Consider the following 50,872-nt stretch of genomic DNA (forward strand, 5'->3'; position numbering starts at 1 on the left):
CCGAACGCTAAGTCCCTCGGACGGGTGAAAGGTGAGTGACGGCTGACGCTCAGGGAGCGCAAAGGTGTCACACGGATGAACAACCACCCCTTGTTTCTAATTACTTTCGGCCGGCCCCCTGCTTCAACGCCCGCGCCCGGCGCGCCAGTCGGCGTACGGTCGCGTTCCGCGGGATGAAGGAGAGCTGGGCGGGTACGGCGCCGGGCAGGGCCAGCGAGGTCAGGCGCTTGCGCTTGAAGTAGCGCCAGGTGTGCGGGTTGAGGTGCTTGGCGAGGTAGGCCTCGGCGGCGCCGCGCAGCCCCGGGTAGATCTTGGGCTGCATCGCGAAGCCGACCGCCCCCAGCAGCGCGGCCAGTTCGTCCACCCGCTCGCGCGTGGGCATCGCCCAGGCGTTCACCGCGGCGGTGTCGGCGATGTCCGGCAGCAGCGCGTCGACGATGGTCAGCGGCACACGGTTGCTGTTCTGGTACGGCGCGAGGTGGGCCAGCAGGGTGTCGGTGCCGACCCGCGCGACCGGGACGCCGTACAGACCGGCGGCGGTGAACAGCCCGGTCGAGAAGCAGCCGACGACCAGTGCGGGCCGCAGCCGCTGGAAGGCCACCTCGGCGAGGACGGGCCGGTCCAGGAGGGTGAGTTCGGCGCCCAGTTTGCTCGCCTCGTCCTCCAGCAGCTTCGTCCAGCGGGCCGGCGCGACGGGGTGCGGCTTGAACACGAGGCTGCGGTGGCCGAGCGCGACGGCGCCGCGCACCATGCGCAGGTGCAGGTCCTCCTCCTCGGCGTCGGTGAGGATGCCGAGCGCGGAGAGGTACTGGCCGAGCAGCAGGGCCGGCCGGCCCTCGGTGTCGTCCGCCGCGACCGCGGGCAACTCGCTCTCCGCCTCGGAGAGTTCACCGAGCACCTTCAGGAACGCCTCCGACGGCACCAGCTCGGACGGGACACCGAACTCGGTGAGCAGCAGCGGGGTGAGGCCCGGGACGAGATCGAGGTGCAGCAGGCGGCCGATACGGGTGCCGACCAGCGGGTCGATCTTGTCGCGCGTGGGGCCATAGCTTATGAGGCCGTCCGCGTAGACGTCGACGGGAGCGCCGGTGAACAGCTGGCACAGCGCGAGGGCCGGGTTGACCTGGACGGACTCGACGGCCAGCTGGATCTCGTCGTCGCCGAGGTGCCACAGCAGCCGTACGTACCGCTCCCACATGGGGACGTCGTCCGCGCGGGGCGACCAACCGCTCGGGTGGAACGGGGAGATGGTCTCGTTCCAGGACAGCACCTCGTCGAAGCGCTCACGCAGCCGGTCGAAGCCCGGCATCGCGTCGACGGACGGGGTGGTCTCCGGGTTGGTCGCGTTGTTGGTGACCAGCAGCAGCCGGCGGTCGGCCGGTTCGAAGAGCCCGGCGTCCAGGGCGGCGGCCAGCGTCGCGGCGCCGTACAGCGTCGAGGCGCAGAAGATCTGGGTGGTGCGCGGCATCAGGCGGCCACCGTCCGGGTCCCGACCGCCCTGCGGCGCACCCGCCGCAGCCGGGCCGCGCGCTGCGCGTCCATCGAGTCCATTACCTCCGCGAGCACGTCCTGCGGCATTCTTTTCAGGGCGGCGGCGCTCATCGAGCGCAGTTTTCGAGCCACGGCGGGTTCGAACCTCTCGATTTGTCCGAGATGATGAGCCATGATCGCGCAATAAGTGCGCACGGCTTTCGGAAGCAGCTTATCGGCCTCGGGGTCAGCCGCCGTTTCCTCGATTACCTGGTCGAACGCACGAATGAAATCCAGCTGTCGTACGTCACCGATCTGGGTGAGCGAGGACGCCACTCCGCGCCGGTAGTAGACACCGAGCAGCCCCACCGCGGCGAAGGATTCCGCCTCCCGGTGCAGCTTCCAGATCCACGGCCGGTCCTCGGCGGTGCGCAGCCCGTGGGTGAAGTGCAGGATCCCGCGGTCGACCAGGCGGCGGTGGTAGATGCCCGCCCAGGCGTACGCGTAGTCCACGGACGTCGACCGGTCGGCGGGCAGGATCGCCTCGCGCGGGTTCATCACCGTCCAGCGCCGGCCGTGCGGCACCCGGTGGATGCTGCGCGCCCGCCCGGTGCACTGCACATGGTCGGTGCGGACGAAGTCGCAGCCCAACTCCTCGATCGCGGCGAGGAGTTGCGGGAAGTAGCCGGGCGCCAGCCAGTCGTCGCCGTCCAGGAACGTCAGGTACTCGCCGCGCGCCTTGTCGATGCCCGTGTTGCGCGCGGTGGCCAGCCCTCCGTTCTGCTCGTGTCTGACGACCACCGCTCCCGGCAGCTCGCGCTCCGCGCGCGCGAGGATGTCCGGTGTCCCGTCCGTCGAGCAGTCGTCGACGAGGATGAACTCGAAGTCCTCGCGTGTGTTCGCACGCAGGCTCTTCAGGGTGTCTGGCGCGTATTGCTGCACGTTGTAGAACGGCACGATGACGGAGAGCTTGACCACGCGAAGGACGTTAGGGGGCGGTCCGGCACCCGTCTTTACCCGGAGCTTGATGTCAGGTGAACGACGCGTGGCGATGCCGTGAACCAGGCTTTTTTTCAACGGCTTCGGGCCCCGATTCGCCGTTCGTCGATGTGCTGTTAACCGTTTGTTGCATTCGGGTTGGGCAGAACCTCGAAATGGCTTCCTAGCGTCTTCGACGTGCCAGCAAGTGCGACTAAGACCCGGCGAGTGGCCGTACTCGCGGATTCCGACACCCGGTGGAAGTGGGGCGCGCTCACCGCGAACCGCATAACTCCGGAGAATTCGGACATCCGTCTGGACGGATTCCTCCTGCGTGGCCGGGCCACCCCCACCGCGCGCCAACTCCAGGAAGTCGGCGTCCACGCCGACTCCCTCCGTGAGGTGACCGCCGTCGAGTTCCTGCGCATCATGGCGCAGGAGTCGTACGACGTCCTGGTCCTCTCCCTCGTCGGCGGCGGCGTGCAGGCCATGCTGCACGGCCTGAAGCGGGTCTGGGAAGGGCGTACGGAGCGGCCCGTCGTCGTCACCGGCTATGTCGGCGTCGTCTACGAGAAGCTCGCCGACGGTCTGCTGCTGCGGCACGGCGCGGACCTCGTCCTCGCCAACTCCCGCCAGGACGCCGAGCGATTCCGCGCGGTGTACGAGGGGGTCGGCGCCGACGCCACGTCGGTGACCGAGGTCGCGCTGCCGTTCCTCGGCGGGGAGCCCTACACCGGTGAGCACGACCCGTACACGGTCGTCTTCGCCGCCCAGCCCTCCGTGCCGGACAGCCGCAAGGACCGTACGTACCTGCTGAACCGCCTGATCCAGCACGCCCGCAAGCACCCCGAGCGCGAGGTGCTGCTCAAGCTGCGCTCCAAGCCGGGTGAACACACCACCCACATCGAGGAGTTGCCGTACCAGAAGCTGGTCCAGCCGCTCGACCCGCCGGCCAACTTCAAGCTGGTCTACGGGAACATGGGCGAGGTCCTCGACCGCACCGACCTGCTGGTCACGATCAGCTCCACGGCGGCACTGGAGTCGCTGCACCGCCGTGTCCCCACCGTCGTCCTCACCGACCTCGGCGTGCGCGAGACGCTCGGCAACCACCACTTCGTGGGATCCGGCTGCCTCGCCTCCTGGGACCAGCTGGACGAGGGGCACAGCCCGACGCCCGACGAGGAGTGGGTGTCCCGGCAGGGCGTCTGCGCCGACGGCTCGTACGCCACCGCCTTCGACCCGGCCCGCGAGCGCATCGCCAAGCTGCTGGAGCGGCCCGGCGGACTGCCCGCCCTCACGCCGTACTACACGCCGGCCACCGCGCCCGGCTATCTGCCCGGCATCCTCGCCCGCCACCACCTCGGCCCGGACGGCAGCCCGCTGCCCGGCGCCCCCGCCCATGACAAGGAGCCCGGCCCGGTCCGCCAGATAGTGCGCCGGGCGGCCCGCGGCGCCTACCGGCACGGCGTGCAGCGCGTGGCCCCGGTCATCCGGCGGATGGGGGAGCTGTGAGCGACCCGACCGGGGCGCCGGGACGCGCCCCGAAGCCTCTGCAAGGAGCCCAAGGAGTGGAGCCCATGTCCAACTCGGAAGCAGACCAAGGCACTTCGGTGCCCCGCGTGCTCGCCGTGATCCCCGCGCGCGGCGGCTCCAAGGGCGTGCCCGCGAAGAACCTGATGCCCGTCGGCGGGGTACCGCTGGTGGCGCGGGCGGTGCGCGAGTGCCGGGCCTCCAGACTCGTCACGGACGTCGTCGTCTCCACCGACGACCAGGGCATCGCGGCCGCCGCCCGGCAGGCCGGCGCCGAGGTCGTGCTGCGCCCCGCCGCCATCGCCGGCGACACCGCCACGTCCGAGGCGGCCGTACTGCACGCCATGGACGCCCACGAGGCGCTGCACGGCGCCCCGGTGGATGTGGTCCTCCTGGTGCAGTGCACCAGCCCGTTCATCATCCGCGAGGACCTCGACGGTGTCGTCAAGGCGATCGTCGCGAACGGCGCCGACACCGCCCTGACCGTCGCGCCCTTCCACGGCTTCGTGTGGCGCCACGGCGACGACGACGCGACCGCCGCGGAGTCCGAGCGCGCGGCCACCACCGGCGGCTACGGCGTCAACCACGACAAGTCCTTCCGCCCGCGCCGCCAGGACCGCCCCCAGGACTTCCTGGAGACCGGCGCCGCCTACGCGATGGCCGCCGGCGGCTTCCGCGAGCACAAGCACCGCTTCTTCGGCCGCACCGAACTGGTGCGCACCGACCCCGCCCGGGTCCTGGAGATCGACGATCCCCACGACCTGGCCCGCGCCCGCGCGCTGGCTCCGCTGTTCGACGCGGACCGGCCCGGCGCCCTCCCGACCACGGACGACATCGACGCGGTCGTACTGGACTTCGACGGCACCCAGACAGACGACCGGGTGCTGATCGATGCCGATGGAAAGGAGTTCGTCTCCGTGCACCGCGGAGACGGACTCGGCATCGCGGCCCTGCGCAAGAGCGGGCTGAAGATGCTGATCCTGTCCACGGAGCAGAACCCGGTAGTCGCCGCGCGCGCACGGAAGTTGAAGATCCCCGTGCTGCACGGCATCGACCGGAAAGACCTCGCACTGAAGCAGTGGTGCGAGGAGCAGGGCATCGCGCCTGAGCGCGTGCTCTACGTCGGCAACGACGTCAACGACCTCCCGTGCTTCGCCCTCGTGGGCTGGCCCGTGGCGGTCGCGAGCGCCCACGACGTCGTGCGCGGCGCCGCACGCGCGGTCACCGCCACCCCCGGTGGCGACGGCGCGATCCGAGAGATCGCCAGCTGGATCCTCGGCCCCTCTCTCGACTCCCTCAGCAAGTAAGGACATCTCTGCCATGAGCACCTACTCCCGTCTGCGCTCGTTCGGTTCGCGTGAGGTCGGCCCGGGCAAGCCCGTCTACATCTGCGGCGAGATCGGCATCAACCACAACGGTGAGCTGGAGAACGCCTTCAAGCTCATCGACGTGGCCGCCGAGGCCGGCTGTGACGCCGTCAAGTTCCAGAAGCGCACCCCCGAGATCTGCACCCCGCGCGACCAGTGGGACATCGAGCGCGACACCCCCTGGGGCCGGATGACCTACATCGACTACCGCCACCGCGTGGAGTTCGGTGAGGACGAGTACCGCCAGATCGACGAGTACTGCAAGAGCAAGAACATCGACTGGTTCGCCTCCCCGTGGGACACCGAGGCCGTCGCCTTCCTGGAGAAGTTCGACGTCCCCGCCCACAAGGTCGCCTCGGCCTCCCTGACGGACGACGAGCTGCTGCGCGCCCTGCGCGCCACGGGTCGCGCGGTCATCCTCTCCACCGGCATGTCGACGCCGAAGCAGATCCGTCACGCGGTCGAGGTCCTGGGCTCGGACAACATCCTGATGTGCCACGCCACCTCGACGTACCCCGCGAAGGCCGAGGAGCTCAACCTCCGCGCGATCAACACGCTGGAGAAGGAGTTCCCGAACGTCCCGATCGGCTACTCCGGCCACGAGACGGGCCTGCAGACCACGCTGGCCGCGGTCGCTCTCGGCGCCGTCTTCGTCGAGCGTCACATCACCCTGGACCGCGCGATGTGGGGTTCGGACCAGGCCGCCTCGGTCGAGCCGCAGGGCCTCACGCGCCTCGTCCGCGACATCCGCACCATCGAGGCGTCCCTCGGTGACGGCGTCAAGAAGGTCTACGACTCCGAGCTCGGCCCGATGAAGAAGCTGCGCCGCGTCGCCGGTGTGGTCGCCGAGGCGGAGATCGCCGCGGCGGCGGGCGAGCCGGTCTCGGTCTGAGACAGATCTTGCTGAGTTCCGGGTCCGAGTGCTGCCAGTGCGAGCGCTCGGACTCGGAGCCAGTTTGAGCGACTTCTGAGCGACTTCTGAATACGAGCGCCGCATGAGCGCCTTACGACGGGACGGTCGTACGTCGATGAGCCACCGAGCCGGGAACACCGGCCCCCGCACTCTCGCCTTCGTCGAGAGCCCGGTACAGCTCCTGAACGTGCTGGAGTGGGCGCACGCCCACGCGGACACCCTCGGCGCGGGGCTCACCCTCGTCGTCCTGTCCCCGATCGACCCCATGTCCCGCGGCCAACTGCGCCGGATGGCCGAGCTCGCGCGCGACGACGGGCACGAGGTCCGCTGGGAGGAGGCGCGGGGCGGCGCGGCGGCCCCCTTCCAGACCATCGGCGGCCTGGCGGGCCTGCTCCGCCGTGCCGACCGGATAGTCCTGGGCGATCCCTTCTCCCGCTACGTACAACTCCTGCTGACCATCACCAAGGCCCGCGACCTGGTCGTGGTCGACGACGGCACGGCCACGATGGAGTTCGTCGCCCAACTCGCCCGCGGTGAGCGCCTGGTGCGCTGGCACCGCAAGGGCGGCCGCCCCGGCCCCCGCGACCTGGTCTTCGCCCCGGTGTCGTCGGCGGCCCGCAAGCGCCTGACGCCGAGCGCCCACCGCAGGGTCGAGATCTTCTCCTCGATGCCGATGGAGGAGACGCCGGACGGCGTGACGGTCACCGCCAACACCTTCGCCTGGACCCGCGACCGCTTCGGCCCGCCCCGCATCACCAAGGGCGCGGACATGGTCGGCACGTCGCTGGTGGAGACGGGCGTGGTGGACGGCGACCGTTACCTGGAGGCCGTCAGCTCCCTCGCCAAGACGCACGGGGCCACCCGCTACTTCGCCCATCGCAGGGAGAGCGCGGAGAAGCTGCACCGGCTGGCGGTCGAGACGGGCCTGGAGGTCGTACGGCCGGATCTCCCGCTGGAGCTGATCGCGCGGCGCGGGCCCATCGGCCGTACGATCCTGAGCTTCCCGTCGACGGTCGTGCACACGTTGCCGCTGGCGCTGTCCGGCACGGAGGTGCGGGTGGCCGTGTGCGACATCGACCCGGCTTGGCTGACGGAGAACGCGTCGCCTCGGGCGCAGGGGTTTTTGTCGGGGGTCACCGGGACAGCGCGGGACGTGCACCGGCTGTCGGCGGTTACGGCCGTGTGAGCGACTTCAGGGCCTCGATGAAGGGGGCGAAGGCTTCGGCTGGGACGGTGAGGATTCCGTAGGCCGGGGCCTTTGAGTCGCGGATGGCTATGTGGGTGCGGCGGGCTGAGACTTCTACGCAGGCGTTGCCGTCGCCACTGCCGGAGTAGGACGACTTTCGCCAGTTGTCGGGCGTTGTCATGGATGCCTTACAGCTCTTCTGCCTTCAGGGCTTCGATGAAGGGGCTGAAGATTCCGTTCGGGACGGTGAGGGTTGCCCTGGCTGGGGCTTTGGAGTCGCGGATGGCTATGTGAGCGTGGAGGTGTGCAACCTCCACACAGGCGTTGCCCTCGCCGCCGCCGGAGTACGAGGACTTCCGCCAGTTGTCGGGGGTGGTCATGGTATGCCTCACAGCTCCTTCGCCAGCCTGTGGATGAAGTCACGTGAACGCTCGGGTTCGAGTGACACTGCTTCTACTTTACGGAAGAGCGTTCGAAAGCGGTCGAGTTGAGCTTCGGCGTCGACGAAGATAGTGCCATGGGGCCCGTCGCGTACCACGGTGTCGAGTTTGGCGACGGGGCCGCCCGCGTACACCATGGCGCTTCCGGCCCCGGCAAAGCGGTCCAGGTCGAAGGGGATGACGCGCACGGTGATGTGGCCTGCTTCGGAGAGTTCCAGGATGCGGGCTAGCTGAGCCCGTGCTGCGGCACGGTCTCCTACCCTGATGCGCAGCGCCCCTTCGTGGATCACGGTCTCGTATGGGATGGGGTTGGGACGCTCGATAATGACCTTCCGCTTCATCCGGTGCTCCACCCAGCGCTCCATCTCGATCTCAGGGAACGGGTTCATATAGGAGAAGAGAGCGCGTGCGTAAACCTCTGTCTGAAGAAGGCCTGGGACGTGCAGGAAGTCCACGTCCCATCGGTAGCTTGCGTGGTGTTCCAGCTCGGACAGATCCAGGAACGACGTAGGTAGGTGCCCCCGGTACTCCTCCCACCAGCCGCGTGTCCGGTCGGTCGCCATGGCCACCAGCGCCTCGATCAACTCGGTGTCCGTGCACGCGTAGTGGGCGACAAGACGTCGTACGCGTTCCTCACTCACGCCCGCTGTGCCGAACTCGATCTGACTCAACTGAGCCGAGTCCGTGCCGAGCAGCGCAGCGGCTTCGCGTCCCTTGAGCCCTGCGGTCTCACGCAGTTTGCGCAGTTCAGAACCTAGACGCTCCTGGCGTGCGGTGGGCTGTTTCCTGCGCGCCATGTCTTCCTCCTTGCGCCCAACTGCTGTGGAGCAGCACCTCGTTCGAGGGGCAGATTACGGCAACGACTTGCGTGGTCCCAAATTGTGGCCCTACCGTCGGTGACGCGACGCACACTCTGCGGAACGCCGGGATCCCCGGAAGCGCACCACTCCGTCCTGCCATGACGGCTGCGGCACTGCCACCGCCCCCCGACCGCAACCCCACTCCACCGAACAGGAGTTGACGTATGCCCGAAACCGAGCCGGAGTCCGAGCCCTGGGAGTACTCCCTCTACATCCCGAACGACGTACGCGCCGTCACCGTAAGCCGCCGCACCCTCCGCCTGATCCTCACCATGCACGGCCTGATCAACCTCGTCGACGTCGCTGAACTACTCGCGACAGAGCTGATCTCCAACGCCGTACGCCACACGAAGGGGCCCGCCGCTCTGAGGGTGCGCTGGGCGGCGGGCGTACTGCGGATCGGGGCCTGGGATGCCGATCCCGAACCGCCTGAGCCGCCGGGGGCGTTGGAGCAGCTTGCCGAGCTGGAGGAGGACGGGCGCGGCCTCGCCCTCGTCCGGGCCTGCGCCGACCTGTGGGGATGGCAGCCACTGTCCCGGCACGGCAACCGGGGCAAGTACGTCTGGTGCGAACTGGCCACGTAGGTCACGGCTGCTTGCGGGCCAGGACGAACCCGCGCGCGTACTTCTCTTCGCCGACCGGTTCGCGCTGGACGCGGGCCTGAAGCCGGAGGCCCGCCTTGCCGAGGTGGGCGGCCACCGCCTCCGGGCTGCGCCAGTAGTAGTCGAGCGAGATCTCGTGACCGAAGCGTTCGGCGAGGTGGAGATGTTCCTCGTCGTGGTCGTCGGGCCGGCCGGACTGGAACCCGAGGAGTACGTGGCCGCCGGGGACCAGGACGCGGCGGAACTCGGCGAACGTGGCGGCGAGGTGCTCGGTCGGGATGTGGATGATCGAGTACAGCGCGAGGATCCCGCCCAGAGTCTCGTCCGGGAGGTCCAGGGAGGTCATGGACCCTACGTGGAACCGGAGGTCAGGGTGCGCATCGCGGGCCAGGGCCACCATCCGCGGTGAGAGATCGACACCGAAGACCGGTATGCCGAGGGCGTGGAGGTGGGCGGTGACGGACCCGGGCCCGCTGCCGAGGTCGGCGACGGGTGCGGGGGAGTGGTCGCGGGCGAGGTCGGCGAAGGCGGCCACCAGGGAGCGGTCCAGGGGGTGGCTGTCGGCCGGCCAGTCGGAGAAGGCCTCCGCGTAGGCGGGTGCGATGGCGTCGTACGAGGTACGGGTGGCGGCGAGGAAGTCGGCGTACTCGGCGGGCGCGGGGCTCTGGGGGGAATGGGAGGTCTGAGGGTTCTCGGCGGTCACGAGGCGCACCCTAGTGGCGAGAGCGGACAACCGTCCGAGAGTTCGCCAGGCTGTGCGATCCCGACGGTCCGAGTACATCTACGACCCAATGGATTCGCGGGGCTCCTCGGCGCGAGGGCTGTCGGCTTTGCGGCCGACGACACCGATTGGAAGTCGTATACCGTGCCGGACGCGATCGGCAGCATTGCAAGGCCAGACAATTCCGAGTGCCGCACAAGCGCCTGCCGTGCGTTGGAAGGCAGGAATTCGCGCATTCCGTGACCGTCTGGTGGTGCTCCGTGCGGTCGGGGTTGGCGTCGTTGCCGAGCACGGTCACGCCTTGGTAGTGCCGGCACAGCCCGGACATTCATCAGGCGTGGGAGCCTGTGGGGGTGCCTGGTACCGGACGGGCTGCCGCGATCGCCAGACGGCATTCGCGTCCACGGTTACCTGCACATTCGCGGAGAACCGATAGTTACGGCTGTAGGCGGCCACACTCCGGTCATGGACCGGGATCAGTGTGCCGTTCGCGATTCACAGCTGCTCCGGAGCATCGGCCGGGTGTGGGGCGGGCCCGAACGCGAGCAACGGCCCCAGCTGCTGGATCACCCGGCACACCAAGAGGAGGCACCGAACTATGGGTCCATTGCAGGCGACCACCACGACCCGCTCCGTCAGCGGCAAAGGCCACGGTCGGCTCCGCAGGCTACCTTCCCCGACCCGCTCCTGCACAACCTTCAACGAGCGTTGAAAACAGGTCACTTGCAACCGGCGAATGTTTCTTCCTGCATCCGGTCAACACCGATGATGCGCAGCTCACAGCCTCATACAAAACGCTGTAGCTGGTGGCCGCCGGCCTGTGCCTCGGTGCCACCTGCGTGCATGCTCAACCAGATCAATCGGCGGCGCCTCAACCCGCCCTACCGTGTCGGTGGGTGTGGCCAGTTCTGGTCCATAGTGACAACTGTTTTCTGAGAACCGCTCGCCGGATTCGATCAATTTGGATAGGTTCATTGTTGCTTACCACGGCCACACTTGGTGCGATATGGGCGACTTTGCGAGGACTCGAAATGAACAGAATGAAGAAGCATGCAACAGGCCTGAGAATCCTGATGATTGCTGCACTTGCAGGCGGTATGACGACCGCTTTCGGTGGTACTGCGCAGGCGGCCGTATCCGGCTGCCACGCCGATCGTGACGCCGACACCAACATTGCAGTGGTTTACTGTGAAAAAGGGTTCGGGTCGTATCGCGTTGCGGCAAAATGTGACTCGCCTAACTACCCCTACTCCATCACCATCTACGGATCTTGGGTGAAGAAAGTTTCGGGCGATCTCGGGGACGATTCGTTTGTGGAAGGCGACAAATACAACTGCCATATCGTGAAAGCCTGGGCGGACACGCGTTAGTCTTGATCTTGCAGGAGGGGTCGTCAGCTTGCTGGCGGCCCCTTTTCTGCTTGTTCTGAGCGGGATTTTTGGTTGTGGGCTGCCGGTCGGTCAGGCTTCGGGGGGGAGTCGTGTCAGGGCCCCTGTGATCACGCAGGTCCAGGGCCAGTGGTTCGCTGGGTAGGGGATGCGGTGGCTTCCGGGGGTGACGAATTGGGCGGCGACAGAGAACAGTCGCAGGTGCAGACCGCGGGGCTCCCAGAGCCGGGCGGGCGCCGTTCAGGGCGAGGCGGGGGTATTCACGCCAGCAGGTCGAGGGTGAAATGGGTGATCTCCAGTAGTTATGGTTCGGTGCGGGTCGTGTAGGGGCAGCTACGTAGAAAGGTGGCGCGGATGCGGTCTCTGGCACTGGCTCGCTGACACTGGCGTAGTTCCAGCTCGGTGATTGGGATGTTCTTGGTGCTGTCGGCGAAGCAGATCAGCTGCTTCCCGCCAGAGCTAGGGGAGCCTGGCCTCGCCGCACCCGCTCGCCTTCATAGGGCAGGGTGTCTCCCATGAGCGGCGGTCGAGGTGCGTTGTGTGGGGAAGGGTCGCGCGGTGGTGAGCGCTCTGGGACCGGCGCTCCCCTCCCTCGCGGTGCGATCCCACCAGGTGAACAGAACCGCCGACGGAGCGCAGAGCGTGGTATGCGTAGAGAAACGCATTGTTTACCCATCTCAACCCACACTTATGCGTCGGGCGGCCAGATTTTCTTCCCCAAACGGGTTGAACTTTTGTTGATCGAGGGTCAGTTGGCCACCTCGGCGTCCTACCCTTCAGAGGGTGAACCAACTGATGTCCCCAGAGTCCGAGGCCGATCACCCAGGGGAAGCCGCCCTTCCTGGCACCCTGCCGGAGGCGCTCCGTGCCGAACTCATCGAGTTCCGGCGCGACTTGCACATGCACCCTGAGCTCGGCAACCAGGAGTTCCGTACGACCGCCGCGATCAAGGCCCGCCTGGAGAAGGCCGGCCTGAAGCCCCGCGTGCTCGCCATCGGAACCGGGCTCATCTGCGACATCGGGGAGTGGGACGGCGGGCGGCCCATGCTCGCCCTGCGCGCCGACATCGACGGCCTGCCCATCCCGGACACGAAGAGTGAGTGCCCGTATCGGTCGAAGGTTCCCGACCGGGCACACGCCTGCGGCCACGACGTCCACACGACCGTCGTGCTGGGCGCCGGGCTGGTCCTGGCCGAGCTGTATAAGCGCGGGCAGCTGGCCCGTCCCGTGCGGCTGGTCTTCCAGCCCGCCGAGGAGGTGCTCCCCGGCGGCGCCGCCGACGTCGTCGAGTGCGGGGTGCTCGACGGGGTGGGCCGGATGCTCGCCGTGCACTGCGATCCCAAGGTGGACGCGGGGAAGATCGGGCTGCGGGAGGGCGCCATCACGTCCGCCTGCGACCGGCTGGAAATCGCCCTCGACGGGCCCGGCGGGCACACCGCTCGCCCTCACCTGACGACCGACCTCGTCACCGCGGCCGCCCGGGTCGTCACCGACGTACCCGCCATCGTCGCCCGGCGCGCCGACGCCCGCAGCGGGCTCGCCGTGACCTGGGGGCGCGTCGAGTCCGGCCACGCGCCCAACGTCATCCCGCAGCACGCCGAGCTCTCCGGGACCGTGCGCTGCCTCAACCTCGACACCTGGCGGCAGGCGCCCGACCTCGTCGTCGCCGCCATCGACGAGGTCGCCAACCTGCACCGCGCCAAGTCGGAGATCAACTATGTCCGCGGGGTCCCGCCCGTCGTCAACGACCCCGACGCCACGGAGCTGATGCGCGTCGCCATGGCCGCCCGTCGTGGGGCCGACTCCGTAGAAGGGACCGAGCAGAGCCTCGGGGGCGAGGACTTCTCCTGGTACCTGGAGCATGTCCCCGGCGCCATGGCACGGCTGGGCGTGCGCGTGCCGGGGGACCGGGTCGGCCGTGACCTGCATCAGGGTGACTTCGACGTCGATGAGTCGGCCATCTCGGTGGGAGTGGAGCTGTTCACGGCGGCTGCGCTGATCGACTCCGCGGGTTAGGCGTCGCCCAGTCGCCGTAGAGGAAGGGGTGCGGTTGTGTGGCGGCTGCGGGCTCGTCGTGGTGGTCGCGCAGTTTCCCGCGCCCCTGAGGCGTTCCGGTTGCGGCCAACTCACAGCGGGGGGAGTCTTGGCCCATGGCGGGCGGTCCTTAGCGCCATCGCAGCGGAGGCACCTCCGGTGCAGTCGTCCCATGCGTGCCTTTCGATCCGGTGGTTCACAAGGACGTAACCGGCCATCGGCACGAATGGATAACGGCACGGCGAAACCCCGTTCCCAGGAGTGTCTACGCGCGTTAATGTGCGCCGAACTCAGCACCCACTGCGGGGCTTGGAGAATGGGGACTTCACGATGCGTCGGATATCCAAACTGACCCGTGTCGCGGTGGGGGTCGCGTCGATCGCGCTCGCTGCCACGGCGTGTGGCGGTACCAGCAGCGACAACGGCGGCAGCGACGGCGGCGACGACAAGAACCTGGGCGTCGCCATCGCATACGACATCGGCGGCAAGGGCGACCAGTCCTTCAACGACGCCGCTTACGCGGGCCTCCAGAAGGCCCAGAAGGAGTTCGGCTACAAGACGGCCGACATCGAGCCCACCGAGGGTGAGACGGACGCCGACAAGGAGCAGCGTCTGGCCTCGCTGGCCAAGCAGGGCTACAACCCCGTCATCGGCGTTGGTTACGCCTATGGTCCCGCCATGACGGCTGTGGCCAAGAAGTACCCGGACACTACCTTCGGGATCATCGACTCCACGGTCGAGGCTGACAACGTGGCGTCCCTCGTCTTCGCTGAGGAGCAGGCTTCTTACCTTGCCGGGGTAACCGCCGCCAAGGCCACGAAGTCGAACGTGGTCGGCTTCGTGGGCGGCGTGGACATCCCGCTGATCCACAAGTTCGAGGCTGGCTACAAGCAGGGTGTCCTGGACACCAACCCCAAGGTCAAGGTCCTGTCGCAGTACTTGACGCAGACGGCCGAAGAGGGCGGTTTCGCCAGCCCCGACAAGGGCAAGGCCGCCGCCGAGGGCCAGATCGAGAAGAAGGCCGACGTCGTCTACCAGGCGGCCGGTCTGTCCGGCCAGGGCGTCATCGAGGCCGCGGCCAAGGCCAAGGTCTGGGCGATCGGCGTCGACTCCGACCAGTACAAGCAGGCGGCGCTCGCCAACTACAAGAGCTACATCCTCACCTCGGCCCTCAAGGACGTCGGCGGCGCGGTCTACGCGCTGGCCAAGTCCGTCGAGGACGACAAGCCGCTGACCGGCACCCAGACCTTCGACCTGAAGGTCAACGGCGTCGGCCTCGCCGAGTCCAACCCGGAGTTCGCGAAGATCGCGGGCCTCTCCGACGCGGTGGCGAAGGCCAAGGAAGGCATCATCGACGGCTCCATCAAGGTCAAGACCGAGTAGTAGCAGTCGTAGCAGCCGTCGTAGGCGGACGGAGCGGGCGGGCATCCGGGGGGTGCCCGCCCGCTCCGTCGTTCCCGGGCGTCTGCGGACATCCGCGATGTCCACGTCACCCACCGCCACCCGTCCTTTGCTGTCGGCAAGCCCTTGGTCAAGGCCTCGCGTTGAGTTGGCCACGGGCGGATAACAAGGTGGACAGAAGGGGTTTTCAGGCAGGTCTACGCGCGTTAATCTGCGGCGAAAGCCCAGCGCCGTAGCTGTGAAGCTGTCCGTCCGGCGCTCGTACGACAGGAGCATCACCACATGCGCCGGATTTCCCGGATCACGGTCGCAGGCGCAGCGACCGCCTCTCTGGCCCTCGCTCTCTCCGCCTGCGGCGGCACCTCGACGTCCGCCTCGTCGGACTCGAAGGGCGACAAGGGTCTCGCCATCGCGTACGACGTCGGCGGCAAGGGCGACCAGTCCTTCAACGACGCGGCGTACGCGGGCCTGGAGCAGGCGAAGAAGGAGTTCGGCTACACCACGGCCGACGTCGAGCCCACCGAGGGTGAGACGGACGCCGACAAGGAGCAGCGACTGGTGTCGCTGGCCAAGCAGGGCTACAACCCGGTCGTCGGCGTCGGCTACGCGTACGCCGCCGCCGTGAAGGGCGCCGCGGAGAAGTTCCCCGACACCACCTTCGGCATCGTGGACGACTCCACGGTCGAGTCGAAGAACGTGGCCGACCTGGTCTTCTCCGAGGAGGAGGCCTCGTACCTGGCCGGTGTCGCCGCCGCCAAGAGCACCAAGACGAACACGGTCGGCTTCGTGGGCGGTGTGGACATCCCGCTGATCCACAAGTTCCAGGCCGGCTACGAGCAGGGCGTCAAGGACACCAACCCCAAGGTCAAGGTCCTCTCCCAGTACCTCACGCAGACCGCGGAGGAGGGCGGCTTCGCCAGCCCCGACAAGGGCAAGTCGGCCGCCGAGGGTCAGATCGAGAAGAAGGCCGACGTCGTCTACGCGGCCGCCGGTCTCTCCGGTCAGGGTGTCATCGAGGCCGCCGCCGCCAACAAGGTGTGGGCGATCGGCGTCGACTCCGACCAGTACAAGCAGGAAGCTCTCGCCAAGTACAAGGACTCCATCCTGACCTCGGCGATGAAGGACGTCGCCAAGGCGGTGTACAACCTGGCGAAGTCGGTCGAGGACGGCAAGCCCGAGACCGGTATCGTTCGTGGCGATCTGAAGACCGGCGAGGTGGGCCTGTCGAACTCCAACCCGAAGTTCGCGGACGACACCGAGCTCCAGGACGCCATCAAGACGGCCAAGGAGAAGATCATCAGCGGCGAGATCAAGGTCAAGTCCAGCTGAGTCACAGCTACACCCTGAGCAGCGGTAACCCCGGGGTTACGTCCGCTCAACGGGGTACGGGGAGGATCTCCCCGTACCCCGTTGTCGCGGTGCGTCGGCCCCTATCAGGCCATAGGGGCGCTACGCGCGTAGACGACCCCCGTCCCCAGGAGAGTGCGCCATCAACGCGTCCAGCAGCCCTCCGGCCGGAGCGGCGGTCAACGGTCAGGTGACCGCCGTCGAGCTCGCCGGGATCACTAAGCGTTTCCCGGGCGTCGTGGCCAACCACGACATCCACCTCACCGTCCGCAAGGGCACCGTCCACGCCCTCGTCGGCGAGAACGGTGCCGGCAAGTCGACGCTGATGAAGATCCTCTACGGCATGCAGAAGCCGGACGAGGGCACCATCGCGATCGACGGACAGCAGGTGACCTTCTCGTCGCCGGCCGACGCCATCGTGCGCGGCATCGGCATGGTGCACCAGCACTTCATGCTCGCCGACAACCTCACCGTCCTGGAGAACGTCGTCCTGGGCAGCGAGAAGCTGTACGGCATCGGCGCCAAGGCCCGCAAGAAGATCAAGGAGATCTCCGAGCGCTACGGCCTCGGCGTGGAGCCCGACCGCCTGGTCGAGGAGCTCGGCGTCGCCGCCCGCCAGCGCGTGGAGATCCTCAAGGTCCTCTACCGCGGCGCGACCACGCTGATCCTCGACGAGCCCACGGCCGTCCTGGTGCCGCAGGAGGTCGAGGCGCTCTTCGACAACCTCCGTGAGCTGAAGGCCGAGGGCCTGTCGGTCATCTTCATCTCCCACAAGCTCGGCGAGGTGCTCTCCGTCGCCGACGAGATCACCGTCATCCGCCGTGGCACGACGGTCGGTACGGCCGTCCCCGCCGAGACCACTCCGAAGCAGCTGGCCGAGATGATGGTCGGCAGCGAGCTGCCCACGCCGGAGACGGCCGAGTCCACGGTCACCGACCGCCCGGTCATCACCGTCGACAAGCTGCGCCTGGAGGCGGCCGGCGGCAAGGCCCTGCTGGACGACATCACCTTCACCATCCACGCGGGCGAGGTCCTGGGCATCGCCGGCGTCGAGGGCAACGGCCAGACCGAGCTGGTCGACGCGCTCATCGGCCTCAAGCACGCCGACTCCGGCACGATCACGCTGATCGACGAGGAGATCACCGGCTGGGCCACCCGCAAGCGCCGCGAGCAGGGCATCGGCTACATCCCCGAGGACCGCCACCGCCACGGCCTGCTCCTGGAGGCCCCCCTCTGGGAGAACCGCATCCTCGGCCACGTCACCGAGAAGCCCAACGCCAAGGGCGTATGGCTCGACCCGAAGGCCGCGCAGGAGGACACGCGCCGCATCGTCGAGGCGTACGACGTCCGCACGCCCGGCATCGACGTCACCGCCGCCTCCCTGTCCGGCGGCAACCAGCAGAAGCTGATCGTCGGCCGCGAGATGAGCCACAAGCCGCGCTTCCTGATCGCCGCGCACCCCACCCGTGGTGTGGACGTCGGCGCGCAGGCCGCCATCTGGGACCACATCCGTGAGGCCCGCCGCGAGGGCCTGGCCGTGCTGCTGATCTCCGCCGACCTGGACGAGCTCATCGGTCTGTCCGACACCCTCCGCGTGATCTACAACGGCAAGCTGGTCGCGGACGCCGACCCGGCCACCATCACTCCGGAGGAGCTGGGCTCGGCCATGACCGGTGCCGCGACCGGCCACCTGGAACACGACGAGACCGCCGAGCCCGGCGCCGACACCCCCGAGATCCGTAAGTCTCCCGAGGCTCCGGAAGACGAGGCCCGCTGATGAAGAAGTTCGACAAGGAGCGCGTGCTCCTCGCGGTGGCCGGACCGGTCATCGCGCTCGCCGTGGCCTTCGTGCTCAGCGCGATCGTGCTGCTCGCCTCGGGCAAGAGCCCGGTCGAGCCGTACACCCTGATGTTCGAGCAGGCCTCGTTCTCCGACATCCAGGTCCTGATCATCAACCAGGCCTCGATGTACTACATCGCGGCCCTCGCGGTGGCCATCGGCTTCCGGATGAACCTGTTCAACATCGGCGTCGACGGCCAGTACCAGCTCGCCGCCATGATGGCCGCGATCGTCGGCGCCCACGCAAACCTGCCGGCGGCTCTGCAGATCCCGCTGCTGATCCTCACCGCGGTCTGCACCGGCGCCTTCTGGTCCGGCATCGCCGGTGTCCTCAAGGTGACCCGCGGCGTCAGCGAGGTCGTCGCGACGATCATGCTGAACGCGATCGCCACCTCGGTCATCGCCTACCTGTGGCTGCCGAACGTCTTCGGCGTCAAGGTCGGCAACAACAACACGACCGGCGAGATGTACGAGTCCGGCTGGGTCCCCGGCATCGACATGGGCGACGCCGGCGAGATCTACGGCCTGGTCTTCCTCGCCGTCCTGCTCGGCATCGCCTACTGGATCGTCCTCAACCGCACCCGCTTCGGCTTCGACCTGCGCGCCTCCGGCGCCTCGGAGTCCGCCGCCGCGGCCAGCGGTGTCGACCCCAAGCGCATGGTGCTCACCGCCATGCTGCTCTCCGGCGGCATCGCGGGCCTCGCCGGCCTGCCGATCCTGCTCGGCGACACCCACACCTACAGCCTGAACTTCCCCACCGGCATCGGCTTCCTCGGTATCGGCATCGCCCTGCTCGGCCGCAACAGCCCGGTCGGCATCGCGTTCGCGGCCCTGCTGTGGGCCTGGCTCGACAAGGCCTCGCCCGAGCTGGACTTCCACGGATACGACAAGGAGATCGCGGTCATCATGCAGGGCCTGATCGTGCTCTCGGTCGTCGTCTCCTACGAGGCCGTCCGCGAGTGGGGCCTGCGCCGCCAGCAGCGCCGGGTCGGCGCGGAACTCGCCGCCGGCCACGTGCTCGGCGCCGACAACAACACGAAGGAGGTGGCTGGCCGATGACCACCGCCACCGACGTCAACCAGCCCACGCTGCAGCCCGCCGCGCCGACCGGCCGCCGCCTGTCCTGGCCCGTCCTGCTGTTGGTCATCGCCGGAGCCCTGGCGCTGACCTCGATCGTCCGCATCATCACCGGCGCCGACGGCATCACCAACGTCAGCCAGATGTCCACCGCCCTCCAGCTCGCCGTGCCGATCGGCCTCGCCGGTCTCGGCGGTCTGTGGGCCGAGCGCGCGGGCGTCGTCAACATCGGCCTCGAGGGCATGATGATCCTCGGCACCTGGTTCGGCGCCTGGGCCGGCTTCCAGTGGGGCCCGTGGACCGGTGTCGTCGTCGGCATCATCGGCGGCTGCATCGGCGGCATCCTGCATGCCATCGCCACCGTCACCTTCCGGGTCAACCACATCGTCTCTGGTGTGGCGATCAACATCCTCGCCCTCGGCATCACCCGCTACCTCGCGCCCCTCGCCTTCGAGGGCCACGCGGGCGGCTCCGCCAAGCAGTCCCCGGCGATCGACTCGCTCGGCCACTTCACCGTGCCGGGCCTGTCCGACGGGCTGCGGGACCTGAACAACCAGGGCTGGTTCTTCATCTCGGACATCGCGGGCCTGCTCGGCGGCCTGGTCACCAACGTATCCTGGCTGACCCTGATCGCCATCGCGCTGATCCCGGCGACCTGGTGGATCCTGTGGCGTACGGCCTTCGGTCTGCGGCTGCGTTCCTGCGGTGAGAACCCGGTGGCCGCCGAGTCCCTCGGTGTGAACGTCTACAAGTACAAGTACATCGCCGTGGTCATCTCCGGCGGCCTGGCCGGCCTCGGTGGCGTCTTCCTGTCCATCGTGGCCAACCCCTTCTACCTGGAGGGCCAGGTCAGCGGCCGCGGCTACATCGGTCTCGCCGCGATGATCTTCGGCAACTGGATGCCGGGCGGCCTCGCCCTCGGCGCCGGCCTGTTCGGCTACACCGACAGCCTCAACCTGCGCGGCGGCTCCCAGAACGTCCACGCCCTGCTGCTGCTCGGCGCGCTTCTGCTGATCATCGGCGCGATCTGGCTCGTGATCACCAAGAAGTACGCCTCGTCGATGATCACCGCGGTCGTCGGTGCCCTGGTGTTCGCCTGGTACGCCACCACCAACGAGGTCCCGAACCAGGTCGTCTCCGCCACGCCGTACGTCATCACGCTCATCGTCCTCACGCTGTCCGCGCAACGCCTGCGCATGCCGAAGGCGGACGGCCTGCCGTACCGGAAGGGACAGGGCAAGTGAGCACGGCCGCCTCCCACGACGTCGACTGGGACAAGCTGCGCGCGGCGGCCCGGGACGCCATGTCCCGCGCCTACGCCCCGTACTCCGGCTACCCGGTCGGCGTCGCGGCCCTGGTCGACGACGGCCGTACGATCACCGGCTGCAACGTCGAGAACGCGTCGTACGGCGTCGGCCTGTGCGCCGAGTGCGGGCTGGTTTCGGAGCTGCAGAACACGGGGGGCGGCCGGCTCACGCACTTCACCTGCGTGGACGGCAAGGGCGACATCCTCGTCCCGTGCGGCCGCTGCCGCCAGCTGCTGCACGAGTTCGGCGGCCCGGACCTGCTGCTGGAGACCCCGGCGGGCATTCTGCCGCTCTCGGAGATGCTGCCCCAGGCCTTCGGGCCGGGCCACCTCCGCAAGTAACTCCCGTGCGGCCCCTCCGAGTTGCTCCACGCGACCGGCTCGGAGGGGCCGTACGACTTCTGGCACCCTCGGAAGGAAGCCAAGCCATGGCCATGGACGCCATCTCCGTCATCCGCACCAAGCGGGACCGCGGTGAGCTCAGCGACGAGCAGATCGACTGGGTCATCGACGCGTACACCCGCGGGGAGGTCGCCGACGAGCAGATGTCCGCGCTCGCCATGGCGATCCTGCTCAACGGCATGAACCGCCGCGAGATCGCCCGCTGGACGGCCGCGATGATCGCCTCCGGCGAGCGCATGGACTTCTCGTCCCTGTCCCGCCCGACGGCCGACAAGCACTCCACGGGCGGCGTGGGCGACAAGATCACGCTGCCGCTCGCTCCCCTCGTGGCGGCGTGCGGTGCCGCCGTCCCCCAGCTGTCGGGCCGGGGCCTCGGCCACACCGGCGGCACGCTGGACAAGCTGGAGTCGATCCCGGGCTGGCGCGCGCTGCTCTCCAACGAGGAGATGCTGAACGTCCTGGACACGACCGGCGCGGTGATCTGCGCGGCGGGCGACGGCCTGGCCCCCGCGGACAAGAAGCTGTACGCCCTGCGCGACGTCACCGGCACGGTCGAGGCGATCCCCCTGATCGCCTCCTCGATCATGTCGAAGAAGATCGCGGAGGGTACGGGCTCGCTGGTCCTGGACGTGAAGGTCGGCACGGGCGCCTTCATGAAGACCATCGAGGACGCGCGTGAGCTGGCGTCCACGATGGTGGGGCTGGGCACGGACCACGGTGTGAAGACGGTGGCTCTCCTCACGGACATGTCCACGCCTCTCGGCCTCACGGCGGGCAACGCGCTGGAGGTCCGCGAGTCGGTCGAGGTCCTGGCCGGCGGCGGCCCCGCGGACGTCGTGGAGCTGACCATCGCCCTGGCCCGCGAAATGCTGGACGCCGCCGGCGTGAAGGACGCCGACCCCGCGAAGGCCCTGGCCGACGGCTCGGCGATGGACGTCTGGCGGCGCATGATCGCGGCCCAGGGCGGCGACCCGGACGCGGAGCTGCCGGTGGCCCGCGAGCAGCACGTGATCAAGGCCCCGTCGTCCGGCGTCCTGACCCGCCTCGACGCCTACGACATCGGCGTCGGCGCCTGGCGCCTGGGTGCCGGGCGCGCCCGCAAGGAGGACCCGGTGCAGGCGGGCGCGGGCATCGAACTGCACGCCAAGCCCGGCGACACGGTGACCGAGGGCCAGCCCCTGCTGACCCTGCACACGGACACGCCGGAGCGGTTCGAGTACGCGCTCCAGTCGGTGGAGGGTTCGTACGACATCGCGGCGGCGGGGACGGACTTCACGGCTTCGCCGGTGGTGCTGGAGCGCATCGCCTGACCAGGTCTTTCCCTATTCGGGTGAACGGGATCGGTAGACCCCTGCCGGTCCCGTTCGGCATGCTGGGATCGGTGACGCGCCGATAGGAGACCGCCATGAGGGCACTCACCGTGAGCCAGGACCCCGACCAGAACTGGGACGACCTCGTCCGGTACTGGGAGGAGATGGAATGGCCCGAGGGCAGCAAGGTGGAGATCATTGAGGGGATCATCACCGTGTCACCTGCTCCCGCATCCCGTCACAACGTGATCGCGGAACGAATCCAGCGTCGCCCATCAAGCTGCCGGAGCCGTTCGACGTGACGATCGACACCGGCGAGTTCCCCGTCGACTGACCGTCAGCCCAGCAAAGCCGCCACCACCACCAACACCGGCACCGAAATCACCGTCGACAGCAAAATCGAGTCCCGAGCCAACCGCTCACCCACCCGATAACTCGACGCGTATGTGAACAGGTTCTGCGCAGCCGGCAACGCCGACGTCACCACCACGTCCAGCAGCTGAGCGCCCCGCAGCCCGAACACCCCCACCGCCAGCGCCCACGCCACCGCCGGTTGGCCCACCGACTTCAGCGCGACCGACAGCAGCACCGGGTGCCGGTCCGGGCCCCGGCCCGGCATCGTGCTGCCGCACAGGGAGATACCGAAGGCCAGCAGGACCGCCGGGACCGACATGCCCCCGATCAGGGTCAGGGGATCCAGGACGGGGGCCGGGATGCGCAGCCCCGTCGCCGACACCGCCACGCCCGCCAGTGAGCCGACCGCGATCGGGTTGCGCAACGGGGTCAGCAGGCGGTGCCACAGTGGGCCCTTCTCACCCCCGCCGGACAGGTCGAGGATCGTCAGGGCGATGGGTGTGATGCCGACCAGCTGGAAGAGCAGGACCGGCGCCACGAGTGAGGCGTCGCCCAGGACGTACACCGCGATGGGGATGCCGAGGTTGCCGGAGTTGACGTAGCTGGAGCACAGGGCGCCGATCGTCGTACGGCCCACGCCCCAGCCCCGTATGACGCCGACCGCGCCGAAGACTCCGGCCGCGGCCGCTGTGCTCAGCGCCGTGACCAGAAGGCGGCTGGAGAAGATCACCGAGAGGTCGGTCCGGGCGAGCGTGGTGAACAGCAGGGCCGGGGAGGCCACGTGGAAGGCCAGCTTGGTGAGGACCTCGCGGCCCTGATCGCCGAGGTAACCGCGCCGGCCGATCACATAGCCCACCCCGATGACGACCGCGATCACCGCGAACCCCGTCAACACCCCCTGCACGGCACCTCCTTGGCGGAGAGGGAGACGCCGGGTATTCGGGGAGGCGCTGATACGTGGGGCATGCAGCTAACCCTCCGGGGCAGGAGGGGAGCGGGTCAACGTGATCTCGGTCGGCGGACACCGCACGGGCCGTGAACAGCGGAGATCGCCGATCGGCGCCCGGCCCGATGAGTTATGTCCCCCCGCCCGGTCTACCGATCGTGGACGCCATGACACCCGCTGTACTCGTGCTGGCCGGCCCCGTCACCCGAGACGAGGTGGCCGGGCTCTGTGACGAGGCCCAGGTGCGGCTGGAGGCCAGTGGGACGGGCGTGCTGGTGTGTGATGTCGGTGGGCTCGGGCCGCCGGGTCTGGGCGTCGTGGACCTGCTGGCCCGGCTGCAGCTGGCCGCGCGGCGCGCCGGGGGGCGGATCAGGCTGCGGGACGCGGACCCCGCGCTACACGCCCTCCTCGACCTTGTCGGGCTCCGCTTCGAGGTGGAGGGGGAGCCCGAAGAGCGGGAACCAGCGCTGAGTGTCGAGGAAGAAGTGGAACCCGGTGAGCCGGCCGTCTGAGATCTCCAGGACCTGGACCGCCCAGGGGCTGAAGCCGCCCTTCTCCGGATCCGGCTTGTACTGCGCGAATCCCGGCAGCCCGTTGACCTGGACCGGCACCAGGCGCGAGCCCGCGCAGGGGGCGCCGAGCGTCGTCATGAAGCCCGTGATGTCCTCGACGCCGGTCAGCCACAGGTCGAACGGCGGCATCGTCATGATGGCGTCCTCGTGCAGCAGGGCCGTGAGCGCCGTCATGTCGTAGCCCTCGAAGGCCGCGACATAGCGCTCCAGGAGCTTCAGCTGCTCCTCGTCCAGCGGGTCGGAGACGGTCGCCTCGGCCCCCGGCTGTTCCCGCTCGGCGAGCGTCGCGCGCGCCCGCTGCAGCGCGCTGTTGACCGACGCGACCGTGGTGCCGAGCAGTTCGGCGACCTCGCTCGCCTTCCAGGCCAGCACCTCGCGCAGGATGAGCACCGCCCGCTGCTTGGGCGGCAGTTGCTGCAGGGCGGCCATGAAGGCGAGCCGCACCGACTCCTTGGCGACGGCCGCCTCGGCCGGGTCGTCGGTCGTGGGCAGCACCCGGTTGTCCGGCATCGGCTCCAGCCAGGTGTTGTCCGGCCGGGGCGAGAGCGCTGCCTGGGCGAGCGGCGTGGACTCCGTCAGGTCCATCGGCCGGGCCCGCTTGTTGCCGGCGTTCAGCATGTCCAGGCACACGTTCGTCGCGATGCGGTACAGCCACGAGCGGAGGCTGGAGCGCCCCTCGAACCTGTCGTAGCTCCGCCAGGCGCGGACCATCGTGTCCTGCACCGCGTCCTCGGCCTCGAAGGACGAGCCGAGCATGCGGTAGCAGTACCCCGTCAGTTCGACGCGGTGTTTCTCCAGTCTGACGTCGAGGTCCGTTGTCGTCGTCGCCGTGCCGTCGCTCATCGTCCACCCACCCCTGTGGCCGTGTCCCGTCGAGCGCTTCGTCGCGCCCAACACTTCGGAAGCTACCGCAGCCCACTGACAATGGCCCCCGGAGCGAACAAAGGCGCAGGTCAAATGCCCTGCCGACGACACGCCGCCGGGGCGCACCCCGAATATTGGGAGTGCGCCCCGGCGATGTGGTTCTCGGGGTTCGGCGGGCTCAGCCGAGCGGAACGCCGTTCACCGGCAGGCCCTGGAGGGGCAGAGCGCCGGTGGGCGCGCCCTGCACACCCTGCACGGGCAGACCGCCGAGCAGTCCGGCGACCAGGCCGGTCGGGCCACCCGCCAGCGCCTGCTCGGCAGCCGGCTGCGCGGCGGCCACGCCGGTGGTGAGCGCCTCCTGGCCCTGGGCCAGCCCCGAGGTGGCGGCCGGGGTGGCCTGGGCCGCGAGGTTCTCGGCCGGCAGCGTCTGGGCGACGCCCAGCGCCGTGCCCGCGGCGTCCGGAACGGCCGGCGCGGCGTTCGCGGCGCCGGCACCCGCGGCGGCGAAGGCGGCACCGAGAGCGGCGACACCGAGGGTCTTGGCAGCAGACTGCTTCATGAAATGCGTCCTCGAAATTCGTTACGGGGTTGTGAGCGGTTCTCGACCGTAAACACGCCCCGCATGCCACCGCAAACATCGAAATGAGGACGGATTGTGAATGGCGTTCGCATCCCGCGCACGCGAAGGTGCGCCGGTCAGCCCTCTTCGGTGGCAGAGTCGCTGGTAGACGTGGTCTGCCGGAACAGCCACTCGGACTTCAGTTCGGCATATCCGGGCTTGATCACGTCATTGATCATGGCTAGGCGTTCATCGAAAGGAATGAACGATGATTTCATCGCATTGACGGAGAACCACTGCATGTCGTCGAGCGTGTAGCCGAATGCGTCGACAAGATGCTCGAATTCCCGGCTCATGCTGGTGTGGGACATCAGGCGGTTGTCGGTGTTCACGGTGGCGCGGAAGTGCAGCCGCCGCAGCAGGCCGATGGGGTGGGCGGCGTAGGAGTCGGCGGCGCCCGTCTGGAGGTTGGAGCTCGGGCACAGCTCCAGCGGGATGCGCTTGTCCCGTACGTACGAGGCGAGCCGGCCGAGCTTCACCGAGCCGTCGGCGTGCACCTGGATGTCGTCGATGATGCGCACCCCGTGCCCGAGCCGGTCCGCGCCGCACCACTGCAGCGCCTGCCAGATGGACGGCAGACCGAAGGCCTCGCCCGCGTGGATGGTGAAGTGGTTGTTCTCGCGCTTGAGGTACTCGAAGGCGTCGAGATGCCGGGTGGGCGGATGGCCCGCCTCGGCGCCCGCGATGTCGAAGCCGACGACGCCCAGATCGCGGTAGCGGTTGGCGAGTTCGGCGATCTCCAGCGCGCGGGCGGCGTGTCGCATGGCGGTGAGCAGGGCGCCCACGCGGATACGGTGGCCGTTCTCCCGCGCGATCCGCTCGCCCTCCCGGAACCCCTCGTTCACGGCCTCGACGACCTCTTCGAGGCTGAGCCCGCCTTCGAGGTGCTGCTCGGGCGCGTAGCGCACCTCGGCGTAGACGACCCCGTCCTCCGCGAGGTCCTCGGCGCACTCGCGGGCGACCCGGACCAGGGATTCGCGGCTCTGCATCACGCCGACGGTGTGGGAGAAGGTCTCCAGGTACCGCTCCAGCGAGCCGGAGTCGGCGGCCTCGTGGAACCAGACGCCGAGCTTGGCCGGGTCGGTCTCGGGGAGCTGGGTGTAGCCCGACGCGCGGGCGAGCTCGACGATCGTGCCGGGGCGGAGCCCGCCGTCGAGGTGGTCGTGCAGCAGAACCTTCGGTGCCCGGCGGATCTGGTCCGAGCTCGGGGTGTTCGCCTTCTGGGCAGTCTCGCTCGTCATTTTCGCACTGTAACGCCTACGCGCGTAGAGATCCCGTTCCGTCACCCGTCCTGTTTTCTGCTTTACGCATCCGTCGATACGTAACGGTGACCCCACGGACGGGGCGCGTACACCCGTCCTTCTGACACTGTTCTGTCATGGCACAGCAAGCGACGCCGGTTCGCAGGGCCCGGCTGGGCAGGGCGATCGGGCCGGAGCCGACAGCGGTGAGCGGCGTGGTGCTCCTGCTTCCCGGTGGTGACGAAGTCTCACATCGCAAACCGGCGACGTTGTTGGCGACCTCGTACGTACGGTCGTTGGGCCGCCGTCTGGTGCGGGCCGGGCGCGGGGAGGGGATCGCCGCGCATGTCGTCCACTACCGCTTCCGCGGGTGGAACGGCAGTGCCGCGAACCAGGCGAGCGACGCGTTGTGGGCCGCGGACGAGGTCGTACGGCGCTATGGGGACGTCCCTGTGTGCCTCGCCGGGGTGGACATGGGCGGGCGGGCGGCCCTGCACGCGGCGGGTCATGAGGCCGTCAACTCCGTGCTCGCGGTGGCGCCTTGGCTGCCGGAGGAGGATGTGGCGGCCTCGCCCGAACCGGTGAAGCAGCTCGGGGGGCGGCAGGTGCTGATCGTGCACGGCACGAACGACGAGCGCACCGATCCCGAGTTGTCGTTCCGGCTGGCGGCGCGGGCGAAGAAGGCGAATCGGGATGTGTGCCGGTTCGAAGTGCATGCCGATGGGCACGGGTTGCACCAGTACCGGGACGAAGTCCTCGCGTTGGCCGAGGACTTCGTCATGGGGGTGTTGTTCGGGCGGGTGTTCTCCCGGCCGGTCGCCGATGCGTTTGCGGCTCCGCCTCCTTTGGGGCTTCGGATGCCGTTGGCTGCGGGGTTCGGTAAGTCGTTGCGGCGGTAGCGCCGTTGGGGTTGAGGGTTCGTCGGCGGGTGCGGGTGCGGGTGCGGGTGGGTTGTGGTTGCTCGCGCCCACGCGGCGGAGCCGCATATCGATACAGCACCGCGCCCCTTCAGGTTGGCAGCAGATTGCCCCTTCTTGAGAGCAGGAACTTCTTGAAGGCTGCCACCGGGGGTGTGTCCGGGCGGTCCGCCAGCCATGCCACGCCGATTTCGCGTGCCGCTCGCGGGGCCGTGACCGTCAGCTCCGCCACTCCCGGGCGAGGCACGGCCGGTGGTGGCAGCAGGGCCACCCCCAAGCCTGCCGCCACCAGGCCCCTCAGGGTCTCCGCCTCCTCGCCCTCGAAGGCGATACGGGGTCTGAAGCCCGCCTCCTTGCACAGGTCGTCCGTGATGCGGCGCAGGCCGTAGCCGGGCTCCAGGGTCACGAAGATCTCGTCGGCCGCCTCGGCCAGGCGGATGCGCTTGCGGGCGGCGAGACGGTGGTCGGCGGGGACGACCAGGCGGAGTTTCTGTTCGTCGAGGCGGCGGGCGACCAGGTCGGGGGCGTCCGGGACGGGGGAGGTCAGGCACAGGTCCAGTTCGCCCGCCCGCAGGCGTTCGAGCATCGCCTCGCCGTAGTTCTGGACCAGGCTGAAGCGGATGCGCGGGTGGTCGGCGCGGAAGGCGTGCAGGAGGCCGGGGACGGTTTCCGCGCCCATGGTGTGCAGGAAGCCGAAGGCGACCTTGCCGGTGGCCGGGTCGGCGTCGGCCCGTACCTCTTCGGCGGCGCGCCGGACCTCGGCGAGGGCGCGTTCGGCCGAGGCGAGGAAGGTACGGCCGGCGGGGGTCAGGGAGACCGTACGGCCGTGGCGGGCGAACAGGTCGACGCCCAGGTCCTGTTCGAGGCGGACCATGGCACGGGACAGCGTGGACTGCGGGACCCGCATCTCCTGGGCGGCCCGGGTGACGTGCTCGGTGCGGGCGACGCCGGCGAAATAGGCGAGGCGGGGTGCGAGCAGCCTCGACAGATCTTCCATGTCTTCTGTGTCACTGGATGGTGACAGTCGAGCCTGTGAGCTGTGTTGATGCGCCATGGGAACGATTATGACGAATCCATGCATTGGACGGATGAGTGAGCGGGTACGTAGCTTCGAAGCATGTCTCCCGCCAGTACCGGGGCGTCCACCACCGTGGGCGCCGCACCCGCTGTCCCTGTCGTCGACTCCCGTATGGCCCCGGGCGACCCCGGCTACCGCCGGATGAGCTTCGCCCTCTTCCTCGCCGGTGTCGCGACCTTCGCCCTGCTGTACTCCACCCAGGCCCTGCTGCCGCTGATCTCCGGCGAGTTCGGGGTGGCGGCGAGCGAGGCGAGCTGGACGGTGGCGGCGGCGACGGGCGGTCTGGCGCTGTTCGTGCTGCCCATGAGCGCCCTGTCGGAGCGCTTCGGACGCCGTACGGTCATGACGGCGTCGCTCGCGGTCGCGGTGACGGTCGGGCTGCTGGTCCCCTTCGCGCCGAACCTGACCTTCCTGGTCGCGCTGCGGGCGGTCCAGGGCGCCGCGCTGGCGGGTCTGCCGGCGTCGGCGACGGCGTATCTCGCCGAGGAGGTCCGGCCGAAGGCGCTGATCACGGCGATCGGGCTGTTCGTCGCGGGCAACAGCGTCGGCGGCATGAGCGGTCGCGTGATCACCGGCTGGGTCGCGCAGGAGTGGGGCTGGCGGGTCGCGGTCGGTGTGATCGGCGCGATCGCGGTGGCATGCGCCGTCGCCTTCCGGCTGCTGCTTCCGGCGCCGCGCAACTTCAAGCCGGGCTCGCTGCGGCCGCGGGTGCTGGCCCGCACGGTCCGCGACCACCTCTCCAACCCGCTGCTGTGCCGTCTGTACGCGATCGGCGCGCTGTTCATGACCGTCTTCGGCGGCGTGTACACGGTGATCGGCTACCGCCTGACGGAGGCGCCCTTCGGCCTGCCGCAGGGCATCATCGGCTCGATCTTCCTGGTGTACCTGGTCGGCACGGTGTCGGCGTCGACGGCGGGGCGGCTGGTGGGCCGTCTGGGCCGGCGCGGTGCGCTGTACGCGGCGGGGGCGACCACGGCCGTGGGTCTGCTGCTGTCCCTGGCCGGCTCGCTGCCGCTGGTTCTGCTGGGTCTGGTCCTGATCACCGGTGGCTTCTTCGCGGGGCACGCGGTGGCGTCCTCGGCGGTCAGCAAGACGGCGACGCAGGGGCGTGCGCAGGCCTCCGCCCTGTACCAGTCCGCCTACTACGTCGGCTCCAGCGCGGGCAGTACGGTCGGCGCGATCGCCTTCCACGCGGGCGGCTGGGCCGGGACCGTCGGGGTCGGGCTGCTGGCGGTGCTCGGCGTCGTGACGATCACGGTGTTCGGGACGCGGGCGGCACGGCTGCAGCGGGAGCGGCTGGCGACGGCTGCCTGATCCTCGGGTTCTCGTAGACGACGTGGGTGCGCCCCGGCCGCTGAGGCGGTGCCGGGGCGCGCTCATTCTGTGGCTACCAGGCTATGGCTACCACGTGATGGCTACCAGGCTGTGCGTGCCTTGTTCGCCTTGTCCTCCGACGGGAGCAGGAGCCACAGGGCTATGTAGAGCAGGAACTGCGGGCCCGGGAGCAGGCAGGAGATCAGGAAGATCACGCGCATCGTCGTCGCGGAGGTGCCGAAGCGTCGCGCCAGCGCGGCGCACACTCCGCCGATCATGCGGCCGTGGGTGGGTCGGGCGAGCGCGGTCATGGTGTGGCTCCTTCGCGAGCATGGGCCGAAGGCCCCTGGTGGGCCTTCCGAGTGGTTGCCTCATCTGACATCCACGCTAGGGCGACGAAGCGGGCAAAGCGTCGCTCTACGGGGCTATCCCGACCCTGGGAATCGTCGGGGTCCGACCCTGAGAGGGCTCCTCCTGGGGGACCGTCGGCCGGTGTGCGCGCCGGGACCTGCGGCGGAGCCAGACGCGGGCGGCGGGGACGACCGTCGCGTGCGCGAGGGCCACGCCGACCGTGTTCAGGAGCAGTGAGTCGACGTCCACGACCTGGCCCGGGACGCCGGTCTGCAGCAGCTCGATGCCCAGGGAGACCAGGGCGCCGGCGGCGACCGTGCGGACCAGGGAGCCGAGCGGGGAGGTGTGGAGCCTGCCGTGGGCCATCGGGATCAGGACGCCGAGCGGGGCGAGCAGGGCGAGGCCGTCGAGGAGGCTGCGGGCGGCCTCCTGCCAGCCCAGGGCCAGGTCGGCTCTTATCCCGGCGAACGGCCGTAGGTTGGCCGGCATCACCCAGGGGACGTCCAGGGGGCGCAGTGTCAGCCAGGCGACGAACGCGAGGTGTGCGACCAGGAGGACACCCCCCGTCGCACGGATGCGGATCGCGGCGCTGCCGCCGATGGAGCCTTGACGCTGCACGCCCCCCTAGACGCGCCCCCCGGCGGGATCGGTTCCGGGACACGCCTGGGTGGGGTGAGGCGTCCGCCACACGGGCCTCCGGCGGTGGGGTGGGGATGCCTGCGGCGGCCTTTGCGGGCCGGGGGGGGACAGGGGGTTTCGCCCCCGCCGCCCCTACCCTTCCCGTCCTTCTGGGGCTCCGCCCCAGACCCCGCTCCTCAAACGCCGGAGGGGCTGGTTTTTCCTGGGGCGACTGAAATGCGCGGCGCAGTCACCCGCCCGAAACGTCGCTCGCCGGAGGCTCGTTGCTGCCCGGTCTCGTGCGGACCTCGTCCGTGCACTCGTAGCGGCGTGGGGGCGCGGCGGTCGGGCCGCCCAGGATGACCGAGCCGTCGCCCTCGGCGGCCGTCGAGTCCGAGAACGTGCAGACGATCTGGGCGAGGGCGTACGACGTGAGGTCGCCCGGCGGGGTGCTCAGGCGCAGTGTCTCGTCGGGGTCGTCACGACGGGGGCCGCTCACGCTCATGGCGCCGCGGACGTCCGTGGTGTAGCCGGCCTGCTTCTCGTCGGGCGACGGGGTTTCCTCCAGCTCGTCCAGCAGGCCCTGGGCGACCAGCACGCGGCGCTCGGAGTCCGCCGTGCCGTCCGGGACCCGTACGGTCCGCTCCACGGCCACCAGTTGCGAGCCGCACAGGAGGAACACCTGGACCGGCAGGCCGCGCGAGGCCTGCGTCGAGACGTCCGGCTCGGAGAGCGAGCAGTGCACGCGCGAAGGGGCCGGGCCGAAGTCGGTCGGGACCTCCGTGGCCCGTATGCCGCACCCGGTGAGGAGGGCGGCGGTGAGCACGGAGAGCGTCAGCAGGCGGCGTACGGGAACGCCCGTCGAGTCGCGCACGTCCATCAGGCGTCCCCCTTCTTCGCGTCGTCGGCGTCCTTGCCGTTGCCCTCGGTGCCGTTCGTCTGCTCGGCCAGCTCCGACGCGTCCCGGGGCAGCCGCAGGGTGAACACGGCGCCGCCCTCGGAGGAGTTGGCGGCGGTGATCTCGCCGCCGTGGATGTGGGCGTTCTCCAGGGCGATGGACAGGCCGAGGCCGCTGCCCTCGGAGCGGGGGCGGGAGGCGCTGGCCTTGTAGAAGCGGTCGAAGACGTGCGGGAGGACGTCCTCGGGGATGCCGGGGCCGTGGTCCCGGACCTCGATGACGACGGAGTCGTCCGCCGCGCGGACCGCGACACGCACCGGCGAGCCGCCGTGCTTGAGCGCGTTGCCGATGAGGTTGGCCATGATGACGTCCAGGCGGCGCGGGTCCAGGCGGGCCATGAGCCCGCGCTCGGCGTCCAGGTCGACCGCGTCCAGCCAGGCGCGGGCGTCGATGCAGGCGGTGATCTGGTCGACGACGTCGACGTTGTCCAGGACCAGGCGGGCCGTGCCCGCGTCGAAGCGGGTGACCTCCATGAGGTTCTCGACGAGGTCGTTCAGGCGGCGCGTCTCGCTGACGACGAGCCGTACGGCCGGTTCGATCATCGGGTCCATGGACCCGGACTCCGCCTCCAGCTCCTCCTCCAGTACCTCCGTCACGGCGGTGATCGCGGTGAGGGGCGTACGGAGCTCGTGGGACATGTCCGCGACGAACCGGCGGGACGCCTCGTCACGTGCGGCCATGTCGTCGACCCGCTTCTCCAGCGCCTCGGCGGCGTTGTTGAACGTCCGGGAGAGGTCGGCCAGTTCGTCCGTGCCGGAGACACGCAGGCGGGTGTCCAGCCTGCCCTCGCCGAGGCGGCGGGCGGCGACGCCGAGGCGCTGCACCGGCTTCAGTACGGTCGTGGCGGCGGCCTGCGCGAGCAGCGCGGAGCCGATCAGCGCGAGGCCCGTGGCGATGCCGAGCGACCAGGCCAGGGAGTTGAGGTCCTTGGCCTCCTGCTCCAGGGACTTGAGCATGTAGCCGGTCGGACCGCCGCCGTTCACCCGCGTACCGGCGATCAGGTACGGGGTGTCGTCCTCCACGATGCGCTGCCAGTACAGGTGGTACTCGGACTTGCCGCCGGAGTTGGCCTCCTGCTTCTCGTTCACCGCCGTACGCAGCGACTTGGGCACGTCCGTGAGCGTGAAGCCGTCCAGGCCGCCGGAGCTGCTGTAGACCGGTTTGCCGTCGGCGTCCTGGGCGACCAGCAGGACGGAGAAGCGCTGGCTGCTGTTGGCCATCTGGCCGGCGGTGTGCTGCAGTTCGTCCTGCGTCGGCTGCTGGGGCAGCAGGCCCGCGCGGTTCTGCATCTCCTGCTCGAAGTCGCGCAGCACCGCGTCCTGCGTGCGCCTGAGCACCGCCTCGCGGTTGAGCCAGTAGGCGATCCCGGACGCGGACACGGCGGCCGTGAGCGCCACCAGACCGAAGACGACCACGAGCCGCAGCCGCAGACTGGTGAACCGCAGCCGTGACCACACTCCCTTACGAGCCGCGAACCAGCCGCGGAACCCCCCTTGCGCGTCGGTCACTGAGGTGTGTCCAGCCGGTAGCCGACACCACGGACCGTACGGATCAGCGTGGGGGAGGACGGTACGTCCTCGACCTTCGCGCGCAGGCGCTGGACGCAGGCGTCCACGAGGCGCGAGTCGCCGAGGTAGTCGTGCTCCCAGACCAGGCGCAGCAGCTGCTGGCGGGACAGGGCCTGGCCCGGCCGGCGGCTCAGTTCGAGCAGCAGGCGCAGCTCGGTCGGGGTGAGCTGGAGGTCCTCGCCGTTCTTCGTCACGGTCATCGCCGCGCGGTCGATGACCAGGCTGCCGAAGGTCGCCGCGTCGTTCGACTCCCGCTCCCCGCGCCGCAGCACGGCCCGGATGCGGGCGTCGAGGACCCGCCCCTGCACGGGTTTGACGACGTAGTCGTCCGCGCCGGACTCCAGTCCGACCACGACGTCGATGTCGTCGCTGCGCGCGGTCAGCAGGATGATCGGCAGCTGGTCGGTGCGCCGGATGCGGCGGCACACCTCGAAGCCGTCGATGCCGGGCAGCATCACATCCAGCACGATCAGGTCCGGCCGCTGCTCACGCAGCAGTTTCAGACCGTCCTCGCCCGTGGCAGCGGTGGCCACGCGGTGTCCCTGGCGCGTCAGTGAGAGCTCCAGGGCCGTGCGGATGGCGTCGTCGTCCTCGATCAGCAACAGGGAAGGCACGGGGCTCATTCTGGCCCATGCGGGGGTGGTCTTTCGACACCTGTACGAGCTGTACGCCTACGCGCACGTAGCGCTCATGTCTGTGGTCGTGCTGTCCCGCGCCTGGGGGCGTCCTCTGACACAGGCCGCTGTGACAGGTCTGTGACAGTCGGCGGACACGGCGATGAAGGTGCCCGGGCAAGCTTTTCGGCACAGGCAGAACAGCAAGCCGCACCACAGCAAGACGAACGACCAGAACACCGGAAGTCCACGACGGGGGGCGCGAGATGAACACGCTGCACGGCACCAGCAACAGCGCAGTGATCACGCGTCTGCACGACGTGAACGGGGGCCGGGGTTCGGAGAAGTCCGGTGCCGTGAGCGGGCGGGGGTGCGCTCGCGGCACCGGGCGTCAGCACACCGCGTACATGACGGTGGTTGACGGTTTCACGGGGGAACCGCACGGGGGAACCGCGTACAGGGAGGACTCGGGGGAGCGTCGCCGCTCGCTGTCGGAGGCGGAGTTCACCGCCTACGTCCAGGAGCGTCGCGCCTCCCTGTACGCCACCGCCTACCACCTGACCGGTGACCGCTTCGAGGCCGAGGACCTGCTGCAGAGCGCGCTGTTCTCGACGTACAAGGCCTGGGACCGGATCAGCGACAAGGCCGCGGTCGGCGGATACCTCCGCCGCACCATGACGAACCTGCACATCAGCGCGTGGCGCCGCCGCAAGCTGAACGAGTACCCGACCGAGGAACTGCCGGAGACGCCCGGCGACACGGACGCGATGCGCGGCACCGAACTGCGCGCGGTCCTGTGGCAGGCGCTCGCCCGGCTCCCCGAGCTCCAGCGCACGATGCTGGTCCTCCGTTACTACGAGGGCCGCACCGACCCGGAGATCGCGGAGATCCTCGACATCAGTGTCGGCACGGTGAAGTCCAGCATCTGGCGCTCCCTGCGCCGGCTGCGTGAGGACGAGGTCCTCAGCTTCGGCCGTGACGAGGAGGACGCCTTCGGGGAGCTTGTCGCCTGAAGGTTGTGGGGGGCCGCTCGGGGGAGCGGTGGCAAGTGGGGGGGGGACCCACGGGGGCCGGGGGGCCCACGGGGGTTCCAACGGGGAGGAACGGGGGGTGCTCCACCACGGGGGACGCGGGGGAGCACAACGTGAGCGGGGCTGGAGGGCCGGGGGGTCCGTCCAGTCCCGCTTCGCTGTGCGGTCAGCGGGCAGCCATGGGAGCCGCCTCGGCGGGGCTGTCACCGACGGCGATGGCCTCGGTGGGATCGACCCCCTCGATCGCGTAGGCGCCGGTCGTGCTCTCGGGGATGCCGACCCCCGGGTCGTTCGGGGTGTCGTCGCACTCCGCGACCGTGGCGGTGCCCAGCCGCTCGCCGACGGTGAAGTCGGACTTCTCGGTGGGCAGGTAGTCGCGGTCGTCGTAGGTCACCAGGCCCGAGCACAAGGCTTCGCTGCTCGCGCCCGCGCAACCGGCCGCCGCCAGTATCGCGACCGTCACGAGCAGAGCTGCACCCTTCATCGTCGTCCTTTCCGTCGCAAGATCTCAGGCCTACGACGGAGAAGGCGCCCAAGCCGTTCAGCTCGCCGACGTCGAAGCCGCCGGGCACCGGCCCGCCGCGGCCGCGGTGAGGCGGCCCAGGGCCTCGTCCCGGTCGCAGGCGTAGGCGCCCAGTGCCGTCTGGCGGGCGATGATCGACCGCTCCAGGCGCATCAGGCGCCAGCCGCGGCGGAGCAGGAACGGGACCGACTTGCGGCCCTCCTTCAGGTCGCGGAGGAAGCGGCGGCGGAACGTCTTGACCGGGCCGCGGCTCAGGCACAGCGCGTCGGCCAGCACCCCGAGTTCCCGGCAGCGGGTCACGATCTCGGCCGCGAAGATGCCCTCCGCGATGTACAGGGGGGTCCGCCCGATCTCGACGCTCTCCGCGCCGGTGCGGGCGCTGAGCGAGATGTCGTACAGCGGGACGTTCGTACGGCCCGTGCGGCACAGCTCCACGATCGCCGCCACGGCCGTGTCGGCGTCCCACGAGTCGGGGTGGTCCCAGTCGATGTCGGAGCTCCCGGGGACCTGCGGCAGGGTCGGGTCGTCGCCCTCTTTGTAGAAGTCGTCGAGCCGCAGTACCGGAAGACCGGAGCGGGCGGCGAGGAGGGACTTGCCGGAGCCGGAGGGGCCGCAGAGCAGCACGACTCGCGTCGGTATGGGCGGTTGGGAACTCACGGGACACCAGTGTGAGGCATGGACCTGCCGGGGGACGACCCGGCGTACCGAGTTTGAAGCGTGCATCACACCTCAACCACACCTCGCGTTCACCTGGCTACCTTGCGCGGCGGGAACGGCAGAGAGCCGCGCCTCCCCTGGACGGAGGGGAAGCGCGGCTCTCCGGTCTCGGTGCTCGCCGGTCCGGTTCTCAGTACGACGAGCCGGACGCGCCCAGGGAGCCCGTCGGGTGCCAGACCGTCTTCGTCTCCAGGAACGCCGTCATGCGGTCGATGCCCGGGGTCTCGGTCCAGTTGTCCACAGGCTGTGGACGAAGGACGCGCTTGAGATTGTCCGCCGCGGCGATCTCCAGCTCCTTCGCCAGGACGTCGTCGGCGCCGGCCAGATCGATCGCGTTGACGTCCTGGTGCGCGGCGAGCGGCGTCGCGATCTCCGCCGTACGGCCGGACAGGACGTTGACCACGCCGCCCGGCAGGTCGGACGTGGCCAGGACCTCGCCGAGGGACAGGGCGGGCAGCGGGGACCTCTCGGACGCCACCACGATCGCCGTGTTGCCCGTGGCGATCACCGGAGCCACCACCGAGACCAGGCCCAGGAACGACGACTCCTGCGGGGCCACGACGGCCACCACACCCGTCGGCTCGGGGGAGGAGAGGTTGAAGTACGGGCCCGCGACCGGGTTTCCGCCGCCGACCACCTGGGCGATCTTGTCGGTCCAGCCCGCGTACCAGACCCAGCGGTCGATCGCCGCGTCGACCTGCGCCGCCGCCTTCGACTTCGACAGGCCCTCGGCGTCGGCGACCTCGCGGACGTACTGCTCGCGGCGGCCCTCCAGCATCTCGGCGATGCGGTAGAGGATCTGGCCGCGGTTGTACGCCGTCGCGCCGGACCACGCCCCGAACGCCTTGCGGGCCGCGACCACCGCGTCACGGGCGTCCTTGCGGGACGAAAGAGGCACGTTCGCCAGCCAGTTGCCCTTCGAGTCGCTCACCTCGTACACCCGGCCGCTCTCGGAACGCGGGAACTTCCCGCCGACGTACAGCTTGTAGGTCTTGAAGACGGAGAGCCGCTCGGCGCGCTCGGTCTTGTCGTTCTTGTCAGACATCGAGGTACGCCTCCAGGCCGTGGCGGCCGCCCTCGCGGCCGAAGCCCGACTCCTTGTAGCCGCCGAACGGCGAGGTCGGGTCGAACTTGTTGAACGTGTTGGACCAGACGACGCCCGCGCGGAGCTTGTTCGCGACCGCGAGGATCCGCGACCCCTTCTCCGTCCAGATGCCCGCCGACAGGCCGTACGGGGTGTTGTTGGCCTTGGCGACGGCCTCGTCCGGCGTACGGAAGGTCAGGACCGACAGCACCGGGCCGAAGATCTCGTCGCGGGCGATCCGGTGCGCCTGGGTGACGTTCGTGAAGAGCGTCGGGGCGAACCAGTAGCCGGAGGTCGGGATCTCGCAGGCCGGGGACCAGCGCTCGGCGCCCTCCGCCTCGCCCTGCTCGACGAGCGAGGTGATGCGGGTGAGCTGCTCCTCGGAGTTGATCGCGCCGATGTCGGTGTTCTTGTCCAGCGGGTCGCCGAGGCGGAGCGTGGACAGCCTGCGCTTGAGGGAGTCCAGCAGCTCGTCCTGGATCGACTCCTGGACCAGCAGCCGGCTGCCCGCGCAGCAGACCTGGCCCTGGTTGAAGAAGATCCCGTTGACGATCCCCTCCACCGCCTGGTCGATCGGGGCGTCGTCGAAGACGATGTTGGCGCCCTTGCCGCCGAGCTCCAGGGTGAGCTTCTTGCGGCTGCCTGCGACGGTCCGGGCGATCTCCTTGCCGACGGCCGTGGAGCCGGTGAAGGCGACCTTGTTCACGTCCGGGTGGGCCACGAGCGCGGCGCCCGTGTCGCCGTATCCCGGAAGGATGTTGACGACGCCCTTGGGCAGGCCCGCCTGGCGGCAGATGTCGGCGAAGAAGAGCGCGGACAGGGGGGTCGTCTCGGCGGGCTTGAGCACCACCGTGTTGCCGGTGGCGAGCGCGGGGGCGATCTTCCAGGCCAGCATCAGCAGCGGGAAGTTCCACGGGATGACCTGGCCGGCCACACCCAGCGGCTTCGGCGACGGGCCGAAGCCGGCGTGGTCGAGCTTGTCGGCCCAGCCCGCGTAGTAGAAGAAGTGCGCGGCGACCAGCGGGAGGTCCGCGTCGCGGGTCTCCTTGATCGGCTTGCCGTTGTCCAGGGTCTCCAGGACGGCCAGCTCCCGGCTGCGCTCCTGGATGATCCGGGCGATGCGGAACAGGTACTTCGCGCGCTCGGAGCCCGGCAGCGCCGACCACTTCTCGAAGGCCTTGCGGGCGGCCTTCACGGCGCGGTCCACGTCCGCCTCGCCGGCCTGGGCGATCTCGGAGAGGACCTCCTCGGTGGACGGCGAGACGGTCTTGAAGACCTTGCCGTCGGCGGCCTCGGTGAACTCGCCGTCGATGAACAGGCCGTACGAGGGCGCGATGTCGACGACTCCGCGGGACTCGGGGGCCGGTGCGTATTCGAATACCGATGCCATGGTGATCAGTCCACCGTCACGTAGTCGGGGCCGGAGTAGCGGCCGGTGGCCAGCTTCTGACGCTGCATCAGCAGATCGTTCAGGAGCGAGGAGGCGCCGAAGCGGAACCAGTGGTTGTCCAGCCAGTCCTCGCCGACGGTCTCGTTGACCAGGACGAGGAACTTGACGGCGTCCTTGGTCGTCCTGATCCCGCCGGCCGGCTTCACGCCGACCTGGATGCCGGTCTGGGCGCGGAAGTCCCGCACCGCTTCCAGCATAAGGAGCGTGTTCGCGGGGGTGGCGTTGACGGCGACCTTGCCGGTGGACGTCTTGATGAAGTCGGCGCCCGCCAGCATGCCGAGCCAGCTCGCCCGCCGGATGTTGTCGTACGTCGACAGCTCGCCGGTCTCGAAGATGACCTTGAGCCGGGCGCTCGTCCCGCAGGCCTCCTTCACGGCGACGATCTCGTCGTACACCTTCATGTAGTTCCCCGCGAGGAACGCCCCGCGGTCGATGACCATGTCGACCTCGTCCGCACCCGCCGAGACGGCGTCCCGGACATCGGCCAGCTTCACGGCGAGGGCGGCGCGGCCGGCCGGGAAGGCGGTGGCGACGGAGGCGACCTTCACGCCGGACCCGGCGACGGCCTCCTTGGCGGTGGCCACCATGTCCGGGTAGACGCAGACGGCCGCGGTCGCCGGGGTCGTACGGTCGGTGGGGTCGGGGTGGACCGCCTTGGCGCCGAGCGCCCGGACCTTGCCCGGGGTGTCCGCGCCTTCCAGCGTCGTCAGGTCGACCATCGAGATGGCGAGGTCGATGGCGTACGCCTTGGCGGTCGTCTTGATGGAACGGGTACCGAGCGACGCGGCGCGCGCCTCCAGGCCGACCGCGTCGACGCCGGGCAGCCCGTGAAGGAAGCGGCGCAGCGTGCTGTCGGACGCGGTGACGTCCGAGAGGGTGTGTGCTGCGGTAGATGCATTGGTGGGCATGGTCACCAGACGAGCATATCTACGCGCGTAGCGGCTGTACACCCCAGGGGGATGGATCTGTGTTGAGCAACGGATCCACATGACGCCGGGCAGCCGTCCCGCCCAAAGGGGCGCGGGGCTGTGTTGAATGTGCGGCTACCGCCGCGTGGGCGCGACCAGCCCACCACAACCCGCACCCGCGTACGAAGCAATCCCCCCACGGCGAGTGGGAGCCCCGCCAAGCCGCCGGCAGGCATGCGGCACAATCGGGCCCATGACGACGCCCGAGCCCCAGCCCTCCACCCCGGACCCCGTATCGAGGGACCGGATCTACCGCTCACCCATGGGCATCGTCGGCGGAGTCCTCCTCCTGGCCGTCGTGCTCTGGCTCGGCATCGACGCCCTGGTACGCGGCGAGGGCCGCACCCAGTGGCTCGCGCTCGCGGCACTGATCCTCATCGTGCCGCTCGTGTCCGCGTACACCGTGCGCCCCGCCGTCTACGCCAACGAGGAGCGACTGCGCATCCGCAACCCGCTCCGCATCATCGTGCTGCCCTGGGGACAGATCGCCTCGCTGCGGTCCGGCTACACGAACGAGGCCATCGCCAAGTCCGGCACCAAGTTCCAGCTCTGGGCGATCCCGGTCTCGCTGCGGGCCCGCAAGAAGGCGGCGCGCCGGTCGGTCTGGGAGGCCGCGGAGCGGAACGCCGCCGAGCGGGGTGAGCGGGGTGGCCGCGGGGGCGGTGGAACGGGGGCCGGAGGGTTCGGCTTCGGGACGTCGCGGGCGGCCTTCGACGCCGACGGACCGGCGCGCGCCGAGGCCGACAAGATCATCGACGAGCTGCGGGACCTCCTGGCGCACCGGGAGAACGAGGAGTCCGCGCAGGGCGAGGTGACCGTGCGGTGGGCCTACGAGGTGGTGGCACCGGCGATCACGGGTGCCGTGCTGCTGCTGATCCTGCTGCTCATGCCCTGACGGGCCGGCCCGCCAGGCCTTCCGAGGACTCTCCCACCCGAATACCGGACCGAGGAGCACAACCACCCCCGCGGTCCGATCGTCTGGCATTCGATGAGTACGCATCCTCGGCAGCCCCTTGCGCTGCCCCCCTCCGCCATACCCGACGGCTGTCTTCCCTGGGACGGTGAACAGGCCCGGCGCTGGATCGGTGCCCTGCCGCCTCGATACACGCCGTTGCGGCTGCGGGCGTCCGCCGTCGTGGCCGTCGTGCCGGCCGCCGGGATCCTCGCCGGTGCCCTGGCACTTCACGCCGGGCTGCCGGGGTGGGTCGCCGCGTTCGTCGCCCTGCAGGTCGTCTGGGTGGCGGTACGACCCGAGGCCGCACGGCTGACGGCGCCCGCCCTCGTCGTTGTCGTGCTGTTCCAGCAAGTCGCCCTGGCGTGGGCGGTGGGCCTGGCCGCCGTCCTCGTGCTGCTGTGGCTGTCCGCCGTGCTGCGGCTCCTCGCGCGGGGCCGGCAGCGGGTGGCGGCCGGCGCTGCCGCGGGAGGCGTGACCAGCGCCCTGCCGGTCGGTGACGCACCGCTGCAGCGCGGGAAGTTCCTCGCCCGGCTCGGGGTCGTACCGCTCGTGGCCGGTGCCGTACTGGTCGCCACCTCCGGCGGGTGGGAGCTCGCCGACGACCGGCGGACCGCCCTGGCCGTCGGCTGGTTCGTCGTCGGTCTCGGCGTCACCGTCCTGGCGTCCGCCGCGCTCGGCCGGTGGCGTGCCGCCGGGCTGCGCCGGGAGCCCGTGCCCGTGCTGCGGGTGCTGATGCGGGTGAACACCGACGTGGACGCCGAGGTGTACGCCGCCGACGACCTGGAGGCGGTACGGCCGCTGTTCACTGTCGCGACGTCGGAGCTCGACGAGGACGACGAGGATGACGACGACGAACGCGAGGACGAAGAGGGCGAGGACAGCGAGGACGAAGACCACGACGAACCCGACGACGCGGAGATCCAGGAACTCCTCGACCGCCTCGACACCGACGAGCCCGGCCCCCTCCGCGAAGCCGTCCTCCACGGTCTGCCCTACGACGGTGCCGAGGTGCTGCTCGTCATCGCCGCGGCGGAACCCGACGAGCCGGCGGTCGTGGAGTGGTCCACCGGGCCCGTACGGCCGTTCTCCGAGGGTGCCGTCCGGCGTCGGCTCGCGCGGGAGAAGCGTGCGGTGGCGGACGAGGCGCGGCAGCGCGGCGCCGCCGAGGACGTCGCCGGGCGGCTGCGCGGGCAGGGGCATGTCGAGGTGCGGCGGTGGCGGGCCGGTTGGGCGGACTGGCTCTCGGTGGCGCTGGGGGCCGTATGGGTGGGTGTCCTGTTCGTGGCCGAGGGCGGGCTCTGGCGGTACGTCCTCGGTGCGCTGCTGGGACTCGGTATGGCTCTGATGGTGCCGCGCCAACTGGCGTGGAGCGTCACCGCCGACCGCGAGGGGCTGTGGTTCAACGGGCTGCGCAGGATCCGGCACATCGCGTGGGACGAGGTGCGGATCGTGGAGTCCAAGGGGCCGGAGCTGAAGATCGGCAGTCGCCGGAGCGTCTTCGGGGAGTGGTCGGTGGACACGCTCCGCTGGCGGTGGCTGGAGCGGAAGGCGGGCCTCGTCCACCCCTACGACCGGCTCGCCGCCGAGGTCACGGCGATGTGGCGCGACCCGGACACGCGGCCGGCCGCGGTGAGCGACGAGCGCCGGCGCGGGCGCCCGCTGTGGCCGCTCGCGGTGCTCATCGCGCTGGGCTGGACGGCGCTGGTGCTCTGGGTGTGACCGGGACGGTGCCCCCATGGGCGCCATGGGCCCCAGGTGCCGGTGAACCCGCCTGCGTCGGGCCTCAGGGCGCGGCCGGCCACACCAGCGTCATGTACGCGCCGCAGTACGCCGAGCCGGCGACCGCTGCCGCGAGGGCCAGCGCGCGGCAGCGGGGGGAGGCGCGGGACAGGTGCAGGGCGAGGGGGAGCAGGAGCGGGAAGGCGGGCAGGAGGAAGCGGGCGCGCGGGAAGTAGACACCGCCGCTGCCCAGGACGATCGCCAGCAGTACGGCCGTGAAGACCAGCAGCGGCACCGGCTGCCGGTCGCCCACCGACAGCCCGAACAGCACCACCGACGCGACCAGTGTGAACGTCACCAGCACCAGGAACAGGTCGGGCGTCGGGTCGTACGCCAGCAGGTGCCGCATCCGGCGCAGGGTCTCGCGTCCGCCGTCCCACTCGTTGTGCCACAGCCGCTGTACGGCGAAGTAGCCGTCCCAGCGGCCCACCCGCAGGCCCACCCAGCCGACGTATCCGCACCAGCCGAGCGGTGCGATCGCGGCGGCCGCGAGGGTACGCACGGAGAAGCGGCGGCGCAGTGCGAGCAGTGCCGCCACGGTGACCGCCGCCGCCACCGCGACGCCGGTCGGACGGGTCAGGCCCGCGAGCGCCGCGAGCCAGGCCGCGGTGAGCGGGCGGCCGGTGAGCACGGCGTACAGGGACCAGGCCGCGAGGGCCGTGAACAGGGACTCGGTGTAGCCCATCCACTGCACCAGCCCGACCGGGAGCGCGGCCCAGAGGACGGTGACGATGATCCCGACCCGGCGGCCGTAGAGCCGGTCGCCGACGGCGAAGACACCCCATGCGGCGACGACGGAGGCGACGACGGCGATGGCGAGGCCGGTGCTGGCGCGGGTGCCCGGCGTGAGGGCCGCGACCGCCTTGACCAGGACCGGGTAGAGCGGGAAGAAGGCGAGGTTGTTGGCGTCGTACGCGGTGCCGAGTTCGTGCGCGTACCCGTGGTCGGCGATACCGAGGTACCAGTCGGCGTCCCACTGCGTCGCCAGGATCGGCCAGACGCCGTGGTGCCGGCGGTGCGCCCAGACGGTGAGGAGCGCGAGGCCGGTGCCGCGTACGGCGAGGTAGGCGAGGAGGGCGGGCGCCGCGCGGTGCAGGGCGTGCAGGGGAGCGGGGAGAGCGCGCGGGGGTGACGGGCGCGGGGAGCCGGGGGTGGTGGTCGCTCGGGGTGTCGGCCGGGATGCGGTCGTGGACACGGCGGCGGCTCCAGGCGGCTCGGTGGTGCGTTCCCTTCCACCGTTGCCGGGGTGCCGGTGCCGGGCGTGGAGCTCAGGTCAACCGCCGTGAAGAAATCACCCGAGGGGGTGCCTCCGGATGAGGCACCCCCTTGAGAACCCTCCGAGAACCCTCAGATGCCTGCCGCCGCCGACAGATCCCGCTTGATCGTCGCCAGCAGGTCGGCCGCCTTGGCGCGGGCCGCCGGGAGACCGTCGTGCGTCCCGACCGGGACGACGACCTCCAGGTAGCACTTGAGCTTGGGCTCCGTGCCGCTGGGGCGGACGATGACGCGGGCGCCGTCGAGGGTGTAGCGCAGGCCGTCGGTGGGCGGGAGCGTCTCGGTGCCCTGGGTGAGGTCCTCGGCGCGGGTGATGGCCAGACCGGCGAGCTCGGTCGGCGGCTGCTCGCGCAGCTGCCGCATGGCGTCGGCGATGACCGACAGGTCCTGGACGCGGACCGAGAGCTGGTCGGTGGCGTGCAGGCCGTGCTCCACGGCGAGGTCGTCGAGCAGGTCGAGCAGCGTGCGGCCCTCGGCCTTGAGGACCGAGGCCAGCTCGGTGATCAGCAGCGCGGCGGTGATGCCGTCCTTGTCGCGCACGCCCTCGGGGTCGACGCAGTAGCCGAGGGCCTCCTCGTAGCCGTAGCGCAGGCCGTCGACGCGGGCGATCCACTTGAAGCCGGTGAGGGTTTCCTCGTACGGCAGCCCCGCCTTCTCGGCGATACGGCCGAGGAGGGAGGAGGAGACGATGGACTCGGCGAAGGTGCCCTGGGCTCCGCGGTTCACCAGGTGGGCGGCGAGCAGCGCGCCGACCTCGTCGCCGCGCAGCATCCGCCACGCGTCCCCGTCCCGCACGGCCACGGCGCAGCGGTCCGCGTCGGGGTCGTTGGCGATGACGAGGTCGGGGTCGGTCTCACGGGCCTTGGCGAAGGCGAGGTCCATCGCGCCGGGCTCTTCCGGGTTGGGGAAGGCGACGGTCGGGAAGTCCGGGTCGGGGTCGGCCTGCTCGGCGACCAGGGCGGGGGCGGGGAAGCCGGCGCGCTCGAAGGCGGCGAGGAGGACGTCCTTGCCGACGCCGTGCATCGCCGTGTAGACGGTGCGGGCGGTGCGGGGGGAGTCGGGGGCGAGGACCGCGTCGGTACGGGCGAGGTAGGCGTCGAGGACGCTGTCGTCGAGGGTCTCCCAGCCGGACTCCGGGCGGGGGACGGCCGTGAGCGACGGCACGGCGGCGATCTCCGCCGCGATGTCGATGTCCCCGGGCGGGACGATCTGGGAGCCGTCGCCCAGGTAGACCTTGTAGCCGTTGTCGCGGGGCGGATTGTGGCTGGCGGTGACCTCGACTCCGGCGGCGGCGCCGAGGTGCCTTATGGCGTAGGCCAGGACGGGGGTGGGGAGGGGGCGCGGGAGTACGGCCGCGCGGAGGCCGGCGCCGGTCATCACGGCGGCGGTGTCGCGGGCGAAGTCCGCCGACTTGTGGCGGGCGTCGTAGCCGATGACGACGAGGCCGTCGTCGTGGCCCTGCTTCTTGAGGTACGCGGCGAGTCCTGCCGCGGCGCGGATCACGACCGTGCGGTTCATCCGCATCGGCCCGGCGCCGATCTCCCCGCGCAGGCCCGCGGTGCCGAACTGGAGGGTGCCGCCGAAGCGGTCGGCGAGCTCGGTGACGTCCCCGGCGTCGATGAGCTTGGCGAGCTCGTCGCGGGTCTCCGGGTCGGGGTCCTCGGCGAGCCATGCCTGGGCCCGGGCGATGAGATCGTCGTGCACGTCGGTCAGCCTCTCGTTGTGTGTCGTTCGGAGCGGGTGGGTGCGGGCCCAGAGTGTTTCGCCCCCGCCGCCCCTACCCGTCCCGTCCTTCTGGGGCTCCGCCCCAGACCCCGCTCCTCAAACGCCGGAGGGGCTGATTCAGCCCGTCCGGCGTTTGAGGACGAGGCCCCTTAAGGGCCGAAGCGGGGGTCTGGGGGCCGCAGGCCCCCAGGGACGGGACGGGTAGGGGCGGCGGGGGCGAGAAAACGCCCTACAGCCGTCCCAGCACCTGCGCCAGCAGCGAACCCATCTGCGTCGCCGAGTCGCGTCCGGCCTGCAGGACCTCCTCGTGGTTGAGGGGCTCGCCCGTCATGCCGGCGGCGAGGTTCGTCACCAGCGAGATGCCCAGCACCTCGGCCCCCGCCTCACGCGCCGCGATCGCTTCGAGCACCGTCGACATGCCCACGAGGTCCGCACCGATCACCCGAGCCATCCGGATCTCCGCCGGCGTCTCGTAGTGCGGGCCGGGGAACTGGGCGTAGACGCCCTCCTCCAGCGTGGGGTCGATCTCCTTGCACAGGGCCCGCAGCCGCGGCGAGTACAGATCGGTGAGGTCGACGAAGTTCGCGCCGATGATCGGGGACGTCGCCGTGAGGTTGATGTGGTCGCTGATCAGGACCGGCTGGCCGGGGCGCATGCCCTCGCGCAGACCGCCGCAGCCGTTCGTGAGCACGATCGTCTTGCAGCCGGCCGCCACCGCCGTACGGACGCCGTGCGCCACGGCGGCCACACCGCGGCCCTCGTAGAAGTGCGTGCGGCCCAGGAACACGAGCGCGCGCTTGTTGCCGATCCGGTAGGAGCGGATCTTGCCACCGTGTCCTTCCACCGCCGGCGGGGGGAACCCGGGCAGCTCGGTGACCTGGAACTCGGCCTCGGGTGCGCCGAGGGCGTCCACGGCCGGAGCCCAGCCGGAGCCCATCACGAGGGCGACGTCGTGGGTCTCGGCGCCCGTGAGTTCGCGCAGGCGCGCGGCGGCGGCGTCGGCGGCCGCGTGAGGGTCGCCCTGGATGTCGTCCGGAAGAAGAGATGCGTTCACGCGACTGAGGGTAGCCGGTTCGGGCCTACGCGCGTAGATGACAGAGCTCACGGGATGGCGATCGTTGTCTTGTCGTTTCCAACGAAGAGTGTGACGGGAGGGGCGGGAGAGGCAGCGGGGGAGATGGGGTCGCTGGGCTGGGGCAGACGGGTCGAGGTCGGCGGGTCGAGATCGGCGCGCCTCAGCAGGGCCGCTTCCGCAGCTCCATCACATAGTCGTGCGGCGCCCCCGCCGACTCCGCCGCGTCCGCGACCTCGCCCAGGTAGCGGGCCGACGGCAGCCCGCCCTCGTACGCGTTCAGCACGTACACCCACGCCGGCTCCTCGCCCTCCAGCGTGTGCACCCGTACCCGGAGCCGGCGGTATATCCCGAGCCCGACGCCCTCCCAGCGGTCCAGGGACTCCTCGTCCATCGGGGCGATGTCGTACAGCGCGACGAAGACCTGCTCGTCCGGCTCCTCGACGAGCGTGGCCAGCGCGCCGTCCCAGCCGAGCTGCTCGCCCCCGAACGTCAGTCGCCACCCGTTCAGCCAGCCGGTGGCGCGCAGCGGCGAGTGCGGGGCGCGGCGGGTCATCAGCCGCGCGTCGAGATTGCCGGCGTACGCGGCGTAGAGCGACATGCAGAGAGGGTACGGCAGCCGAATCGCTCGCCCCTCCCGTAACAGTGGTGTCTCGGGCGGGCCCCCAGGCAGTACCACGCTGATGCGTGCGGGACAATGGAGTACGTGACTCGGATCGTGATCATCGGTGGCGGACCCGGCGGATACGAGGCGGCCCTGGTGGCCGCCCAGCTCGGCGCGGAGGTGACCGTCGTCGACTGCGACGGTCTGGGCGGGGCGTCGGTGCTCACCGACTGCGTGCCGTCGAAGACCCTTATCGCTACGGCCGAGGTGATGACCACCTTCGATTCGTCGTACGAGGAACTCGGCATCATCGTCGCCGACGACACCCCGCACATCGACACGCCCGCGCGCGTCGTGGGCGTCGACCTGGGCAAGGTCAACCGGCGTGTGAAGCGGCTCGCCCTCGCCCAGTCCCACGACATCACCGCCTCCGTCACCCGCGCCGGCGCCCGGGTTCTGCGCGGCCGCGGCCGGCTGGAGGGCATGCAGGGCCTCGACGGGTCCCGCAAGGTCGTCGTCCGGGCCGCCGACGGCACCGAGGAGACCCTCACCGCCGACGCCGTCCTGATCGCCACCGGCGGTCACCCGCGCGAGCTGCCCGACGCCCAGCCCGACGGCGAGCGCATCCTCAACTGGACCCAGGTCTACGACCTCAACGAGCTGCCCGAGGAGCTCATCGTGGTCGGCTCCGGTGTCACCGGTGCCGAGTTCGCCGGTGCCTACCAGGCGCTCGGTTCGCGGGTCACCCTCGTCTCGTCCCGGGACCGCGTGCTGCCGGGCGAGGACCCGGACGCCGCCGCCGTCCTGGAGGAGGTCTTCCGGCGCCGCGGCATGAACGTCATGGCCCGCTCGCGCGCCGCCGCCGCCAAGCGTGTCGGCGACCGGGTGGAGGTCACCCTCTCCGACGGCCGTGTCATCAGCGGCAGCCACTGCCTCATGGCGGTCGGCGCCATCCCGAACTCCGAGGGCATGGGCCTGGAGGAGGCCGGCGTCAAGCTGCGCGAGTCCGGGCACATCTGGACGGACAAGGTGTCGCGGACCACGGCCCCCGGTGTGTACGCCGCCGGTGACGTCACCGGTGTCTTCGCCCTCGCGTCGGTCGCGGCGATGCAGGGACGTATCGCCATGTACCACTTCCTCGGCGACGCGGTGGCCCCGCTGAACCTGAAGACCGTCTCCTCCAACGTCTTCACCGACCCCGAGATCGCCACCGTCGGCTACAGCCAGGCGGACGTGGACGCGGGCAAGATCGACGCCCGGGTCGTCAAGCTGCCGCTGCTGCGCAACCCGCGCGCCAAGATGCAGGGCATCCGGGACGGCTTCGTCAAGATCTTCTGCCGCCCGGGCACCGGCATCGTGGTCGGCGGTGTGGTCGTGTCGCCGCGCGCCTCGGAACTGATCCATCCGATCTCGATCGCGGTCGACAACAATCTGACGGTCGAACAGATCGCGAACGCCTTCACCGTGTACCCCTCCCTTTCGGGCTCGATCGCCGAGGTGGCACGGCAGTTGCACACACGGAAGTCCGGCGGCGAGCTCTAGGCGAGGCGCCGGCGGCCGGAAACAACTCCTCGCTGGTCACGGGGAGTTGTCGAGCATGCGTACGGCATAGGCGGCGGGACTAGGCCCTATACCACTTCTCGCCCTTGCGTGCGAACAACTTCTGTTATTCGGCGCAAACTGCTGAAACCAGACGGTCGTTGGGGTTACTGTCAGTTTCGTGTTCGCTGCAGAACGTCGCCAATTGATCCTCGAAATGGTGCGAGCGAACGGGGCCGTGTCGCTCCGTGAGCTCGCCCGCGTCGTCCAGACCTCCGAAGTGACCGTACGGCGGGACGTGCGCGCACTGGAGGCAGAAGGACTCCTCGACCGCCGGCATGGCGGTGCGGTATTGCCGGGCGGGTTCACGCGGGAGTCCGGCTTTCCGCAGAAGTCACATCTCGCGACCGCCGAGAAGACGGCCATCGCCGACCTCGCCGCGAACTTCGTGGAAGAGGGCGAGGCGATCGTCGTCGGGGCGGGGACCACCACGCAGGAGCTGGCCCGTCGGCTCGCCCGCGTCCCCGGTCTGACCGTCGTCACCAACTCCCTGCTGGTGGCGCAGGCGTTGGCCCATGCCAACCGGGTCGAGGTCGTGATGACCGGCGGTACGCTCCGCGGCTCGAACTACGCCCTGGTCGGCAGCGGTGCCGAGCAGTCCCTGCAGGGGCTGCGGGTGTCGCGGGCCTTCCTCTCCGGGAGCGGCCTCACCGCCGAACGTGGCCTGTCCACGTCCAATATGCTCTCGGCGTCCGTCGACCGGGCCCTCGTCCAGGCGGCCGCGGAGGTCGTCGTCCTCGCCGATCACACCAAGCTCGGTACGGACACGATGTTCCAGACGGTGCCCACGGATGTCATCACGCGGCTGGTCACCGACGAGCCGCCGGGCCATGACGACCGTGCCCACACCGAGCTGCAGGCTCTCGCCGACCAGGGGGTGCAGATCGCGGTGGCGGGCGCGAGCGGGAACCCGGGGGGTGACGAGGTCCCCGCCCGGCGTCAGCAGCGGCCTGCGCTGCCGGGGCCTCGGCGGGGGCCGGCCGCGGCTTCCACCGGCGCGGGGCTGAGGGCGGCCTCGGTGCTGGGGGATTCCGGGGCGGAGCGGGAGCGGGCTCGCGTCGCGGATTTGCGGCGGCGGTAGTCTGCCGACGGCTTGGCCGGGCGCCGCTTCGCCGTAGGGCTCTGTGTCCATGGGCGGGTGTGGGTGGTCTGTGGCTGGTCGCGCCCCGCGGCGGAGCCGCAAATCGATACAGCCCCGCGCCCCTTCAGGCCGGCTGCCGCTCAGCCTGCTTTCAAGCCCCGCAACGTCAGCATCAGCAACCGGTCAGCCAGCTCCGGATCCCCCGGTGTCTCCTCCGCCGCCAGCGCGATCCCGTGCGTGAGTTGGAGGAGGTCGCCGATCGCCACGTCCGGGCGGACCGACCCGGCCTCCTGCGCCCGTGCCAGCAGTGCCCCGCCCGCCTCGCGGATCGGGCCGCTGCAGCGGGCCAGGGCCGAGGTGTTGTCGTACGAGACGGACATCAGGGATCTGGCCAGGCCGCGGTACTCGCCCGCGTGGGTGACCATCTCGCGCAGCCACGTCACCAGGGCCGCACAGGGCTCGGGGGCGTGCAGGAGTTCGCGGGAGCGGGTCAGCAGGCCGGCGGCCGCGTCCTCGAAGACGGCGCTCAACAGGGCGTCACGGTTGGGGAAGTGGCGGTAGAGGGTGCCGATGCCGACGCCCGCCCGACGGGCCACGTCCTCCAGGGAGGCGTCGGTGCCGTGCTCGGAGAAGGCGGAGCGGGCCTCGGTGAGCAGGCGCTCGTGGTTACGGCGGGCGTCGGATCGCATGGCACGCGGCTGGGCCGGCGTCGCCGCCGCGTCCTCGTGCTCCGCAGCCTCACGTGAGGTCGCGCCCACCATGGCTCCCACCTGCCTTCTCTCGCGCCCTCGGCGTGCCTCCAGGATGCCACCCGGACGAAAACG

Annotated in this window: 48 protein-coding genes and 1 pseudogene; 23 read left to right on the top strand and 26 right to left on the bottom strand. The window is 70.1% G+C overall.

Annotated features, from left to right (window positions below):
- Positions 1 to 100: 100 nt before the first annotated feature.
- Both ABD932_RS25245 and ABD932_RS25250 read right to left on the bottom strand, forming a co-directional pair.
- Positions 101 to 1,468, bottom strand: coding sequence for a polysialyltransferase family glycosyltransferase (locus ABD932_RS25245; RefSeq protein ID WP_345015798.1), 1,368 nt, complete (start codon positions 1,466 to 1,468; stop codon positions 101 to 103).
- A complete protein-coding gene (locus ABD932_RS25250) occupies positions 1,468 to 2,448 on the bottom strand; it encodes a glycosyltransferase family 2 protein (RefSeq protein ID WP_345015799.1) in 981 nt (326 codons plus the stop codon). Before ABD932_RS25250 ends, ABD932_RS25245 begins: the two co-directional genes overlap by 1 nt.
- A gap of 198 nt (positions 2,449 to 2,646) precedes the next feature.
- Between ABD932_RS25250 and ABD932_RS25255 the strand changes: the two genes are divergently transcribed.
- From ABD932_RS25255 to ABD932_RS25270, 4 genes are all read left to right on the top strand, one after another.
- Positions 2,647 to 3,960, top strand: a complete 1,314-nt coding sequence (locus tag ABD932_RS25255) for a DUF6716 putative glycosyltransferase (RefSeq protein WP_345015800.1) — start codon at positions 2,647 to 2,649, stop codon at positions 3,958 to 3,960.
- 65 nt (positions 3,961 to 4,025) lie between these two features.
- Complete coding sequence (locus ABD932_RS25260) at positions 4,026 to 5,285, top strand: cytidylyltransferase domain-containing protein (RefSeq protein ID WP_345015801.1); 1,260 nt, start codon at positions 4,026 to 4,028, stop codon at positions 5,283 to 5,285.
- A 13-nt stretch (positions 5,286 to 5,298) separates the two neighbouring features.
- Complete coding sequence (locus tag ABD932_RS25265) at positions 5,299 to 6,237, top strand: N-acetylneuraminate synthase family protein (RefSeq protein WP_345015802.1); 939 nt, start codon at positions 5,299 to 5,301, stop codon at positions 6,235 to 6,237.
- Positions 6,238 to 6,373: 136 nt separating this feature from the next.
- Positions 6,374 to 7,444, top strand: a complete 1,071-nt coding sequence (locus ABD932_RS25270; RefSeq protein WP_345016396.1) for a hypothetical protein — start codon at positions 6,374 to 6,376, stop codon at positions 7,442 to 7,444.
- Here the strand turns inward: ABD932_RS25270 and ABD932_RS25275 are convergent.
- Genes ABD932_RS25275 through ABD932_RS25285 form a run of 3 tightly spaced genes read right to left on the bottom strand, consistent with a single transcriptional unit; the run spans position 7,431 to position 8,681 of the window.
- Complete coding sequence (locus ABD932_RS25275) at positions 7,431 to 7,625, bottom strand: DUF397 domain-containing protein (protein ID WP_345015803.1); 195 nt, start codon at positions 7,623 to 7,625, stop codon at positions 7,431 to 7,433. The genes ABD932_RS25270 and ABD932_RS25275 overlap by 14 nt on opposite strands.
- Before the next feature lie 7 nt (positions 7,626 to 7,632).
- A complete protein-coding gene (locus tag ABD932_RS25280; protein ID WP_345015804.1) occupies positions 7,633 to 7,824 on the bottom strand; it encodes a DUF397 domain-containing protein in 192 nt (63 codons plus the stop codon).
- Positions 7,825 to 7,832: 8 nt separating this feature from the next.
- Positions 7,833 to 8,681, bottom strand: a complete 849-nt coding sequence (locus ABD932_RS25285; protein WP_345015805.1) for a helix-turn-helix domain-containing protein — start codon at positions 8,679 to 8,681, stop codon at positions 7,833 to 7,835.
- Between the two features lie 227 nt (positions 8,682 to 8,908).
- Here ABD932_RS25285 and ABD932_RS25290 point away from each other — a divergent pair, with 227 nt between their 5' ends.
- Entirely contained in the window at positions 8,909 to 9,328 is a 420-nt protein-coding gene (locus ABD932_RS25290) for an ATP-binding protein (RefSeq protein ID WP_345015806.1), read from the top strand.
- A gap of 1 nt (position 9,329) precedes the next feature.
- Here the strand turns inward: ABD932_RS25290 and ABD932_RS25295 are convergent, their stop codons facing one another.
- Positions 9,330 to 10,049, bottom strand: a complete 720-nt coding sequence (locus ABD932_RS25295) for a class I SAM-dependent DNA methyltransferase (protein WP_345015807.1) — start codon at positions 10,047 to 10,049, stop codon at positions 9,330 to 9,332.
- Positions 10,050 to 11,098: 1,049 nt separating this feature from the next.
- Here ABD932_RS25295 and ABD932_RS25300 point away from each other — a divergent pair.
- The 10 genes and pseudogenes from ABD932_RS25300 to ABD932_RS25345 form a co-directional block, all read left to right on the top strand.
- The gene (locus tag ABD932_RS25300) at positions 11,099 to 11,437 is read left to right on the top strand and encodes a hypothetical protein (RefSeq protein WP_345015808.1); all 339 of its coding nucleotides are present in this window, start codon (positions 11,099 to 11,101) and stop codon (positions 11,435 to 11,437) included.
- Between the two features lie 813 nt (positions 11,438 to 12,250).
- Positions 12,251 to 13,471, top strand: coding sequence for a M20 family metallopeptidase (locus ABD932_RS25305; RefSeq protein WP_345015809.1), 1,221 nt, complete (start codon positions 12,251 to 12,253; stop codon positions 13,469 to 13,471).
- Between the two features lie 348 nt (positions 13,472 to 13,819).
- Positions 13,820 to 14,872 carry a BMP family lipoprotein gene (locus ABD932_RS25310; protein WP_345015810.1) on the top strand — a complete coding sequence of 351 codons (1,053 nt, stop codon included), beginning with the start codon at positions 13,820 to 13,822 and terminating at the stop codon, positions 14,870 to 14,872.
- Positions 14,873 to 15,172: 300 nt separating this feature from the next.
- Positions 15,173 to 16,219 (top strand): BMP family lipoprotein, encoded by a 1,047-nt coding sequence (locus ABD932_RS25315; protein WP_345015811.1) that lies wholly within the window; start codon positions 15,173 to 15,175, stop codon positions 16,217 to 16,219.
- 208 nt (positions 16,220 to 16,427) lie between these two features.
- On the top strand, positions 16,428 to 18,014 hold the full coding sequence (locus tag ABD932_RS25320) for an ABC transporter ATP-binding protein (protein WP_345015812.1): 1,587 nt from the start codon (positions 16,428 to 16,430) through the stop codon (positions 18,012 to 18,014).
- Positions 18,014 to 19,135 (top strand): ABC transporter permease, encoded by a 1,122-nt coding sequence (locus tag ABD932_RS25325; RefSeq protein ID WP_345015813.1) that lies wholly within the window; start codon positions 18,014 to 18,016, stop codon positions 19,133 to 19,135. Before ABD932_RS25320 ends, ABD932_RS25325 begins: the two co-directional genes overlap by 1 nt.
- The gene (locus ABD932_RS25330; RefSeq protein WP_345015814.1) at positions 19,132 to 20,397 is read left to right on the top strand and encodes an ABC transporter permease; all 1,266 of its coding nucleotides are present in this window, start codon (positions 19,132 to 19,134) and stop codon (positions 20,395 to 20,397) included. The genes ABD932_RS25325 and ABD932_RS25330 overlap by 4 nt, the downstream gene beginning before the upstream one ends.
- On the top strand, positions 20,394 to 20,801 hold the full coding sequence (locus tag ABD932_RS25335) for a cytidine deaminase (RefSeq protein ID WP_345015815.1): 408 nt from the start codon (positions 20,394 to 20,396) through the stop codon (positions 20,799 to 20,801). The genes ABD932_RS25330 and ABD932_RS25335 overlap by 4 nt, the downstream gene beginning before the upstream one ends.
- Positions 20,802 to 20,893: 92 nt before the next feature.
- Entirely contained in the window at positions 20,894 to 22,171 is a 1,278-nt protein-coding gene (locus ABD932_RS25340; RefSeq protein ID WP_345016397.1) for a thymidine phosphorylase, read from the top strand.
- A gap of 95 nt (positions 22,172 to 22,266) precedes the next feature.
- Positions 22,267 to 22,443 (top strand): annotated as a pseudogene (locus tag ABD932_RS25345) (Uma2 family endonuclease); the annotation flags it as partial.
- Between the two features lie 65 nt (positions 22,444 to 22,508).
- On the opposite strand, the gene ABD932_RS25350 reads toward ABD932_RS25345, so the two are convergent.
- Positions 22,509 to 23,429, bottom strand: a complete 921-nt coding sequence (locus tag ABD932_RS25350) for an AEC family transporter (protein ID WP_345015816.1) — start codon at positions 23,427 to 23,429, stop codon at positions 22,509 to 22,511.
- A 167-nt stretch (positions 23,430 to 23,596) separates the two neighbouring features.
- On the opposite strand from ABD932_RS25350, the gene ABD932_RS25355 reads away from it, so the two are divergent.
- Positions 23,597 to 23,983 (top strand): STAS domain-containing protein, encoded by a 387-nt coding sequence (locus tag ABD932_RS25355; RefSeq protein WP_345015817.1) that lies wholly within the window; start codon positions 23,597 to 23,599, stop codon positions 23,981 to 23,983.
- Here the strand turns inward: ABD932_RS25355 and ABD932_RS25360 are convergent.
- The 3 genes from ABD932_RS25360 to ABD932_RS25370 all read right to left on the bottom strand — a co-directional run bounded on the left by ABD932_RS25360 (position 23,867) and on the right by ABD932_RS25370 (position 26,767).
- The gene (locus ABD932_RS25360) at positions 23,867 to 24,886 is read right to left on the bottom strand and encodes a sigma-70 family RNA polymerase sigma factor (protein ID WP_345015818.1); all 1,020 of its coding nucleotides are present in this window, start codon (positions 24,884 to 24,886) and stop codon (positions 23,867 to 23,869) included. The two genes, ABD932_RS25355 and ABD932_RS25360, sit on opposite strands and share 117 nt — an antisense overlap.
- Before the next feature lie 199 nt (positions 24,887 to 25,085).
- Positions 25,086 to 25,466, bottom strand: a complete 381-nt coding sequence (locus tag ABD932_RS25365; RefSeq protein ID WP_345015819.1) for an ATP-binding protein — start codon at positions 25,464 to 25,466, stop codon at positions 25,086 to 25,088.
- Between the two features lie 137 nt (positions 25,467 to 25,603).
- Positions 25,604 to 26,767, bottom strand: coding sequence for an adenosine deaminase (locus ABD932_RS25370; protein ID WP_345015820.1), 1,164 nt, complete (start codon positions 26,765 to 26,767; stop codon positions 25,604 to 25,606).
- Positions 26,768 to 26,904: 137 nt separating this feature from the next.
- Between ABD932_RS25370 and ABD932_RS25375 the strand changes: the two genes are divergently transcribed.
- Positions 26,905 to 27,666, top strand: coding sequence for an alpha/beta hydrolase (locus tag ABD932_RS25375; protein WP_345015821.1), 762 nt, complete (start codon positions 26,905 to 26,907; stop codon positions 27,664 to 27,666).
- A gap of 109 nt (positions 27,667 to 27,775) precedes the next feature.
- Here ABD932_RS25375 and ABD932_RS25380 read toward each other — a convergent pair whose 3' ends face one another.
- Positions 27,776 to 28,738, bottom strand: a complete 963-nt coding sequence (locus tag ABD932_RS25380; RefSeq protein ID WP_345015822.1) for a LysR family transcriptional regulator — start codon at positions 28,736 to 28,738, stop codon at positions 27,776 to 27,778.
- A 63-nt stretch (positions 28,739 to 28,801) separates the two neighbouring features.
- On the opposite strand from ABD932_RS25380, the gene ABD932_RS25385 reads away from it, so the two are divergent.
- A complete protein-coding gene (locus ABD932_RS25385) occupies positions 28,802 to 30,076 on the top strand; it encodes an MFS transporter (RefSeq protein WP_345015823.1) in 1,275 nt (424 codons plus the stop codon).
- A gap of 101 nt (positions 30,077 to 30,177) precedes the next feature.
- Here the strand turns inward: ABD932_RS25385 and ABD932_RS25390 are convergent, their stop codons facing one another.
- From ABD932_RS25390 to afsQ1, 5 genes are all read right to left on the bottom strand, one after another.
- Positions 30,178 to 30,387, bottom strand: a complete 210-nt coding sequence (locus ABD932_RS25390) for a PspC domain-containing protein (RefSeq protein WP_126394478.1) — start codon at positions 30,385 to 30,387, stop codon at positions 30,178 to 30,180.
- Positions 30,388 to 30,493: 106 nt separating this feature from the next.
- Complete coding sequence (locus tag ABD932_RS25395) at positions 30,494 to 31,045, bottom strand: VanZ family protein (RefSeq protein WP_345015824.1); 552 nt, start codon at positions 31,043 to 31,045, stop codon at positions 30,494 to 30,496.
- A 250-nt stretch (positions 31,046 to 31,295) separates the two neighbouring features.
- The gene (locus tag ABD932_RS25400; RefSeq protein ID WP_345015825.1) at positions 31,296 to 31,925 is read right to left on the bottom strand and encodes a hypothetical protein; all 630 of its coding nucleotides are present in this window, start codon (positions 31,923 to 31,925) and stop codon (positions 31,296 to 31,298) included.
- Positions 31,925 to 33,511 carry an ATP-binding protein gene (locus ABD932_RS25405; protein WP_345015826.1) on the bottom strand — a complete coding sequence of 529 codons (1,587 nt, stop codon included), beginning with the start codon at positions 33,509 to 33,511 and terminating at the stop codon, positions 31,925 to 31,927. The genes ABD932_RS25400 and ABD932_RS25405 overlap by 1 nt, the downstream gene beginning before the upstream one ends.
- The gene (afsQ1, locus tag ABD932_RS25410; RefSeq protein WP_067017699.1) at positions 33,508 to 34,185 is read right to left on the bottom strand and encodes a two-component system response regulator AfsQ1; all 678 of its coding nucleotides are present in this window, start codon (positions 34,183 to 34,185) and stop codon (positions 33,508 to 33,510) included. Before afsQ1 ends, ABD932_RS25405 begins: the two co-directional genes overlap by 4 nt.
- 266 nt (positions 34,186 to 34,451) lie before the next feature.
- Here afsQ1 and ABD932_RS25415 point away from each other — a divergent pair, with 266 nt between their 5' ends.
- The gene (locus ABD932_RS25415; protein WP_345015827.1) at positions 34,452 to 35,198 is read left to right on the top strand and encodes a SigE family RNA polymerase sigma factor; all 747 of its coding nucleotides are present in this window, start codon (positions 34,452 to 34,454) and stop codon (positions 35,196 to 35,198) included.
- A 184-nt stretch (positions 35,199 to 35,382) separates the two neighbouring features.
- Here the strand turns inward: ABD932_RS25415 and ABD932_RS25420 are convergent, their stop codons facing one another.
- The 5 genes from ABD932_RS25420 to deoC form a co-directional block, all read right to left on the bottom strand.
- Positions 35,383 to 35,700: a DUF6281 family protein gene (locus ABD932_RS25420; protein ID WP_345015828.1), complete on the bottom strand. Its 318-nt coding sequence runs from the start codon at positions 35,698 to 35,700 to the stop codon at positions 35,383 to 35,385.
- A 57-nt stretch (positions 35,701 to 35,757) separates the two neighbouring features.
- Entirely contained in the window at positions 35,758 to 36,396 is a 639-nt protein-coding gene (locus tag ABD932_RS25425) for a uridine kinase family protein (protein WP_345015829.1), read from the bottom strand.
- Positions 36,397 to 36,586: 190 nt separating this feature from the next.
- Positions 36,587 to 37,501 (bottom strand): aldehyde dehydrogenase family protein, encoded by a 915-nt coding sequence (locus tag ABD932_RS25430; RefSeq protein ID WP_345015830.1) that lies wholly within the window; start codon positions 37,499 to 37,501, stop codon positions 36,587 to 36,589.
- Positions 37,494 to 38,930 (bottom strand): aldehyde dehydrogenase family protein, encoded by a 1,437-nt coding sequence (locus ABD932_RS25435; protein ID WP_345015831.1) that lies wholly within the window; start codon positions 38,928 to 38,930, stop codon positions 37,494 to 37,496. The genes ABD932_RS25430 and ABD932_RS25435 overlap by 8 nt, the downstream gene beginning before the upstream one ends.
- Positions 38,931 to 38,935: 5 nt before the next feature.
- Entirely contained in the window at positions 38,936 to 39,904 is a 969-nt protein-coding gene (gene deoC, locus ABD932_RS25440; protein WP_425587512.1) for a deoxyribose-phosphate aldolase, read from the bottom strand.
- 247 nt (positions 39,905 to 40,151) lie between these two features.
- Between deoC and ABD932_RS25445 the strand changes: the two genes are divergently transcribed.
- Both ABD932_RS25445 and ABD932_RS25450 read left to right on the top strand, forming a co-directional pair.
- Complete coding sequence (locus tag ABD932_RS25445; protein WP_345015832.1) at positions 40,152 to 40,853, top strand: PH domain-containing protein; 702 nt, start codon at positions 40,152 to 40,154, stop codon at positions 40,851 to 40,853.
- Between the two features lie 93 nt (positions 40,854 to 40,946).
- On the top strand, positions 40,947 to 42,632 hold the full coding sequence (locus ABD932_RS25450) for a hypothetical protein (RefSeq protein WP_345015834.1): 1,686 nt from the start codon (positions 40,947 to 40,949) through the stop codon (positions 42,630 to 42,632).
- 64 nt (positions 42,633 to 42,696) lie between these two features.
- On the opposite strand, the gene ABD932_RS25455 is transcribed toward ABD932_RS25450, so the two are convergent.
- The 4 genes from ABD932_RS25455 to ABD932_RS25470 all read right to left on the bottom strand — a co-directional run bounded on the left by ABD932_RS25455 (position 42,697) and on the right by ABD932_RS25470 (position 47,365).
- Positions 42,697 to 43,887 (bottom strand): hypothetical protein, encoded by a 1,191-nt coding sequence (locus ABD932_RS25455; RefSeq protein ID WP_345015835.1) that lies wholly within the window; start codon positions 43,885 to 43,887, stop codon positions 42,697 to 42,699.
- Between the two features lie 152 nt (positions 43,888 to 44,039).
- Complete coding sequence (locus ABD932_RS25460) at positions 44,040 to 45,671, bottom strand: phospho-sugar mutase (protein ID WP_345015836.1); 1,632 nt, start codon at positions 45,669 to 45,671, stop codon at positions 44,040 to 44,042.
- Between the two features lie 250 nt (positions 45,672 to 45,921).
- Complete coding sequence (locus ABD932_RS25465; protein WP_126394500.1) at positions 45,922 to 46,746, bottom strand: purine-nucleoside phosphorylase; 825 nt, start codon at positions 46,744 to 46,746, stop codon at positions 45,922 to 45,924.
- Between the two features lie 181 nt (positions 46,747 to 46,927).
- Complete coding sequence (locus ABD932_RS25470) at positions 46,928 to 47,365, bottom strand: gamma-glutamylcyclotransferase family protein (protein WP_126394501.1); 438 nt, start codon at positions 47,363 to 47,365, stop codon at positions 46,928 to 46,930.
- A gap of 96 nt (positions 47,366 to 47,461) precedes the next feature.
- Here ABD932_RS25470 and ABD932_RS25475 point away from each other — a divergent pair, with 96 nt between their 5' ends.
- Complete coding sequence (locus tag ABD932_RS25475; RefSeq protein WP_126394503.1) at positions 47,462 to 48,910, top strand: NAD(P)H-quinone dehydrogenase; 1,449 nt, start codon at positions 47,462 to 47,464, stop codon at positions 48,908 to 48,910.
- 202 nt (positions 48,911 to 49,112) lie between these two features.
- Complete coding sequence (locus tag ABD932_RS25480) at positions 49,113 to 50,048, top strand: DeoR/GlpR family DNA-binding transcription regulator (RefSeq protein ID WP_345016401.1); 936 nt, start codon at positions 49,113 to 49,115, stop codon at positions 50,046 to 50,048.
- 140 nt (positions 50,049 to 50,188) lie between these two features.
- Here the strand turns inward: ABD932_RS25480 and ABD932_RS25485 are convergent, their stop codons facing one another.
- Positions 50,189 to 50,737, bottom strand: a complete 549-nt coding sequence (locus ABD932_RS25485) for a TetR/AcrR family transcriptional regulator (protein ID WP_345016403.1) — start codon at positions 50,735 to 50,737, stop codon at positions 50,189 to 50,191.
- Positions 50,738 to 50,872 lie beyond the last annotated feature (135 nt).

Origin of the sequence: Streptomyces shaanxiensis (assembly GCF_039537145.1) — a bacterium.
In the GTDB taxonomy this organism is placed as follows: Bacteria; Actinomycetota; Actinomycetes; order Streptomycetales; family Streptomycetaceae; genus Streptomyces; species Streptomyces shaanxiensis.

Bases quoted from the DNA above. Each gene is read 5' to 3' on its own strand.
- ABD932_RS25260 (WP_345015801.1), top strand. From the start codon at position 4,026: ATGTCCAACTCGGAAGCAGACCAAGGCACTTCGGTGCCCCGCGTGCTC.
- ABD932_RS25400 (WP_345015825.1), bottom strand. From the start codon at position 31,925: ATGGACGTGCGCGACTCGACGGGCGTTCCCGTACGCCGCCTGCTGACG.
- ABD932_RS25290 (WP_345015806.1), top strand. From the start codon at position 8,909: ATGCCCGAAACCGAGCCGGAGTCCGAGCCCTGGGAGTACTCCCTCTAC.
- ABD932_RS25475 (WP_126394503.1), top strand. From the start codon at position 47,462: ATGGAGTACGTGACTCGGATCGTGATCATCGGTGGCGGACCCGGCGGA.
- ABD932_RS25470 (WP_126394501.1), bottom strand. From the start codon at position 47,365: ATGTCGCTCTACGCCGCGTACGCCGGCAATCTCGACGCGCGGCTGATG.
- ABD932_RS25245 (WP_345015798.1), bottom strand. From the start codon at position 1,468: ATGCCGCGCACCACCCAGATCTTCTGCGCCTCGACGCTGTACGGCGCC.
- ABD932_RS25420 (WP_345015828.1), bottom strand. From the start codon at position 35,700: ATGAAGGGTGCAGCTCTGCTCGTGACGGTCGCGATACTGGCGGCGGCC.
- ABD932_RS25385 (WP_345015823.1), top strand. From the start codon at position 28,802: ATGTCTCCCGCCAGTACCGGGGCGTCCACCACCGTGGGCGCCGCACCC.
- ABD932_RS25300 (WP_345015808.1), top strand. From the start codon at position 11,099: ATGAACAGAATGAAGAAGCATGCAACAGGCCTGAGAATCCTGATGATT.
- ABD932_RS25330 (WP_345015814.1), top strand. From the start codon at position 19,132: ATGACCACCGCCACCGACGTCAACCAGCCCACGCTGCAGCCCGCCGCG.
- ABD932_RS25325 (WP_345015813.1), top strand. From the start codon at position 18,014: ATGAAGAAGTTCGACAAGGAGCGCGTGCTCCTCGCGGTGGCCGGACCG.
- ABD932_RS25285 (WP_345015805.1), bottom strand. From the start codon at position 8,681: ATGGCGCGCAGGAAACAGCCCACCGCACGCCAGGAGCGTCTAGGTTCT.
- ABD932_RS25435 (WP_345015831.1), bottom strand. From the start codon at position 38,930: ATGGCATCGGTATTCGAATACGCACCGGCCCCCGAGTCCCGCGGAGTC.
- ABD932_RS25380 (WP_345015822.1), bottom strand. From the start codon at position 28,738: ATGGCGCATCAACACAGCTCACAGGCTCGACTGTCACCATCCAGTGAC.
- ABD932_RS25365 (WP_345015819.1), bottom strand. From the start codon at position 25,466: ATGAAGCAGTCTGCTGCCAAGACCCTCGGTGTCGCCGCTCTCGGTGCC.
- ABD932_RS25415 (WP_345015827.1), top strand. From the start codon at position 34,452: ATGAACACGCTGCACGGCACCAGCAACAGCGCAGTGATCACGCGTCTG.
- ABD932_RS25370 (WP_345015820.1), bottom strand. From the start codon at position 26,767: ATGACGAGCGAGACTGCCCAGAAGGCGAACACCCCGAGCTCGGACCAG.
- ABD932_RS25305 (WP_345015809.1), top strand. From the start codon at position 12,251: ATGTCCCCAGAGTCCGAGGCCGATCACCCAGGGGAAGCCGCCCTTCCT.
- ABD932_RS25450 (WP_345015834.1), top strand. From the start codon at position 40,947: ATGAGTACGCATCCTCGGCAGCCCCTTGCGCTGCCCCCCTCCGCCATA.
- ABD932_RS25375 (WP_345015821.1), top strand. From the start codon at position 26,905: ATGGCACAGCAAGCGACGCCGGTTCGCAGGGCCCGGCTGGGCAGGGCG.
- ABD932_RS25315 (WP_345015811.1), top strand. From the start codon at position 15,173: ATGCGCCGGATTTCCCGGATCACGGTCGCAGGCGCAGCGACCGCCTCT.
- ABD932_RS25275 (WP_345015803.1), bottom strand. From the start codon at position 7,625: ATGACAACGCCCGACAACTGGCGAAAGTCGTCCTACTCCGGCAGTGGC.
- ABD932_RS25430 (WP_345015830.1), bottom strand. From the start codon at position 37,501: ATGTCTGACAAGAACGACAAGACCGAGCGCGCCGAGCGGCTCTCCGTC.
- ABD932_RS25485 (WP_345016403.1), bottom strand. From the start codon at position 50,737: ATGCGATCCGACGCCCGCCGTAACCACGAGCGCCTGCTCACCGAGGCC.
- ABD932_RS25360 (WP_345015818.1), bottom strand. From the start codon at position 24,886: ATGAGCGACGGCACGGCGACGACGACAACGGACCTCGACGTCAGACTG.
- ABD932_RS25445 (WP_345015832.1), top strand. From the start codon at position 40,152: ATGACGACGCCCGAGCCCCAGCCCTCCACCCCGGACCCCGTATCGAGG.
- ABD932_RS25355 (WP_345015817.1), top strand. From the start codon at position 23,597: ATGAGTTATGTCCCCCCGCCCGGTCTACCGATCGTGGACGCCATGACA.
- ABD932_RS25265 (WP_345015802.1), top strand. From the start codon at position 5,299: ATGAGCACCTACTCCCGTCTGCGCTCGTTCGGTTCGCGTGAGGTCGGC.
- ABD932_RS25390 (WP_126394478.1), bottom strand. From the start codon at position 30,387: ATGACCGCGCTCGCCCGACCCACCCACGGCCGCATGATCGGCGGAGTG.
- ABD932_RS25280 (WP_345015804.1), bottom strand. From the start codon at position 7,824: ATGACCACCCCCGACAACTGGCGGAAGTCCTCGTACTCCGGCGGCGGC.
- ABD932_RS25310 (WP_345015810.1), top strand. From the start codon at position 13,820: ATGCGTCGGATATCCAAACTGACCCGTGTCGCGGTGGGGGTCGCGTCG.
- ABD932_RS25340 (WP_345016397.1), top strand. From the start codon at position 20,894: ATGGACGCCATCTCCGTCATCCGCACCAAGCGGGACCGCGGTGAGCTC.
- ABD932_RS25270 (WP_345016396.1), top strand. From the start codon at position 6,374: ATGAGCCACCGAGCCGGGAACACCGGCCCCCGCACTCTCGCCTTCGTC.